General features: G+C 69.0%; 56 protein-coding genes, 1 tRNA gene, 1 pseudogene and 1 riboswitch (2 of these 59 cut by a window edge). Of the genes and pseudogenes, 31 read left to right on the top strand and 27 right to left on the bottom strand.

Annotated features, from left to right (window positions below; all coding sequences use genetic code 11):
- A protein-coding gene (locus CK240_RS04775; RefSeq protein ID WP_095639172.1) for a glutamine synthetase family protein crosses the window boundary here: on the top strand, window positions 1-209 show its final stretch. It extends 1,126 nt beyond the left edge of the window; the window shows 209 of its 1,335 coding nt (coding positions 1,127-1,335); its start codon lies off the left edge, out of view; it ends in the stop codon at window positions 207-209.
- Window positions 210-227: 18 nt separating this feature from the next.
- Here the strand turns inward: CK240_RS04775 and CK240_RS04770 are convergent, their stop codons facing one another.
- Window positions 228-854 carry an SOS response-associated peptidase gene (locus CK240_RS04770; RefSeq protein ID WP_095639171.1) on the bottom strand — a complete coding sequence of 209 codons (627 nt, stop codon included), beginning with the start codon at window positions 852-854 and terminating at the stop codon, window positions 228-230.
- Between the two features lie 257 nt (window positions 855-1,111).
- A complete protein-coding gene (locus CK240_RS04765; RefSeq protein ID WP_095639170.1) occupies window positions 1,112-1,636 on the bottom strand; it encodes a YciE/YciF ferroxidase family protein in 525 nt (174 codons plus the stop codon).
- 200 nt (window positions 1,637-1,836) lie between these two features.
- Here CK240_RS04765 and CK240_RS04760 point away from each other — a divergent pair, with 200 nt between their 5' ends.
- The 3 genes from CK240_RS04760 to rbsK all read left to right on the top strand — a co-directional run bounded on the left by CK240_RS04760 (window position 1,837) and on the right by rbsK (window position 4,252).
- On the top strand, window positions 1,837-2,187 hold the full coding sequence (locus CK240_RS04760; RefSeq protein ID WP_095639169.1) for an SPW repeat domain-containing protein: 351 nt from the start codon (window positions 1,837-1,839) through the stop codon (window positions 2,185-2,187).
- A gap of 2 nt (window positions 2,188-2,189) precedes the next feature.
- On the top strand, window positions 2,190-3,191 hold the full coding sequence (locus tag CK240_RS04755) for an SDR family oxidoreductase (RefSeq protein ID WP_095639168.1): 1,002 nt from the start codon (window positions 2,190-2,192) through the stop codon (window positions 3,189-3,191).
- A gap of 128 nt (window positions 3,192-3,319) precedes the next feature.
- Entirely contained in the window at window positions 3,320-4,252 is a 933-nt protein-coding gene (rbsK, locus tag CK240_RS04750) for a ribokinase (RefSeq protein ID WP_095639167.1), read from the top strand.
- On the opposite strand, the gene CK240_RS04745 is transcribed toward rbsK, so the two are convergent.
- On the bottom strand, window positions 4,228-4,716 hold the full coding sequence (locus CK240_RS04745; RefSeq protein WP_095639166.1) for an ureidoglycolate lyase: 489 nt from the start codon (window positions 4,714-4,716) through the stop codon (window positions 4,228-4,230). The genes rbsK and CK240_RS04745 overlap by 25 nt on opposite strands.
- A 109-nt stretch (window positions 4,717-4,825) precedes the next feature.
- Between CK240_RS04745 and uraH the strand changes: the two genes are divergently transcribed.
- Together uraH and CK240_RS04735 are read left to right on the top strand one after the other, a co-directional pair.
- Window positions 4,826-5,173 carry a hydroxyisourate hydrolase gene (uraH, locus tag CK240_RS04740; protein WP_095639165.1) on the top strand — a complete coding sequence of 116 codons (348 nt, stop codon included), beginning with the start codon at window positions 4,826-4,828 and terminating at the stop codon, window positions 5,171-5,173.
- Window position 5,174: 1 nt separating this feature from the next.
- A complete protein-coding gene (locus tag CK240_RS04735) occupies window positions 5,175-6,398 on the top strand; it encodes a urate hydroxylase PuuD (protein ID WP_095639164.1) in 1,224 nt (407 codons plus the stop codon).
- A 199-nt stretch (window positions 6,399-6,597) separates the two neighbouring features.
- Here CK240_RS04735 and CK240_RS04730 read toward each other — a convergent pair whose 3' ends face one another.
- Window positions 6,598-7,494: a LysR family transcriptional regulator gene (locus CK240_RS04730; protein ID WP_095639163.1), complete on the bottom strand. Its 897-nt coding sequence runs from the start codon at window positions 7,492-7,494 to the stop codon at window positions 6,598-6,600.
- 108 nt (window positions 7,495-7,602) lie between these two features.
- Here CK240_RS04730 and xdhA point away from each other — a divergent pair, with 108 nt between their 5' ends.
- From xdhA to CK240_RS04655, 15 genes are all read left to right on the top strand, one after another.
- Window positions 7,603-9,042, top strand: a complete 1,440-nt coding sequence (gene xdhA / locus CK240_RS04725; protein WP_095639162.1) for a xanthine dehydrogenase small subunit — start codon at window positions 7,603-7,605, stop codon at window positions 9,040-9,042.
- A 3-nt stretch (window positions 9,043-9,045) separates the two neighbouring features.
- Window positions 9,046-11,385: a xanthine dehydrogenase molybdopterin binding subunit gene (gene xdhB, locus CK240_RS04720; protein WP_095639161.1), complete on the top strand. Its 2,340-nt coding sequence runs from the start codon at window positions 9,046-9,048 to the stop codon at window positions 11,383-11,385.
- Complete coding sequence (xdhC, locus tag CK240_RS04715; protein ID WP_095639160.1) at window positions 11,382-12,110, top strand: xanthine dehydrogenase accessory protein XdhC; 729 nt, start codon at window positions 11,382-11,384, stop codon at window positions 12,108-12,110. Before xdhB ends, xdhC begins: the two co-directional genes overlap by 4 nt.
- A 13-nt stretch (window positions 12,111-12,123) precedes the next feature.
- A complete protein-coding gene (gene guaD / locus CK240_RS04710; RefSeq protein WP_095639159.1) occupies window positions 12,124-13,422 on the top strand; it encodes a guanine deaminase in 1,299 nt (432 codons plus the stop codon).
- Window positions 13,423-13,535: 113 nt separating this feature from the next.
- Entirely contained in the window at window positions 13,536-14,969 is a 1,434-nt protein-coding gene (locus tag CK240_RS04705; protein WP_240517280.1) for a Glu/Leu/Phe/Val family dehydrogenase, read from the top strand.
- 83 nt (window positions 14,970-15,052) lie between these two features.
- Window positions 15,053-15,157: riboswitch (TPP riboswitch) on the top strand.
- 45 nt (window positions 15,158-15,202) lie between these two features.
- Complete coding sequence (gene thiD, locus CK240_RS04700; protein ID WP_095639158.1) at window positions 15,203-15,997, top strand: bifunctional hydroxymethylpyrimidine kinase/phosphomethylpyrimidine kinase; 795 nt, start codon at window positions 15,203-15,205, stop codon at window positions 15,995-15,997.
- The gene (gene thiO, locus CK240_RS04695; RefSeq protein WP_095639157.1) at window positions 15,994-16,983 is read left to right on the top strand and encodes a glycine oxidase ThiO; all 990 of its coding nucleotides are present in this window, start codon (window positions 15,994-15,996) and stop codon (window positions 16,981-16,983) included. The genes thiD and thiO overlap by 4 nt, the downstream gene beginning before the upstream one ends.
- Window positions 16,961-17,158, top strand: a complete 198-nt coding sequence (thiS, locus tag CK240_RS04690; protein WP_095639156.1) for a sulfur carrier protein ThiS — start codon at window positions 16,961-16,963, stop codon at window positions 17,156-17,158. The genes thiO and thiS overlap by 23 nt, the downstream gene beginning before the upstream one ends.
- Before the next feature lies 1 nt (window position 17,159).
- On the top strand, window positions 17,160-17,924 hold the full coding sequence (locus CK240_RS04685) for a thiazole synthase (RefSeq protein ID WP_095639155.1): 765 nt from the start codon (window positions 17,160-17,162) through the stop codon (window positions 17,922-17,924).
- Between the two features lie 40 nt (window positions 17,925-17,964).
- Window positions 17,965-18,561: a thiamine phosphate synthase gene (locus tag CK240_RS04680; RefSeq protein WP_095639154.1), complete on the top strand. Its 597-nt coding sequence runs from the start codon at window positions 17,965-17,967 to the stop codon at window positions 18,559-18,561.
- An 80-nt stretch (window positions 18,562-18,641) separates the two neighbouring features.
- Entirely contained in the window at window positions 18,642-19,571 is a 930-nt protein-coding gene (locus CK240_RS04675; protein WP_240517279.1) for a HesA/MoeB/ThiF family protein, read from the top strand.
- Window positions 19,571-20,509: an ABC transporter substrate-binding protein gene (locus CK240_RS04670; RefSeq protein ID WP_095639152.1), complete on the top strand. Its 939-nt coding sequence runs from the start codon at window positions 19,571-19,573 to the stop codon at window positions 20,507-20,509. Before CK240_RS04675 ends, CK240_RS04670 begins: the two co-directional genes overlap by 1 nt.
- Window positions 20,506-21,180 (top strand): thiaminase II, encoded by a 675-nt coding sequence (tenA, locus tag CK240_RS04665; RefSeq protein ID WP_095639151.1) that lies wholly within the window; start codon window positions 20,506-20,508, stop codon window positions 21,178-21,180. Before CK240_RS04670 ends, tenA begins: the two co-directional genes overlap by 4 nt.
- A complete protein-coding gene (locus tag CK240_RS04660; protein ID WP_240517278.1) occupies window positions 21,170-21,856 on the top strand; it encodes an ABC transporter ATP-binding protein in 687 nt (228 codons plus the stop codon). Before tenA ends, CK240_RS04660 begins: the two co-directional genes overlap by 11 nt.
- Entirely contained in the window at window positions 21,853-22,581 is a 729-nt protein-coding gene (locus CK240_RS04655; RefSeq protein ID WP_095639149.1) for an ABC transporter permease, read from the top strand. Before CK240_RS04660 ends, CK240_RS04655 begins: the two co-directional genes overlap by 4 nt.
- 28 nt (window positions 22,582-22,609) lie before the next feature.
- Here the strand turns inward: CK240_RS04655 and CK240_RS04650 are convergent, their stop codons facing one another.
- Together CK240_RS04650 and CK240_RS04645 are read right to left on the bottom strand one after the other, a co-directional pair.
- Window positions 22,610-23,371 (bottom strand): cobalamin biosynthesis protein CbiX, encoded by a 762-nt coding sequence (locus CK240_RS04650; protein ID WP_095639148.1) that lies wholly within the window; start codon window positions 23,369-23,371, stop codon window positions 22,610-22,612.
- A complete protein-coding gene (locus CK240_RS04645; protein ID WP_095639147.1) occupies window positions 23,368-23,940 on the bottom strand; it encodes a DUF4202 domain-containing protein in 573 nt (190 codons plus the stop codon). Before CK240_RS04645 ends, CK240_RS04650 begins: the two co-directional genes overlap by 4 nt.
- Before the next feature lie 101 nt (window positions 23,941-24,041).
- Between CK240_RS04645 and CK240_RS04640 the strand changes: the two genes are divergently transcribed.
- Window positions 24,042-24,647 (top strand): sulfotransferase family protein, encoded by a 606-nt coding sequence (locus CK240_RS04640; RefSeq protein ID WP_095639146.1) that lies wholly within the window; start codon window positions 24,042-24,044, stop codon window positions 24,645-24,647.
- On the opposite strand, the gene CK240_RS04635 is transcribed toward CK240_RS04640, so the two are convergent.
- Window positions 24,608-25,087 (bottom strand): type II toxin-antitoxin system RatA family toxin, encoded by a 480-nt coding sequence (locus tag CK240_RS04635; protein ID WP_095639145.1) that lies wholly within the window; start codon window positions 25,085-25,087, stop codon window positions 24,608-24,610. The two genes, CK240_RS04640 and CK240_RS04635, sit on opposite strands and share 40 nt — an antisense overlap.
- 51 nt (window positions 25,088-25,138) lie before the next feature.
- Here CK240_RS04635 and CK240_RS04630 point away from each other — a divergent pair, with 51 nt between their 5' ends.
- A complete protein-coding gene (locus tag CK240_RS04630) occupies window positions 25,139-25,324 on the top strand; it encodes a hypothetical protein (protein WP_095639144.1) in 186 nt (61 codons plus the stop codon).
- A gap of 3 nt (window positions 25,325-25,327) precedes the next feature.
- Here the strand turns inward: CK240_RS04630 and ypfJ are convergent, their stop codons facing one another.
- Window positions 25,328-26,176, bottom strand: a complete 849-nt coding sequence (ypfJ, locus tag CK240_RS04625; RefSeq protein WP_095639143.1) for a KPN_02809 family neutral zinc metallopeptidase — start codon at window positions 26,174-26,176, stop codon at window positions 25,328-25,330.
- Window positions 26,177-26,296: 120 nt separating this feature from the next.
- On the opposite strand from ypfJ, the gene CK240_RS04620 reads away from it, so the two are divergent.
- From CK240_RS04620 to gyrA, 3 genes are all read left to right on the top strand, one after another.
- Complete coding sequence (locus CK240_RS04620; protein WP_095639142.1) at window positions 26,297-26,893, top strand: DedA family protein; 597 nt, start codon at window positions 26,297-26,299, stop codon at window positions 26,891-26,893.
- A 13-nt stretch (window positions 26,894-26,906) separates the two neighbouring features.
- Window positions 26,907-27,395, top strand: coding sequence for a disulfide bond formation protein B (locus CK240_RS04615; RefSeq protein ID WP_095639141.1), 489 nt, complete (start codon window positions 26,907-26,909; stop codon window positions 27,393-27,395).
- Window positions 27,396-27,480: 85 nt separating this feature from the next.
- Entirely contained in the window at window positions 27,481-30,255 is a 2,775-nt protein-coding gene (gyrA, locus tag CK240_RS04610) for a DNA gyrase subunit A (protein WP_095639140.1), read from the top strand.
- A 135-nt stretch (window positions 30,256-30,390) separates the two neighbouring features.
- Here the strand turns inward: gyrA and CK240_RS04605 are convergent, their stop codons facing one another.
- The 4 genes from CK240_RS04605 to CK240_RS04590 all read right to left on the bottom strand — a co-directional run bounded on the left by CK240_RS04605 (window position 30,391) and on the right by CK240_RS04590 (window position 36,046).
- Window positions 30,391-32,958, bottom strand: coding sequence for a mechanosensitive ion channel family protein (locus CK240_RS04605; RefSeq protein WP_095639139.1), 2,568 nt, complete (start codon window positions 32,956-32,958; stop codon window positions 30,391-30,393).
- A gap of 5 nt (window positions 32,959-32,963) precedes the next feature.
- Window positions 32,964-33,995 (bottom strand): cysteine synthase A, encoded by a 1,032-nt coding sequence (locus tag CK240_RS04600; protein WP_095639138.1) that lies wholly within the window; start codon window positions 33,993-33,995, stop codon window positions 32,964-32,966.
- Between the two features lie 72 nt (window positions 33,996-34,067).
- Entirely contained in the window at window positions 34,068-35,147 is a 1,080-nt protein-coding gene (locus CK240_RS04595; protein WP_095639137.1) for an NUDIX domain-containing protein, read from the bottom strand.
- Window positions 35,144-36,046 carry a hypothetical protein gene (locus CK240_RS04590; RefSeq protein ID WP_095639136.1) on the bottom strand — a complete coding sequence of 301 codons (903 nt, stop codon included), beginning with the start codon at window positions 36,044-36,046 and terminating at the stop codon, window positions 35,144-35,146. The genes CK240_RS04595 and CK240_RS04590 overlap by 4 nt, the downstream gene beginning before the upstream one ends.
- 108 nt (window positions 36,047-36,154) lie before the next feature.
- On the opposite strand from CK240_RS04590, the gene CK240_RS04585 reads away from it, so the two are divergent.
- Window positions 36,155-36,244, top strand: a tRNA-Ser gene (locus CK240_RS04585).
- A gap of 793 nt (window positions 36,245-37,037) precedes the next feature.
- Window positions 37,038-37,553: an outer membrane protein gene (locus CK240_RS04580; RefSeq protein ID WP_095639135.1), complete on the top strand. Its 516-nt coding sequence runs from the start codon at window positions 37,038-37,040 to the stop codon at window positions 37,551-37,553.
- Window positions 37,554-37,741: 188 nt separating this feature from the next.
- On the opposite strand, the pseudogene CK240_RS19160 reads toward CK240_RS04580, so the two are convergent.
- Window positions 37,742-37,867, bottom strand: a pseudogene (locus tag CK240_RS19160) (IS5/IS1182 family transposase); the annotation flags it as partial.
- A 407-nt stretch (window positions 37,868-38,274) separates the two neighbouring features.
- Between CK240_RS19160 and CK240_RS04575 the strand changes: the two are divergent.
- On the top strand, window positions 38,275-39,246 hold the full coding sequence (locus CK240_RS04575; protein ID WP_095639134.1) for an MBL fold metallo-hydrolase: 972 nt from the start codon (window positions 38,275-38,277) through the stop codon (window positions 39,244-39,246).
- 93 nt (window positions 39,247-39,339) lie between these two features.
- Here the strand turns inward: CK240_RS04575 and CK240_RS04570 are convergent, their stop codons facing one another.
- The gene (locus CK240_RS04570; protein ID WP_095639133.1) at window positions 39,340-40,695 is read right to left on the bottom strand and encodes an MmgE/PrpD family protein; all 1,356 of its coding nucleotides are present in this window, start codon (window positions 40,693-40,695) and stop codon (window positions 39,340-39,342) included.
- Between the two features lie 176 nt (window positions 40,696-40,871).
- Here CK240_RS04570 and CK240_RS04565 point away from each other — a divergent pair, with 176 nt between their 5' ends.
- Window positions 40,872-41,633, top strand: coding sequence for a class I SAM-dependent methyltransferase (locus tag CK240_RS04565; protein ID WP_167649959.1), 762 nt, complete (start codon window positions 40,872-40,874; stop codon window positions 41,631-41,633).
- A gap of 20 nt (window positions 41,634-41,653) precedes the next feature.
- Window positions 41,654-42,733: a LysR substrate-binding domain-containing protein gene (locus CK240_RS04560; protein WP_095639131.1), complete on the top strand. Its 1,080-nt coding sequence runs from the start codon at window positions 41,654-41,656 to the stop codon at window positions 42,731-42,733.
- Here the strand turns inward: CK240_RS04560 and CK240_RS04555 are convergent.
- The 13 genes from CK240_RS04555 to CK240_RS04495 all read right to left on the bottom strand — a co-directional run.
- On the bottom strand, window positions 42,724-43,866 hold the full coding sequence (locus CK240_RS04555) for a zinc-dependent alcohol dehydrogenase family protein (protein ID WP_095639130.1): 1,143 nt from the start codon (window positions 43,864-43,866) through the stop codon (window positions 42,724-42,726). The genes CK240_RS04560 and CK240_RS04555 overlap by 10 nt on opposite strands.
- A 52-nt stretch (window positions 43,867-43,918) precedes the next feature.
- Complete coding sequence (locus CK240_RS04550) at window positions 43,919-44,683, bottom strand: glucose 1-dehydrogenase (protein WP_095639129.1); 765 nt, start codon at window positions 44,681-44,683, stop codon at window positions 43,919-43,921.
- An 11-nt stretch (window positions 44,684-44,694) separates the two neighbouring features.
- Complete coding sequence (locus CK240_RS04545; protein ID WP_095639128.1) at window positions 44,695-46,170, bottom strand: aldehyde dehydrogenase family protein; 1,476 nt, start codon at window positions 46,168-46,170, stop codon at window positions 44,695-44,697.
- A gap of 1 nt (window position 46,171) precedes the next feature.
- The gene (locus CK240_RS04540) at window positions 46,172-46,846 is read right to left on the bottom strand and encodes an ABC transporter ATP-binding protein (protein ID WP_095639127.1); all 675 of its coding nucleotides are present in this window, start codon (window positions 46,844-46,846) and stop codon (window positions 46,172-46,174) included.
- Between the two features lie 2 nt (window positions 46,847-46,848).
- Window positions 46,849-47,607: an ABC transporter ATP-binding protein gene (locus tag CK240_RS04535; RefSeq protein ID WP_095639126.1), complete on the bottom strand. Its 759-nt coding sequence runs from the start codon at window positions 47,605-47,607 to the stop codon at window positions 46,849-46,851.
- Window positions 47,604-48,575, bottom strand: coding sequence for a branched-chain amino acid ABC transporter permease (locus tag CK240_RS04530; protein WP_095639125.1), 972 nt, complete (start codon window positions 48,573-48,575; stop codon window positions 47,604-47,606). The genes CK240_RS04535 and CK240_RS04530 overlap by 4 nt, the downstream gene beginning before the upstream one ends.
- A complete protein-coding gene (locus tag CK240_RS04525) occupies window positions 48,575-49,480 on the bottom strand; it encodes a branched-chain amino acid ABC transporter permease (protein ID WP_095639124.1) in 906 nt (301 codons plus the stop codon). Before CK240_RS04525 ends, CK240_RS04530 begins: the two co-directional genes overlap by 1 nt.
- 111 nt (window positions 49,481-49,591) lie before the next feature.
- Window positions 49,592-50,890, bottom strand: coding sequence for an ABC transporter substrate-binding protein (locus CK240_RS04520; protein WP_095639123.1), 1,299 nt, complete (start codon window positions 50,888-50,890; stop codon window positions 49,592-49,594).
- 188 nt (window positions 50,891-51,078) lie between these two features.
- Window positions 51,079-51,516: an acyl-CoA thioesterase gene (locus tag CK240_RS04515; RefSeq protein ID WP_095639122.1), complete on the bottom strand. Its 438-nt coding sequence runs from the start codon at window positions 51,514-51,516 to the stop codon at window positions 51,079-51,081.
- Window positions 51,517-51,841: 325 nt separating this feature from the next.
- Window positions 51,842-52,666: a sugar phosphate isomerase/epimerase family protein gene (locus tag CK240_RS04510; protein WP_095639121.1), complete on the bottom strand. Its 825-nt coding sequence runs from the start codon at window positions 52,664-52,666 to the stop codon at window positions 51,842-51,844.
- A 12-nt stretch (window positions 52,667-52,678) separates the two neighbouring features.
- Window positions 52,679-53,398 (bottom strand): HAD family hydrolase, encoded by a 720-nt coding sequence (locus CK240_RS04505; RefSeq protein WP_095639120.1) that lies wholly within the window; start codon window positions 53,396-53,398, stop codon window positions 52,679-52,681.
- Window positions 53,395-54,144, bottom strand: coding sequence for a glycerophosphodiester phosphodiesterase family protein (locus CK240_RS04500; RefSeq protein WP_205957752.1), 750 nt, complete (start codon window positions 54,142-54,144; stop codon window positions 53,395-53,397). The genes CK240_RS04505 and CK240_RS04500 overlap by 4 nt, the downstream gene beginning before the upstream one ends.
- Before the next feature lie 34 nt (window positions 54,145-54,178).
- On the bottom strand, window positions 54,179-54,868 hold the 3' portion of the coding sequence (locus tag CK240_RS04495) for an ABC transporter permease (RefSeq protein WP_095639118.1). 174 nt of this gene lie beyond the right edge of the window; only the last 690 of its 864 coding nucleotides appear in the window; its start codon lies beyond the right edge, outside the window — the gene reads right to left on this strand; its stop codon occupies window positions 54,179-54,181.

Below are 54,868 nucleotides of genomic sequence, written 5' to 3'. Positions count from 1 at the left end.
TCACCGGCAACGCCTATGACCACGATCTGGAACAGCTGCCGGGCACCTGGGCGGAAGCGATCGACTGCTTCGGACGCTGCCCCGACATCAAGCGCATCTTCCCGCAGCACCTGATCGAGAATCTGCTGATGACCAAGCGGCAGGAACTGCACTACATGGCTGAACTGTCGGACGCCGAAACGATCGAGCTGTATCTCGACACGGTCTGACGGGTGGCGGGCGGGCCGCTACAGCGGCCCCTCGACCAGGCGCAGCGCCCCGTCCGGCAGGGGGCGCTGCAACGCGCGGGCCTGCTCGAAGGGCGCGGTCAGCCATCTGTTCCACTCCTCGGGGGTGGTCAGGATCACGGGCATGGCCTTGGGATGGACCGCGCCGACCTCTGCGTTCGGCGGGCAGGTGAGGAAGGCGTAAAGGTCATCCGTCGTCTCTCCGTCCTTCACCTTGCGGACAGACCGCCAGCCGCGCACCTCGAGCCCGGCGAAGAACATGGGCCTGTCCTCCTCTGCCGGCGCGAACCACTGGTTGCCGCCCCTGGCGTGCTCGGCGAACGAGGTCAGCGGCACAAGGCAGCGGTGCGCGGGCGCCAGCCAGCGCCGCCAGTGGGGCGAGCCGGTGTTGCGCACGTTGGTGACGCCCGGGTCTCGTTCCGTCTTCAGGACCGAAGGCGGGGACGGAAGCCCCCAGCGTGACAGGGCCAGTTCCAGCCCCTCGTCCGCATGGCGCAGGATCGGGCCGCGCTGGTCGGGATAAACCTGCCCGCCTTCCAGGTTGCCTGCATGGTTCTGGAACGGCTGGCCGGGGAAAAGCTGGCGGATGGCGTCCACCGCCCGCGTGTGGCTGTAAAGATTGCACAAGGTCGTCGTCCTTCCGTCGCGCCCAAGGGGCGCCCGCCTTGCCAACGCGCAACCGCTGTCCCGGATGCATGAGGGCGCGACCCTTCGGACCGCTGCACCGCGCCTCCGAAATGGCAAAGCCGCGACGCGATGGCGCCGCGGCCTGCCTTGGGCTATTCCGAATGTTGAAGCGAAGGTTCAGGCGCCAAAGGCGACGCCCGAGGGGTCAGGCTCCGGCAGGATTACTCCCGGCCCTCGCCACCTTCGCCTTCTTCTATCTACTCGCCGCCTTCGGACTGCAGTTCGCCCTCACCCTGGTCGGCCTGCTGGTTGGCGCGCTCGGCGATCTGGCTCAGCAGTTCGTCGGTGCGCTTTTCCTCTTTCAGCGTTTCCTCCAGCAGGCGGGCGGCGTCCTCCAGGCCCAGTTGCTGGGCCCAGGTGCGCAGGGTGCCGTAGCGGGCGATCTCGTAATGCTCCATCGCCTGGGCGCCGGCGATCAGGACGGCGTCGGCGGCCTCGCTGTCCTTGAACTCCTCGAGATGATCCTCAAGCTCGGCGTTCAGGCCCTGGATGCTTTCGCAGGTCTTGCCGCGCGCCGCCTTGCCGATGATCTCGAAGACCTGCTGAAGACGCTCGATCTGGCCTTCGCTTTCCTGCGCGTGCTGTTCCAGCGCCTGGCGCAGCTCGTCGTTCTGGGCGGCCTTGGCGGCCTTCTTCAGCGCGCGGACCGAGGTGCGCTCGGCGTAAAGGACGTCCTTGAGGCCATTGTTGAACGCATCTTCAAGGGTTTTCGGGGTGGCCATGAGAAGCTCCTGAATGTGTTGGTCGGCACATGCCCGAGGCGCGCAAAGGCCGCGGCCCAGGGTTGCGACGGGTAAGTTCCTGACGCCCTCCCGGGTGCCGCCGCTTGTGGTTAAAAAATGATAAGACCGTGACGGCCTGCCGGATCGAACGACTGCCGCCTGTCGTTTCGCCCGAAATTACCGCATGAGGCACCCGCACGATGATAGACACCCGAACGCATGGCATCCTCGACTATGCGACCGGCGCGCTGCTTCTTGCCGCGCCATATCTTTTCGGCTTCGCCACCGGCGGGATCGAGCAGTGGCTGCCGCAGCTTCTGGGCGCGATGACCATCGCGATGAGCCTGTTCACCGACTACGAACTCAGCATCTCGCGCGCCATACCGCTGCGGGTTCACCTGGGGATGGACATGGTCAGCGGTGCGCTGCTGGCGGTCTCGCCCTGGCTGTTCGGCTTTGCCGGGCTGATCTGGTGGCCGCACCTGCTGGTGGGCCTTGTGGAAATCGTCGTGCCGATGCTGACGCGTCGCACGCCTGCGCGGATGGTGTGATCATGGCCGTGAAGCTGAAACCCTTGTCGAAACAGGTCATCGTCATCACCGGCGCGTCCAGCGGCTTCGGGGCCGAGACCGCCCTGATGGCCGCGCGGCGCGGCGCCAAGGTCGTGCTGGCCGCCCGCAGCGGCGCGGCCCTGCAGGAGATCGCGCAGGAAATCATCGCCGGCGGGGGCGAGGCGCTGGTCGTCGCCACCGACGTCACGCAGCGGTCCGACCTGGAACGGCTGGCGCGCCTGGCCGTGGAACGCTTCGGGCGCATCGACACCTGGGTCAACAACGCCGGCGTCGGGATCTGGGGCACGCTGGAGCAGGTCCCCGAGGAGGACATGCGCCAGCTGTTCGAGGTGAACTTCTGGGGCCTCGTCAACGGCTCGATGGTGGCCATCCCGCACCTGGAAGCGGCGGGCGGCGGCGCGCTGATCAACATGGGCAGCGTCGGGTCCGACCGCGCCATCCCGTTGCAGGGCATCTATTCGGCGTCCAAGCACGCCGTCAAAGGCTTCACCGACGCCCTGCGGATGGAGCTTGAGCATCGCGGGGCGCCGATCTCGGTCACGCTGATCAAGCCCTGGTCGTCGGGGACGCCCCTGCCCGACAAGGTGCGGAACTACACCGGCCGCAGGCCCAAGCTGCCGCCGCCGGTCACGGACCCCTCGCGCGTTGCCCGCGCGATCCTGAACGCGGCCCAGCATCCGGTGCGGGATTCCTTCATCAGCGCGAACGCCCCGCTGACGGTGGGCCTTGCCAATGTCGCCCCGCGCCTGATGGACCGCATCAGCGAGACCGTGATGTTCGAAGCGCAACTGGGCGAGGAAACCGCGAACTCGCCGGGCAACCTGCGGGAAGGCGGCGGCGAGGCGCGGGTCCGGGGCGAGGACGGCAGCAAGCGCCCGACCGCGCCGATCGCCGAGGCCGCCATGAACAGCCCCGTGACCGCCTCGGTCGTGGCCGCCACCGTGCTGGGTTCGCTGGGCTACCTGGTGCTGCGCCGCCGCTGAGTGGCGGAAACCATTGCGGCCGTCCTGCAAGGGCGGCCGTTCAGTGCGGCTTTGACGATCCCGGGCTGTTGCGGTTTGATCCGGCAGGCGCTCCAAGGGGCGCAGGGACAGCGCAGAAAGGATCGTGCATGGCCGGACGGATCGCGGTGATCGGGTCGAACAACGTCGACCTTGTGACCAACGTGCCGCGAATGCCGGGCCCCGGCGAGACGCTGGCGGGCGCGCATTTTGCCACCGGCTTCGGCGGCAAGGGCGCGAACCAGGCGGTGGCGGCGGCGCGGCTGGGATCGCAAGTGACGATGGTCACGCGCGTGGGCGAGGATTCCTTTGGGCGCGAGGTGCTGCAGAACCTTGGAAGCCACGGCATCGACCTGGCCCATGCGCGGGTGTCAAGGGGAACGGCCAACGGCGTGGCCTCGATCTTCGTGGACCCCTCGGGCGAGAACGTGATCGTCATCGTGGCCGGGGCCAACGGCACCCTGTCGCCCGCCGACGTGGACGCGGCGGCGGATGATCTGGCCCGCTGCGACCTGATCCTGCTGCAGCTCGAGGTGCCGCTTGAGACGGTCTATCACGCGATCAGGGTTGCCGCGCGGCTGGGCGTGCCCGCAATCCTGAACCCTGCGCCCGCCGCGCCCGGGCTGGACCTGGCGCAGCTGAAGGGCCTTGCGTGGTTCTGCCCCAACGAGAGCGAGCTTTCCATGCTGACCGGTCTGCCCGTCACGACCGAGGAGGAGATTGCCGCCGCCGCGCAGGGCCTTCTGTTCCATGGGATCGCCAATGTCGTGGTGACGCTGGGCGCGCGCGGCGCCCGGCTGGTGACGGCGCAAGGCGTGAAAGCGATCCCCGCGATCCGCGTCCGGCCCGTGGACACGACCGGCGCGGGCGACGCCTTCATCGGCGCCTTTGCCCATTTCCTCGCCGCCGGCGAGGCGCCCGAGCAGGCGCTGAGGCAGGCCGCAGGCTACGCCGCGCTGTCAGTGACAAAGCCCGGCGCGCAGGGTTCATATGCCTCGGCCGAGGAGTTCGCCGGTTTTCAGGCGACCACCGTCCAGTCCTGATCCCAGCGGTATTCCTGAAGGTTCGGCCCCTCGGCGCAGCGGTCCACCACCGCGAACAGCCCCGGATCGGCCAGCGGAGTCAGCACCCCGTGCCAGGCGCCGCGCGCGAGGTTGATCGCCTGCCCCGGCGCGGTCACGAAGGCGCGGGGGCGGCCCGGCGTCCCGCCCTCGTCCGGCGCGACGATCACCAGGAAGGGATGCTCGGTCATCGGCAGGAAGGCCTGAGAGCCCAGCGGATGCCGTTCGACCAGCCGGAAGGCGTAGGGCAGCCGCACGGACTGCGACCGGAAGATCGAGATCCCGGCCCGCCCCTCGACATCCAGGCGCCCCTGTTCGTGCCAGCGGCCGCAGCGGCCCTCGTTGATGATGCGGTCGGGCTCACCCGAGGTTTCCAGCACTTCGCCCCACGGCGCGAAGGCTTCGGCCGTCAGCGGCTCGGCCCGGATGATGCAGTCGTCGTTCATCGCTTCCCTCATTCTTCTGCGAAACGATAAGCTGAATGTGGTCTAGCCCACTGTCCAGCGCCGGTGAACCTGCCCTATCACGGCAGCAGCAAAGATGAACGGGGGGCCAATGGCCGGATATCTGACGACCCATGTGCTGGACACCGCGCGGGGACGCCCGGCGGCAGGGATGCGCATCACGCTCTACGCGCTGGACGGCGAACGGCGCCAGCTGCGCGAGGTGATCACCAACGCGGACGGCCGCACCGATGGGCCGATCCTGCCCGAGGCCGAGTTCAGGACCGGCCGCTACGAGCTGGTCTTCCATGTCGGCGCATGGCTGGACATCGACGAGGATGCCCCCGCGCCGCGCTTCCTGGACGAGGTGCCGATCCGCTTCGGCATGGCCGAGGACGACCATTACCACGTCCCGCTGCTGGTCTCGCCCTACGGCTATTCCACTTATCGGGGAAGCTGAGATGGACGGCATCATCCTTCACGACTGGGCGGCCTTCGCGATCCGCTGGGTCCATGTCATCACCGCCATCGCCTGGATCGGGTCGTCCTTCTACTTCATCGCGCTGGACCTCAGCCTGCGGAAGGCCCCCGGCCTGCCGGAAAAGGCGCATGGCGAGGAATGGCAGGTCCACGGCGGCGGCTTCTACCACATCACCAAGTACCTGGTCGCGCCCGAGCGGCTGCCCGAGCACCTGACCTGGTTCAAGTGGGAAAGCTATTCCACCTGGCTGTCGGGCGCCGCCATGCTGATGGTGCTCTACTGGGCGCAGGCCGAGCTTTACCTGATCGACCCGGCCAAGGTGGAACTGTCCACATGGGCGGCCATCCTGATCTCGGCGCTGTCGCTGGGGATCGGCTGGGTGATCTACGACCGCCTGTGCAAGAGCCGGCTGGGCGAGAACCCGACCACGCTGATGCTGCTGCTGTTTGCGCTGCTGGTCGTCATGGCCTGGGGCTATGACCAGGTCTTCACGGGCCGCGCGGCGCTGCTGCATCTGGGCGCCTTCACGGCGACGATCATGACCGCGAACGTCGCCATGATCATCATCCCGAACCAGCGGATCGTCGTGGCCGATCTCAAGGCGGGCCGCACGCCCGATCCGAAATACGGCAAGATCGCCAAGCTGCGCTCGACGCACAACAACTACCTGACCCTGCCGGTCGTGTTCCTGATGCTGTCGAACCATTATCCGCTGGCCTTCGCGAGCCGCTACAACTGGCTGATCGCGGCGCTGGTGTTCCTGATGGGCGTGACCATCCGGCACTTCTTCAACACGTCCCACGCGGGCAAGCCCAAGCCCTGGTGGACCTGGGCCGCAACCGCGGCGCTGTTCCTCGGGATCGTCTGGCTGTCCTCGCTGGGCACCCAGCGGCTTGAAGGCGAGGAGGCGGCCCTGACCGCCCGCGAGGCCCGCCTGACCGCCGACCCGCATTTCGAGGCTGTCCGCGACATCGTCGCGGGCCGCTGCTCGATGTGCCACGCGGCCGAGCCGGGGTGGGAAGGGCTCGCCACCGCCCCCAAGCGCGTCGTTCTGGAAACCGACGCGCAGATCGCCCGCCACGCCCGCGAGATCTTCCTTCAGGCCGGCCTGACCGACGCCATGCCGCCCGGCAACGTCAGCTATATCGAGCCCGAGGAGCGCGCCACCCTGCGCGCCTGGTTCGACAGCGCCGGGCGGGGGTGATCCCGCCCCGGCAAGCCGGGGGGCTTTCGGCCCCCCATCGCCGCTGCCGCGGCCTTTCCCGCTGAAAACGGTCCCGGAGCCGTTTTCCGGGCGCTCGGAAGCCCGAAGGGTGCTTGGGCCACGAAGAACCCGATGCCTCTTCCCGACCCAGATGCCCTGCGGGGCGAGCCGTCCGCGAGGCGGCGGGGGCGAAGACCCTTTACCCCAGCGACCCTTTCAACTCGCGCGCCGCGAACTCGATGAACAGCCGCACCTTCGGGTCCTGCAACTCGCGGTGCGGGGTCAGCACGCCGAACTCGGCGGCAACCGGCGGCGTGTCGGGCAGCAGTTCGACCAGACGCCCGTCCGCCAAGGCCTCGGCCACCTCGTAGCGGGGGCGGTTGGCGATCCCCGCCCCGCCCAGCGCCCATGAGGTCAGCACCTCGCCGTCATCGGAATCGAAGGCTCCGGCGACGGCCAGCTTCTTCGGCCCCTCCGGCGTCTGCAGCATCCAGAAATACTCGGGCGAGCGCGGAAAGCGCAGCAGCAGGCAGTTGTGGCGCTTGAGGTCGTCGGCCGCCTCGGGCGCCCCGTGCTGCGCAAGGTAGGACGGCGCGGCCACCAGCACGCGCGGGCAATCCGCGATCTTGCGTCGGATCAGCGTCGAGTCCTCGGGCTGGCCCAGGTAGAAGGCCATGTCGATCCCGTCCTCGACGATGTTCACCGCCCGGTCGGACAGGCGCAGCCGCACCTGCACCTCGGGGGTCTCGGCGACGAAGCGCGGCACCAGCGGCGCGACCAGCCGCCGCCCCGCGCCTAGCGGCGCCGCCACGCGCAGCGCGCCCTGCGGCGTGCCCGAGTGGCTCGCCACCGCCGCCTCGGCCTCGTCCAGCGCCACCAGAACCCGGCGCGCATTCTCGTAAAGCACCTGCCCGATCTCGGTCGGGGTCAGGGTCCGCGTGGTGCGGTTCAGCAGCCGCGCGCCGAACTTCGCCTCGAGGTCGCGGATGCGGGTCGAGGCGGCGGCGGGCGACAGCCTCATGTCGCGCCCGCCCGCCGTGATCGAGCCCAGCTCGACCACGCGCACGAAGACCCTGAGGCTTTCCAGATAGGACATCACGGCGTATTCTTCATAAACGGCGTAAACTGTTCACGTGCCACGGCGTTTTGTGCAAGCGCGAAGTTGCGTCATTCTGTGCGCCACCCACGCGAAGGCGTCACCCACATGATCCGTTTTCTTCTGAACGACACCGAAATCCAGCTGACCGAGGCCGGTCCCGGCGACACGCTGCTGGATTTCCTGCGCCTCGGCCGGGGCCTCACCGGCACCAAGGAAGGCTGCGCCGAGGGCGACTGCGGCGCCTGCACGGTGCTGGTCGGGCGCCTGCACGACGGCGCGATGGTCTATGAGCCGGTGAACGCCTGCATCCGCTTCCTCGCCGCCTGCCACCGCTGCCACGTCGTCACCATCGAGCATCTGCGCGGCCCGGACGGCGGGCTGCACCCGATCCAGGCCGCGATGGTGGAACATCACGGCAGCCAGTGCGGCTTCTGCACGCCGGGCTTCGTCATGGCGCTTTACGGGCTGTGGATGACGCACGAGAACCCCGACGTGGTCCAGATCGAGACCGCGCTGCAGGGGAACCTGTGCCGCTGCACGGGCTACGAGCCGATCGTCAGGGCGGCACTGGCCGCAGGCCAAGCGGGCGGGCAGTTGCAGGATTTCCTGACGCTGGAACGCGCCGAGGTCGCAGCGAAGCTTGCCGCCATGCCCGCGGGGGCGGATGTCAGCCGGGGCGGGGAACGCGCCATCCTGCCCGCCGACACGGACGACCTCGCCCGCGTGCTGGTCCAGCACCCGCAGGCCACCATCGTCGCCGGGGCCACGGACGTGGGACTGTGGGTGACCAAGCAGCTGCGCCCGATCTCTCCGGGCGTGTTCATCGGCCACCTGATGAAAGGGATCGAGGTCAGCGCGGACGAGATCCGCATCGGCGCGGGCGTGACCTATTCCGAGTTCGCCCCCGTGATCGACGAACACTTCCCCGAGGTCGAGGACTATTTCCTCCGCATCGGCGGCTGGCAGATCCGCAACGCGGGCACCATCGGCGGCAACATCGCCAACGGCTCGCCCATCGGGGAAACGCCGCCCCTGCTGATCGCGCTGGGCGCGCGCATCGTCCTGCGCCTGGGCGACGCGCGGCGCGAACTGCCGCTGGAGGAGTTCTTCCTCGAATACGGCCGGCAGGACCGCCGCCCGGGCGAGTTCGTGGAAACCGTGATCATCCCCCGCAAGGGCCGTGCCCTGATCGCCGCCTACAAGATGTCCAAGCGCCAGTCCGCCGACATCTCGGCCATCTCGGCGGGCTTCCGCATCGCCGTCGAGAACGGCATCATCGCCAGCGCCCGCGTCGCCTTCGGCGGCATGGCGGGCATCCCCGCCCGCGCGGTCCAGGCCGAGGCCGCGCTGGAGGGCCGGCCCTTCACCGCCGCCACTTTCGAGGCCGCGGCCTGCGCCGTGAAGAACGACTTCACCCCGCTCACCGATTTCCGGGCGACCGCCGACTATCGCCATGCGGTCGCCGCCAACTTCTTCCGCCGGTTCTGGCTTGAACATTCGGGACAGGAAGTCCCGGTGCGCCTGAACCGCGCCGTGGGGGAATAAGCCATGAAGCACGAAACGCTCGCCCCGCCCGTCACGCCCGAAACGCCGCATGAATCGGCGGAAAAGCACGTCACCGGCCGGGCCGACTACACCGACGACCTGGTGCTGCCGCAGGGGGCCCTGCACGCCTATCTGGGCCTGTCCACCGTCGCGCACGGACGCATCCTGTCCATGAACCTCGATGCGGTTCGCGCGGCGCCGGGCGTGATCGACGTGATGACCGCAGCCGACGTTCCCGGCAAGAACGACGTCAGCCCCATCGGGAAGAACGACGACCCGATCCTCGCCGACGGGATGGTCATGTTCCACGGCCAGCCGGTGTTTGCCGTGATCGCCGAAACGCGCGAACAGGCCCGCCGCGCGGCACGGCTGGCGAAGATCGACTATGAGCCCCTGCCCCATGTGCTGGACCCCCTGACCGCGCTGGACGCGGGCGGAGAGCTGGCGGTCCCTGGCATGACCCTGCGCCGGGGGGACCCCCAGGCCGCGCTGCCGAAGGCGCCGCGCCGGATCGACGGCCGCTTCACCATCGGCGGGCAGGACCACTTCTACCTCGAAACCCAGATCGCGCTGGCGATCCCGGGCGAGGACGACGAGGTGGTGATCTTCACCTCGACCCAGCATCCGACCGAGGTGCAGCACATGGTGGCGCACGCGCTGGGCGTGCCCGCGAACGCCGTCGTCGTGAACGTGCGCCGGATGGGTGGCGGCTTCGGCGGCAAGGAAACGCAGATGAACCTGTTCTGCTGCGTGGCCGCCATCGCCGCCAAGAAATGGCACCGCGCCGTCAAGCTGCGGCCCGACCGCGACGACGACATGATCGCCACCGGCAAGCGCCATGACTTCGTCGTGGACTACAGCGTGGGCTTCGACGAGGCGGGCCGCATCCTGGCCGTCGAGGGCGACTGGTACGCTCGCTGCGGCTTCTCGGCCGACCTCAGCATGGCCGTGACGGACCGGGCGCTGTTCCACGCGGACAACGCCTATTTCTATCCCGATGTCGAGGTCCGCTCGCATCCCCTGCGCACGAACACGGTGTCGAACACCGCCTTCCGGGGCTTCGGCGGCCCGCAGGGCGTCATCGTGGCCGAGCGGATCATCGAGGAGATCGCCTATGCCACCGGCCAGGACACGCTGGCCGTCCGCAAGGCGAACCTTTACCGCAACGGGCAGCTGACCCCCTATCACCAGCCGGTCGAGGACATGATCCTGCCGCGCCTCCTCGCAGAGCTTGAGGAGTCCTGCGACTATGCCCGCCGCCGTCAGGCGGTGCTGGACTGGAACGCCCGGATGCAGGCGGCGGGCGGCCCGATCCGCAAGGGCATCGCGCTGACGCCGGTCAAGTTCGGCATCAGCTTCACCGCCACGCATTTCAACCAGGCGGGCGCGCTGGTCCACATCTACACCGACGGCTCGATCCAGCTGAACCACGGCGGCTGCGAGATGGGCCAGGGCCTGCACACCAAGATCGCGCAGGTCGTGGCCGAGGCCTTCAACGTCGGGCTGGACCGCATCAAGGTCACCAAGACCACGACCGAAAAGGTGCCGAACACCTCGGCCACGGCGGCCTCGTCCGGGACCGACCTGAACGGCATGGCGGCGCTGGATGCGGCTAACCAGATCAAGCGTCGGCTGGTCGAGTTCCTCTGCGCTGCCAAGGACGCCACGCCCGAGGAGATCCGCTTCGTCCCGGACCACGTGGTCGTGCGCGACGAGACGATCCCCTTCAGCAAGGTCATCGAGATGGCCTACCTGTCCCGCGTCCAGCTTTGGGCGGCCGGCTTCTATGCCACGCCCAAGATCCACTGGAACCGGGCCGAGGGACGCGGGCGGCCGTTCTACTACTACGCCTATGGCGCGGCCTGTTCCGAGGTCTCGGTCGACACGCTGACCGGCGAATACGTGATTGAGCGCGCGGACGTGCTGCATGACGTGGGGCGGTCGATCAACCCGGCGCTGGACAAGGGTCAGGTGGAAGGCGCCTTCGTGCAGGGCACCGGCTGGCTGACCAGCGAGGAGCTGTGGTGGGACAAGGAAGGCCGGCTGCGGACCCACGCGCCGTCCACCTACAAGATCCCGCTGGCGTCCGATCGGCCCAAGGTCTTCAACGTGAAGCTGGCCGAGTGGTCCGAGAACAAGGAACGCACGATCAAGCGGTCCAAGGCCGTGGGCGAGCCGCCCTTCATGCTGGGCATCTCGGTCTTCGAGGCGATCGGCCACGCCGTCGCCTCGGTCGCGGATTACCGCGAATGCCCGCGACTGGATGCCCCCGCCACGCCGGAACGGGTCTTGATGGCCGTCGAACGGCTGCGGGGCGGGCCGCTGGCCCTGAGCGGCGGATGATCCGCGTCCGCATCACGCGCGCGCGCGGCTCGACCCCTCGCGAGGAAGGGGCCGAGATGATGGTCGGCCCCGAGGCCGTGACCGGCACCATCGGCGGCGGGCAACTGGAATACCTGGCCATCGACCGCGCGCGGCAGATGCTGGCGCGGGGCGAGGACCGCGCCGTGATGGACGTGCCCCTCGGCCCCGAGATCGGCCAGTGCTGCGGCGGCCGGGTGGAACTGACGCTGGACCGGGAACCGGCCACCCCGGCGGCGCCCGAACCCTCGGTCCTGATCTTCGGCGCGGGCCATGTGGGGCGCGCGCTCGCCCGCGCCCTGCTGCCGCTGCCCGTGCAGGTGCGGCTGATCGACCAGCGCGCGGCGGAACTGTCGCTGGCGCCGGAGGTGCCGGGGGAATTGACCCCCCTGCCCGAGGCCGAGGTCCGCCGCGCCTCGCCGGGTTCGGCCTATGTGATCCTGACCCACGACCACGCGCTGGATTTCCTGATCGCGGCCGAGGCGCTGGCGCGCGGCGACGCGGCCTATGTCGGCATGATCGGCAGCGCCACCAAGCGCACCACCTTCGCGCGCTTTGCCAGGTCGCGCGGCATCGCCACCGGGCCGCTGACCTGCCCCATCGGCGGCACCGTCCGCGACAAGCGCCCCGAGGTCATCGCCGCCTTCACGGCAGCCGAGATCATGGCTACCCTGCTGGCCTGCCACCCGGCCCACGCAACCGCCTGAACCGAAAGCCCCCATGACAAAGACCCTTCTGCGCGGCCGCGTGCTGAGCTTTCACGCCGACCCGGCCGAGACCGCCGACAGCCACCGCTTCTGGGAGAACGGGGCGATCCTGGTCGAGGACGGCCGCATCCTTGCCGTGGGCGACTACGCCGACACCCGCGACCCCGAGGCACGGGAAATCGATCACCGCCCGCATATCATCATGGCGGGCTTCATCGATCCGCATATCCATTTCCCGCAGGTGCAGGTCGTGGCGGCCTGGGCCGCGCAGCTTCTGGACTGGCTGAACGACCACACCTTCCCCATCGAGGCGCAATACCGCGACCCGGCCCATGCCGCCCGCATGGCCGAGGCCTTCCTGGACCAGCTGCTGCTGAACGGCACCACCACCGCCAGCGCCTTCTGTTCCGTCCACCGCGAAAGCGCCGAGGCGCTGTTCACGGCGGCCGAGGTGCGGGGCATGGCGATGCTGGCGGGCAAGGTCATGATGGACCGCAACGCGCCCGACGCGGTGCTGGACACGGCGCAAGCCTCCTATGACGACAGCCGCGCGCTGATCGACCGCTGGCACGGGCGCGGGCGGCTGGAATATGTCATCACGCCGCGCTTCGCGATCACCTCGACGCCCGGGCAGTTGCGCGCGGCGGGCACGCTGGCTGCCGAGAACCCCGGTCTCGCGGTCCAGACGCACCTGAACGAGAACCGCGCCGAGATCGAGCTGACCATGCAGCTTTACCCCGAGGCGCAGGACTACCTCGACATCTACGACCGCTTCGGCCTGCTGGGGCCGCGCAGCCTGATGGGCCACGCGATCCACATGAACGACCGCGAGATCGCGCGGATGGCCGAAACGGGAACGCGGGCGATCCACTGCCCGACCTCGAACCTGTTTCTCGGATCGGGGCTGTTCGACGACCGGGGGATGCGGGACGCGGGCATCGTCACCGGCGTCGCCACCGACATCGGCGGCGGCACCAACTGGTCGATGCTGGCGACACTGGCCGAGGCCTACAAGATCGCCCAGATGCGCGGCCAGCGGATGCACCCGCTTGCGGCCTTCCACTGGGCCACGCGCGGCAATGCCGTGGCGCTGGGGATCGAGGACCGGGTCGGAAGCGTCCAGCCAGGCCGCTTCGCGGACCTTGTGGTGCTGGACCCCCGCGCGACCCAGGCGATGCGGCTGCGCCACGACAAGGTGGACTCGCTGATGCAGGAACTGTTCATCCTGCAGGTCATGGGCGACGACCGGGCCGTCGTGGAAACCTATGTCGCGGGCCGGCCGATGAAGCCGGGGATGCGTCCGGCGAACTGACCAGCCGAACCGGCGGAACGTCGCTCGGTCGTGGACGCAGGGCGCCCGAACTGCCTAAGCTTCGGGCAGCACATGGCCCGGCGCCGGCAGGCGCCCCTCAGAAGGACGCCCCGATGAACGCCCCGCTCATGCACGCCTCGTTCCGCGACTCGGTGGACCGGATGTTCACGCAGGCCGCGCAGCTGATGGACCTCGAGCCGGGGCTCGAGGAGAAGATCCGCGTCTGCAATTCGACCTATGTGGTCCGCTTCGGGGTGCGGCTGCGCGGGCAGATCCACACCTTCACCGGCTACCGGTCGGTCCATTCCGAACACCACGAGCCGGTCAAGGGGGGCATCCGCTATGCCGCCAACGTGAACCAGGACGAGGTCGAGGCGCTGGCCGCGCTGATGACCTACAAGTGCTCGCTGGTGGAACTGCCCTTCGGCGGCTCGAAGGGCGGGCTGACGCTGGACCCCCGCCAGTGGGAGGAGGACGAGCTTGAGAAGATCACCCGCCGCTTCACCTACGAGCTGTCGCGGCGCAGCCTGATCTCGCCCAGCCAGAACGTGCCCGCCCCCGACATGGGCACGGGCGAGCGCGAGATGGCCTGGATGGCCGACGCCTACAAGCGCCTGCACCCCGAGGACATCAACGCGCGCGCCTGCGTCACCGGCAAGCCGCTGCGGCTGGGCGGCATCGCGGGCCGGGTCGAGGCCACGGGGCGCGGTGTGCAATATGCCCTGCGCGAGGTTTTCCGCACCCCTGAGGTGCTGGCGCGCGCCGGGCTGTCGGGCAGCCTCGAGGGGCAGCGGATCGTGGTGCAGGGCCTGGGCAACGTGGGTTTCCACGCGGCGCAGTTCCTGTCCACCGAGGACGGCGCGAAGATCGTCGCCGTGGCCGAGCGCGACGGCGCGGTGATGAACGAGGCGGGCCTGGACATTGCCGCCCTGCAGGCGCACCTGCGCGTGACGGGCGGGGTCAGGGACTTCCCCGGCGCGACGTTCGAGCCGAACTCGGCCCGTGCGCTGGAACTGGATTGCGACATCCTGATCCCGGCGGCGATGGAGGCCGTGATCCATGTCGGCAACGCCGGCGCCATCCGCGCCCGGCTGATCGTCGAAGCCGCGAACGGCCCCGTCACCGCCGAGGCCGACGAGATCCTGCGCAACCGCGGCGTGGTCATCGTCCCCGACCTTTACGCCAACGCGGGCGGGGTGACGGTCAGCTATTTCGAATGGGTCAAGAACCTGCAGCAGATCAGCTTCGGCCGGCTGGAGCGGCGGCAGGAGGAAGCCCGCCACGCCCTGCTGGTGAACGAACTGGAACGGCTTGCCGCCGAGACGGGGCTGAAGGGCGCGCTGTCCCACGGCTTCAAGCAGAAATACCTGCGCGGCGCGGATGAACTGGAACTAGTGCGCTCGGGCCTCGACGACACGATGCGGGCGGCCTTCCAGCAGATGGTGACGGTGCTGGCCAGCGACTCGCGCGTGCCGGACCTGAGGATCGCGGCCTATATCGTGGCCATCCGCCGCATCGCGGCCAGCTACGACGCGCTGGGACTGTAGGCCCGGCCGGGGCGCGCGGCCCCCGGCGCGCCCTGTTCCAAGAATAAGGTTGCCTTGCCGTGGCGGGCACCTATAGTCGCACTCGACGCTCGTTGGGGCGCCCCGTGCGGGGCTGAGATGTGCAAGGCACAGCACCCATCGAACCTGATCCGGGTCATGCCGGCGAAGGGAACGGGCAGTGCCGCGCGACCGTGGCCTGATGTTCCCCCATGCCGGCTTTAGTGGGGGAAGACATGGCGATCGCGCTGACCATCGCGGGGTCCGACAGCGGCGGCGGGGCCGGCATCCAGGCCGATCTCAAGACATTCTCGGCGCTGGGCGTCTATGGCGCCAGCGTCCTGACCGCCATCACCGCGCAGAACACCCGCGCCGTGACCCGCGTGGAAGGCGTCTCGGCCGCCATGATCCGCGCGCAGGTGGATGCGGTCTTCGACGACCTCGGCATCGGCGCGGTCAAGATCGGGATGCTGGGCACGGCCGAGGCGACAAGGGCCGTGGCCGAGGCGCTGGAAGGGCGTGCCGTGCCCCTGGTGCTGGACCCGGTGATGATCGCCAAGTCCGGCGACCGGCTGATCCAGGACGACGCCATCGACGCGATGCGCGAATTGCTGATCCCCCGCGCCACGGTCCTGACACCGAACCTGCCCGAGGCGGCGCGGCTTCTGTCCCGCATGGTCGCCGCAGACCCGACCGAGGCCGAGGTGCAGGGCCGCGCGCTGTGCAAGCTGGGCACGGGCTGGGTGCTGATGAAGGGCGGTCATGCCGAGGGCCCGGTCTGCACCGACCTGCTGATTGGGCCCGCGACGCGCAGCTTCTCGGCCCCCCGGATCGAGACGGGGAACACGCATGGCACCGGCTGCTCGCTGTCCTCGGCCATCGCGGCCGGGCTGGCGCAGGGCCTGCCCGTGCCCGAGGCGGTAGCGCGCGCGCATGGCTGGCTGCAGGGCGCCATTGCCGCCGCCGACCGGCTGCGAGTCGGCTCGGGTCACGGCCCGGTCCACCACTTCCACCAATGGTGGCGGGAATGAGCGCGGCCGTCACCATCCTCGGCGCCGGCGTCCTGGGCCTTGCCACGGCGACCGAGCTTGCCACGCGGGGTCATGCCGTCACGCTGGTCGATCCCGCGCTGGGCCCCGGCGGGCACGGCTGTTCCTGGTGGGCGGGCGGGATGCTCGCCCCGTTCTGCGAATTCGAAAGCGCCGAGGAGCCCGTGCTGCGTCACGGTCAGGCTTCGATCGACTGGTGGGACCGCCATGCGGGCGGCGTCAGCCGCAACGGCACGCTGGTCGTGGCGCTGGGCCGGGACCGGGCGGAACTGGACCGCTTCGCCCGCCGGACCCAAGGCTACGACGTCATCGGCGGCAACCGCGTGGCCGAACTGGAACCGGATCTGGCCGGGCGTTTCGACCGCGCGCTGTTCTTCCCCGCCGAGGCGCACCTGGACCCCCGCGCCGCGCTGGCCGCGCTGCAGGCCGGGCTGGCCGGGCGCGGCATCGGCGTGACGGCCGGGCCGCCCGACGACGCGGGCCAGGTCATCGACTGCCGGGGCCTTGCCGCCCGCGACATCCTGCCCGAGTTGCGCGGCGTGCGCGGCGAGATGCTGGTGCTGCGCTGCCCCGAGGTGACGCTTGCGCGTCCCGTCCGCCTGCTGCACCCGCGCGTGCCGATCTACCTGGTCCCGCGCGGCGAGGGCCTGTTCATGCTGGGCGCGACGATGATCGAAAGCGACCGGCGCGGCGTGGTCACGGCGCGGTCCGTGCTGGAGCTGCTCAGCGCGGCCTATGCGCTGAACCCGGCCTTCGGAGAGGCCGAGATCCTGGAACTGGGGGCCGAGGCGCGCCCGGCATTTCCCGACAACCTGCCCCGGATCGGCCGCGCGGCCGGACGGATTTATGCGAATGGCCTTTATCGCCATGGTTATCTGCTTGCGCCAGCACTCGCGCGGCAGTTGGCTGATCATGTCGAGACGGGCGAAAAACCGGAGTTCTGGCATGAAACTGACGATCAACGGTGACCCGCAGGAAATCCACGCCACGACGCTGGCCGAGGCGCTTGCCGCGCTTGAGCTTTCCGAAGCCAGGGTCGCAACGGCGCTGAACGGGATCTTCGTGCCCGCCGATGCGCGCGCCGCCACGGCCTTGTCGCCGGGTGATTCGCTGGAAATCGTCGCACCCATGCAGGGAGGGTAGGATGCCCCTATTCTACGGCACTCAGGTCAGCTCGCCCATGATGCTGGGCACGGCGCAGTATCCCAGCCCCGCGATCCTTGCCGCGGCCTTCAGCGCCTCGGGCGCGGGCGTGGCCACCGTGTCCCTGAGGCGCGAATCCGGCGGGGGGCAGGACTTCCTGCGGCTGATCGAGGGCCTGGGCGTGGTCCTTCTGCCCAACACCGCCGGCTGCCACAGCGTGAAGGAAGCGGTGACCACGGCGCAGATGGCGCGCGAGCTGCTGCGGACGAACTGGATCAAGCTGGAGGTCATCGGCCACGGCGACCTGCTGGCGCCCGACGTCTTCGGGCTGGTCGAGGCCGCGCGCGAGCTGTGCGCGCAGGGGTTCAAGGTTTTTCCCTATTGCACCGAGGACCTGTCTGTCTGCGACCAGTTGCTGCGCGCGGGATGCGAGGTCCTGATGCCCTGGGGTGCGCCCATCGGGTCGGGTCTGGGGCTGAACAACCTGCTGGGCCTCAAGGCGCTGCGGGCGGCGTTCCGCGACGTGCCCATGGTGATCGACGCGGGCATCGGCCGGCCCAGCCACGCGGCGGCGGCCATGGAGCTTGGCTTCGACGCCGTGCTTCTGAACACCGCCGTCGCCAAGGCGGGCGACCCGGTGACGATGGCCCGCGCGATGGCGCAGGCGCTGGACGCGGGTCGCGCGGCCTATCTGTCGGACCCCATCGAGCCGCGGGAGATGGCCACGCCCTCGACCCCCGTGATCGGCAAGGCGTTTCTGCAATGAGCCGCGCGTTTCCGGCGAGGCCCGGACGGGGCAGGCGCTGATGTCCCTGCCCCGCTTCTACCCCATCTTCGATTCCGCCGACTGGGTGTCCCGCGCCCTCGCTGTCGGCGTGCGCATGATCCAGTTGCGCATGAAGGATGCGTCGGACGAGGCCCTGCGGGCCGAGATCGCCCGCGCCCGCGACCTTGCGCGCGAGAGGGGCGCAATTCTCGTGGTCAACGACCACTGGCGCCTTGCCATCGAGCTTGGCTGCGACTGGCTGCACCTGGGGCAGGAGGACTTGGACGGGGCCGACCTGTCCGCCATCCGGGGGGCCGGGCTGCGTCTGGGAGTTTCCACCCATGACGGCGCCGAACTGGACCGGGCGCTGTCGGTCGGTCCCGACTATGTGGCGCTCGGCCCGGTCTGGCCCACGATCCTGAAGAAGATGCCTTGGGCGCCGCAGGGGCTCGACCGCGTCGGGGAATGGAAGCGGCGCGTGGACGCGGTGCCGCTGGTCGCCATCGGCGGCCTGACGCCCGAGCGCGGGCGCGCGGCGCTGGACGCGGGCGCGGATGTCGTCTCGGCGGTGACGGACATCACGCTGAACCCCGACCCCGAGGCTCGGATGCGGGAATGGCTGCGGGTGACGGCATGAGCGGAGTGCCCGAAGCCGGGGGTTTCACACCCCCGGACCCCCGTGGGGTATTTCAGTCAGAAAGAAGGCACATCAGGCAGATGACCCTGCCGGAGGTGGGCGAGGAGGGTCAGGCGCGGCTGCGAGGGGCCAGCGTGCTGGTCGTCGGCGCAGGCGGGCTTGGCTCGCCCGCGATCATGTACCTGGCAGGCGCGGGCGTCGGCGCGCTGACGGTTGTTGATCCCGATGTGGCCGAGACGGGCAACCTGCACCGCCAGCCGATCCATGCGGGCCGCGTGGGCTGGAACAAGGCCGAGTCGGCGCGGGCCTTCGTGCAGGCGCTCGACCCCGGGGTGTCCGTGACGGCCCTGCCCCGTCCGCTGACGCCCGCAAACGCGGCCGGACTGGTCGCCCGGGCGGATGTCGTGCTGGACTGCGCGGACAGCTTCGCCGCCAGCTATGTCCTGTCGGACGCCTGCCTTGCGGCGGTGGTGCCGCTGGTTTCGGCTTCGGCGCTGGGACTGTCGGGCTATTGCGGCGGCTTCTGCGGCGGCGCGCCCAGCCTGCGGGCGGTCTTTCCCGACCTGCCGGACCGCGCCGCGAACTGCGCCACGGCGGGCGTGCTGGGGCCGGTCGTGGGAATGCTGGGCACGGCACAGGCGCAGATGGCGCTGGCGCTGCTGCTGCGGCTCGAGCCCTCGCCCCTCGGGCAGCTTCTCACCCTGAACCCCGGCCTGCGGTGGAGCGGCTTCCGCTTCGACGGCGCGCCCGAACCCGAAGGCGGCTTCCGCTTCATCGACGCGGGCGAGATCCGTCCGGGCGACTTCGTGCTGGAACTGCGCGGCACGGACGAGGCCCCCGTTTCCATCCACCCTTCGGCCCTGCGCGCCGATCCCGCCGCGCCGCCCCTGCCACCCCGGGGCACGCGCGCCGTGCTGGCCTGCCGCTCGGGCCTGCGGGCGTGGCGCGCGGCGCGCCTGCTGGCCCCCACCCACCCCGAGATCGTGCTGATCGCTGCCGGAGACCACTGATGAAGCACCTGCTGACCGCCGCGCTGCTGGCGCTGGCCTCTCCTGCGCTGGCGCAGGACAAGCTGACCCTGATGCTCGACTGGTTCGTGAACCCCGACCACGCCCCCATCGTGATCGCGCAGGAGCGCGGTTTCTTCACCGACGCGGGGCTGCAGGTCGAGATCGTGGCCCCCGCCGATCCCGCCGACCCGCCCAAGCTGGTGGCGGCGGGACAGGCCGACCTTGCCATCACCTACCAGCCGCAACTGCACCTGCAGGTGCACGAGGGCCTGCCCCTGCGCCGCGTGGGCACATTGGTCGCGATGCCGCTGAACTGCCTCATGGTCCGCGCGGACGGGCCGGTGCAGCAGGTGGCCGACCTCAAGGGCCGCAGGATCGGCTATTCCGTCGCGGGCGTGGAACAGGCGCTGGTCTCGGCGTTGCTGAAGACCGCCGGGCTGACGCTGGACGATGTCGAGATGGTCAACGTCAACTGGTCGCTGACGCCCGCGCTGTTGTCGAAGCAGGTCGATGCGACCATCGGCGGTTACCGCAACTTCGAGGCCACGCAGATGCGGCTGGCGGGCGGCGAGGGCCGCTGCCTGTTCCTGGAGGAAGAAGGCCTGCCCGCCTATGACGAGCTGATCTTCGTCGCCAACCCCGACCGCATGGACCGCGAGCGGATCACGCGCTTTCTGTCCGCCGTGGAACGCGGCACCCAGTTCATACTGAACCACCCCGAGGAGGCGCGCGAGGTCTTCGCGGCCCACGCCCCCGACCTGTCGGACGAGCTGAACACCCAGGCCTGGGCGGACACCTTCGGCCGCTTCGCCCTGTCCCCCGCCGCCCTGGACCACGGCCGCTATCGCCGCTTCGAGCAGTTCCTGCTGGACGCCGGGCTGATCGACGAGGCCTGGCCGGTTGACCGCATCGCGCTTGATCCGGGGGCCGGGGAATGACGGGCTACGGCCGCAGCTTCGCCCTTTGGCGCGAGGCCGCGGGGGCGTGGGACGACTATGTGCGCCATCCCTTCGTGCAGGGCTTGGGTGACGGGACACTGCCGCGCGACGGGTTCCTGCGCTATCTCGTGCAGGACTATCGCTTCCTGATCCATTTCAGCCGCGCCTGGGCGCTGGGCGCCGCCAAGGCCGGAACGCTGGCCGAGATGCGCGCCTGCATCGCCACGGTGGATGCGCTGGTCAACCACGAGATGCCGCTGCACATCCGCATCTGCGCCGAAGCGGGCATCCCGGCCGAGACGCTGGAAACCACGCCCGAGGCGCCGGGGAACCTGGCCTACACCCGCTATGTGCTGGAAGCAGGCTACAGCGGAGATTTCCTCGACCTGCTGGCCGCGCTGGCGCCCTGCGTGCTGGGGTATGGCGAGATCGGGGCGCGGCTGGCACGCGAGGGGGCGGCGGACAGCCCTTATCGCGACTGGATCGCCACCTATGCGTCCGAGGATTACCAGCGGACCTGCCGCGAGGTCGGGGCGCTGATCGACGCCGCGGTTGCGGCACGGCTGGGCGATGCACCCGAGACCTTGCCGCGCTGGCGCGAACTCGCCGGGCGCTTCGCCACCGCGACACGGCTCGAGGCGGCCTTCTGGAACCTCGGCCTTGAAAACTGACGCTGCGCCGCGAGTCGCGGGCGAGGCGCCGGGGCTGTTCGCGCCCCTCGACCTGACGCTGGCTCCGGGGCGGATCACCTGCCTTCTGGGCGCCTCGGGCGTGGGGAAGTCGACGCTGCTGCGGCTGCTCGCCGGGCTGCCGACGGGGGTCGAGTTCAGGGGCACGGTGTCCACCCTGCCCTGCGCGCTGATGGGCCAGGATGCGGGGCTGTTCCCCTGGCTGACCGTGGCGCAGAACATCGGCCTTGGCGCACGGCTGCGGGGCGAGGCCGCCGATCCCGCCCGCATCGCCCGGATGATCGCGGCCGTGGGGCTGGAGGGGCTGGAAGACCGCCTGCCCGCGCAGCTGTCGGGCGGCCAGCGGCAGCGGGCGGCGCTGGCGCGGACGCTGGCCGAGGACCGGCCGCTGGTGCTGCTGGACGAACCCTTCTCGGCACTGGATGCGCGGCTGCGGTTGCAGATCGGCGACATGGCGGCCCGTCTGTTGCAGGGCACGACCGTGCTGATGGTCACGCATGATCCCGCCGAGGCCGCGCGGCTGGGCGACCGCATCCTGGTGATGACTCCGGCCGGGCTGGCCGGGCACCCTGCACCGCCCGGTCCCGTCCCCCGCCGGCACGATGCGCCCGAGGTGCTGGCCGCGCAGGCCGCCCTGACGGAAAGGCTGCTCGCATGAGGGCGCTGCTGGCCATCGCCGCCGCCCTCATGCTGTGGGAAGGCTTCGTCCGCCTGACGGGCCTGCCGCCCTACCTGCTGCCCGGCCCCCTGGCGGTCGGCAGGGCGCTGTGGGTCCACCGCGCCGAGCTTGCCCCGGCGGCGATGCTGACCGCCTGGGAAACGCTGCTGGGGCTTGGGCTTGGTGCGGCGCTGGGCATCGTCACGGCGGCGGCCATGGCGACGGTTCCCCGGCTGGGGCGGGCGCTGTCGCCCGCGCTGGTGGTCAGCCAGGCGATCCCGGTCTTTGCGCTGGCCCCGATCCTGACGCTGTGGCTGGGCTTCGGCATGGCGCCCAAGGTGGCGATGGTGGTGCTGATCGTCTTCGTGCCGGTGGCGCAGGCGCTTTACGATGGACTGATGGCGCCGCCCGCCGCGCAGATGGACGTGGCGCGGACCATGGGCGCGGGCCGCTGGGCCGAACTGCGGCACCTGCGCTTTCCGGCGGCCCTGCCCCGGCTTGCATCCGGGCTGCGGCTGGGGGCGATCTATGCGCCCGTGGGGGCGGTCATCGGCGAATGGGTCGGCGGCGCGCGCGGACTTGGCGCGCTGATGATCCAGGCGAACGGGCGGATGAAGACCGACCTCATGTTCGCCGCCCTGATCGTCGTGGTGGCGCTGTCCTTGTCGATCTACGGCACGGTGGACCGGGCGCTGGCGCGGATGCTGCGGAAGCGCGGCTTCTGACGGTCCCGGCCCCGGGTCGCCGGAGGGTTCAGCCTTCGACGGGCTCGGCGGCGGCGGTGCGCAAGGCGGCGGCGATCAGGTCCGGGATGGCGTCGTTCATTCCGATGGGCGGGGCAATCGGCCCATGGCCGCGCCAGCCCTGCGGGATATCCTCGATCGTGTGGCCGCCGTTGGTTGCGAAGAAGGGCAGGCACACGGCCGGCCCTTCGGGCACCACGTCATCCAGGAAGGGCGCCTCCTCGATGAAGGCGGTCGTCACGGCGGCGAAGCCCGCGCGATCCGGCAGCGCCTCGGCAAAGGCGCGGGTGCTGTTGGCCGACGCGCGCGAGCCCTTCGAGCCGTGACCCACGACCACCAGCGTCGCCCGCGCCGGGTCGATGCCCGCGCGCCGTGCCGCGTCCTGCGCGATCCGCGCGCCGATGGCGGGCAGTTCGGGGTCAAGCCCCAAGGGCGCGATCAGACGTGCCCCGTCCACCCCGGCCTCGGCCAGGCGGCGCGGCGTCTCGCTGCGGACGAACCAGCCGTCGGCCATGAACTGCGGAAAGACAAGCTGCACGCCTTCCAGCGCCGACAGGCTGCGGCGGCAGGCCAGCGTCGCGCCGCGCACGATCCAGCCGGGCATCAGCGCCTGCACGCGGGCGGCCAGCGCCTCGAGTTCGGGTTGCAGCGCGCCGGGGTCGCCCGGCTGGCCGTGGGCCACGATGGCGGCAAAGGGCGGGGCGGCCGCTTCCACGGGCGCCGCGCCGGTGGCGCAGCGGCAACCCTGGCAGCGGGGCGCAGCGTCGATCATCTGGCGTCCTCGAGCTCGAAGGCGGCGGCGAAGGCGGCCGGCATGGGGAACTCGGCCAGCGCGCGCCTGCGGGCCTCGGGCGACATCTTGCGGGCGGTCTTCTGGACGATGACCAGCAGGGCGTCGGGGTCCTGCGTTGTGGCGAAATCGCCGAGGTAGTGGCGGATGAAGGTGAAGCAGGCGACATCCTCCAGAGCCTGCACGGCGGGGTCGCGCTTGATCCCTTCCTTGCGCAGCATCCGGCCGGCATGGTCCACCTGGTCGTCGGGATAGCCCGCGCCGCGCATCAGGCCCATGACGCGCTCGGCGTGCCGGCGGCCCTGCTCGCGCCGCCAGGTCAGGTAGCCCTCGCGCCCCTCGGGGAAGTCCTTGCGCGGCAGCAGCCAGCGTTCGATGTGCTGGCCACGGCAGGCGATGGCCAGCGCGTCGGGGGCGTCGGGATACAGCCGCTCCTGCTCGGCGGTCATGCGCTGGCCGTAAAGCAGCTCGACCGGCTGGCCGTCTTCCAGCCGCGGGTCGGCGGCGTTGGCGGCGTCGATGGCGGCGAAGACCTGCTGGCGTTGCGTCATGCTGCGCTCCCTTGCGTTGCGACCAACAGGTGCCACGACCGCGCGGACTTGCCAAGCCGCCCCCCGCCGGGAATATCCCGCCCAACAGGAAAGGTTTGCCGATGCTGGCTTTCGTCGCCCCCCGTCTGGTGCTGCTGTCGATCCCCAAGACCGGGACCACCGCGCTGGAAGCCGCATTGGCGCCGAAGGCGGAGATGGTCCTGCGCTCGCGTCCCGAGATCAAGCACCTGACGATGAGTCAGTACAACCTGCGGATCGAGCCCCTGCTGCGCAACATTCCCGGCCCGCCCTTCCGGGTCGCGGCGGTGGTGCGCGAGCCGATCTCGTGGCTGGGAAGCTGGTATCGCTATCGCCAGCGCCCGCAGACCATGGGAAAGCCCAACAGCACCATCGGCATCAGCTTCGAGGGCTTCGTGCAGGACTACCTGTCCGAAAGCCGTCCCCCCTATGCCGCGCTGGGGCGGCAGACGGGCTTCCTGTCGCCCGCGCCCGGCCGGAACGGGCCGGACCTCCTGTTCCAGTATGAACGCATGGACGAGGTGCTGGCCTTCTTCGGCGAGGCGCTGAAGACCGAACTGACGCTGAAGCGCGTCAACGTCTCGCCGCCCGCCGACATGTCGCTGGCCCCGGAAACCGAGGCGCGGCTGCGCGCGGCGCTGGCCGAGGATTACGCCCTGTGGGAATCCGCCGCCCGGTCCGCGCCGTAAAGGGCGCGCGCCCGGTCCTCGAAGGCGCGGACGATGCGGTGCATGGCCTCGCCGAAGACCACGCCGATCACGCGGCGCAGGATGGCGTTGCGGAACTCGAAATCGACGAAGAAGCAGACCTCGCAGCCACCCTGGGGGCGGTCCTTGAAGGACCATTCGCTGTGCAGGTGCGTGAAGGGCCCGTCCAGGTAGCGGGTGTCGATGCGCTTCTGCGCGGGGAACAGCGTGACGCGGCTGCCGAAGCGTTCGCGGAAGACCTTGAAGCTGATGACCAGGTCGGCCTCGATCACCTCGGACCCGTCGGGACCGGGCGTGCGGGACCGGATGCGGGCGGCCGTGTTCCAGGGCAGGAACTGCGGGTAGCTTTCCACGTCCGCGACAAGGTCATACATCTGCTGCGCGGTATAGGGCAGCACCCGTGTTTCGGTATGAGTGGGCAAACGGCAGTCCTTCGGCGTCAGGCGGGCACGGTCTAGCAGAGGTTTGGGACGATGAACAACATGATCTGGCTGATGCGGGCCGCCCGATGGGTGCGAAACCCGCCCTCGGCGGGGCGGGTCAAGCTGGTGGTCGCCATTGTGGCGGCGGTGGTCCTGCTGGGCACGGCCGACTGGATGGGCTGGGTTCCCGACTGGGCGCAGATGGACCGCGCCCCCCGCCGCATCCCCGGGCCCTGAGCCTTACAGCCCTGCTTCCGCGAAGGTGTTGCAGTCGGCCATCTGGCCCGACTGCATGCCGCGGACCAGCCATTCGCTGCGCTCGGCGGCCGATCCGTGGGTGAAGCTGTCGGGCATGGGCGCGCGGCCCGCCTTTTCCATCAGGATGTCGTCGCCGACGGCGCGCGAGGCGTTCACGGCCTCGTCGACGTCGCCGCGCTCGATCGTGCCGAAGCGGTCGCCCGCATGGCGCGCCCAGATCCCGGCGAAGCAGTCGGCCTGAAGCTCGGTCAGCACCGACAGACGGTTGCCCTCGGCCTGTCCGACCTGCGACCGCAGGCGGTTCACGCGCGGCAGGATGCCGATCTGGTTCTGGACATGGTGGCCGATCTCATGCGCGATGACATAGGCATAGGCGAAGTCGCCCCCTGCCCCCATCTGCCGCTGCATGACCTGGAAGAAGTCGGTATCGAGATAGACCCGCTGGTCGCCGGGGCAGTAGAAGGGTCCCATGGCCGAGGATGCGCCGCCGCAGGCGGACTGCACCGCGCCCGAGAACATCACCAGCTTGGGTTCCTGGTACTGGATCCCCGCCTGCTGGGCCAGGACGTCGCTCCAGATCTCCTCGGTGTCGGCCAGGACGACCGAGACGAACTGCCCGATCTCCTGCTCTCCGGCGCTCAGCTGGCGTTCCTCGCCGGGACGCGCGTCGTCCTGCATCCCGCTGACAAGGGGCGAGATGTCCACGCCGAAGAACCAGCCGACCGCCAGCACGACCAGCGTACCGACCAGCCCCAGGCCGCCCGCGCCGGCCGTGCCCATGCCGCGCCGATCCTCGATGTTGCTGCTGCCGCGGCGGCCTCGCCATTCCATGTCGCGCATCCTTTGGAGTGATCCGGCCCAACGGATACGCAGGGTTGACGGACCGTGCAAGAGTTGGAAAGGAACCGGGGTTGCGGACAGCTGAACCGCGGCCAATGACGCGAGGGACGGATGTTCGAGTGGGTTCTGTCGGTGATCGAGAGCTGGGGCTATCCCGGCATCTTCTTCCTGATGCTGGCCGAGAACGTCTTTCCGCCGATCCCGTCGGAGGTCATCATGCCTCTGGCGGGCTATCTTTCCGCTTCGGGGCAGCTGTCCTTCTGGCCCACGGTGCTGGTCGGAACGCTGGGTTCGGTCCTGGGTACCTCGCTTTGGTACGTGGTGGGGGCGGGCATCGGGGCGGCGCGGCTCAAGCGCTGGGCCGCGCGGCACGGGCGCTGGCTGACGCTGTCGCCCTCGGACATCGACCGGGCGCAGGCCTGGTTCGACCGCTACGGGGGGCTGGCCGTGCTGACCGGGCGGATGGCCCCGGTCGTGCGGACGCTGATTTCGGTGCCCGCGGGCGTCGCGCGGATGCCCTGGCTGCGGTTTCTGGGCTATACCGCGCTGGGCAGCCTGCTGTGGACGCTGCTGCTGACGGGGGCGGGGTTGCTGCTGGAAGCCAACTACCACCGTGTCGCCGATGTGATCGATCCGCTGTCGACTCTGGTCGTGGTCACGGTTGTCGTGGTCTATCTGTACCGCGTCGTCACCTGGACGCCGCGATAAGGAAGACCCCCGCATGACCCGAGCCCCGCGCCCCGACGCCCGCAGCTGGGCAATCCTTGCCGCAGCCGGCTCGGCCGCGCTGCTGGCGGGGGCCTTCTTCTTCCAGGCGCGGGGCTATGCGCCCTGCGAGCTGTGCCTGCTGCAGCGCTGGCCCCATGCCGCCGCCGTGGCGATCGGCCTCGGCATGGCGGTGGCGGGCTTCCGCCGCATCCTGGGGCTGCTGGGCCTGCTGGCCGCGATCCTCGCCACCGCGTTCGCCATCTACCACGTGGGCGTGGAACAGGCCTGGTGGGCCGGACCGACGGCCTGCTCGGGCGGGCTGGGGGATCTGTCGGCGGTCAGCACGGACGAATTGCTGGCCCGCATCCGGGGCGCGCAGGTGATCCGCTGCGACCAGCCGAGCTGGATCTTGCTCGGCCTCAGCATGGCCGCGTGGAATGCGATCCTGTCGGCCGTCCTCGGGGTCGCATGGGCGCTGTCGCTGCGTCGTTCCGGGCGCTGAAAACCCTGAAAATTCAGGCAAAATGCTTGAAATTTAAGGCGACAGATGATACATCTGCCCCTAAAGACATCTAAAGGCGGAACCCTTGGCCGATACCCCTGAAGACGACCTGCCGACGGACGATCCCGAAGGCACGGAGGCGCCTGAACGCGCCGTGATGCCCCATGACGGCCCCACCATCGACATCGCGACCGAGATGCGCACCGCGTATCTCGATTACGCCATGTCGGTCATCGTCAGCCGCGCGATCCCCGACCTGCGCGACGGGCTGAAGCCGGTCCATCGCCGCATCCTGTTCGCGATGGACGAGACCGGCAACACCTTCGACAAGTCCTATCGCAAGTCCGCCCGTCCCGTGGGCGACGTGATGGGTAAGTACCATCCCCACGGCGACGCGGCGATCTATGACGCGCTGGTGCGGATGGCGCAGGACTTTTCCATGTCGCTGCCGCTGCTGGACGGGCAGGGCAACTTCGGGTCCATGGACGGCGACCCCCCGGCGGCCATGCGCTATACCGAGGTGCGGATGGCCAAGGCGGCCAACTGGCTGCTGATGGACATCGACAAGGAAACCGTCGATTTCCAGGACAACTACGACGGCAAGGACCGCGAGCCGACGGTCCTGCCCGCCCGTTTTCCCAACATGCTGGTCAACGGCGCGGGCGGCATCGCCGTCGGCATGGCCACCAACATCCCGCCCCACAACCTGGGCGAGGTGATCGACGCCACGCTGGCGCTGATCGAGAACCCCGACCTTCCGACCGAGCGGTTGATGGAGATCGTGCCCGGTCCCGACTTCCCGACCGGCGGCGTGATCCTGGGCCGGTCCGGGATCCGCAAGGCCTATCTGGAAGGCCGCGGCTCGATCACCGTGCGCGCCCGCACGCGGATCGAGACGCTGCGCGCGGGACGCGAGGCGATCATTCTCGACGACGTGCCCTATCAGGTGAACAAGGCCACGCTGATCGAGCGCATCGCCGACCTCGCGAAGGAAAAGAAGATCGAGGGCATCGCCCATGTCCAGGACGAATCCGACCGCCAGGGCGTGCGCGTGGTCATCGAGCTCAAGCGCGACGCCACGGCCGAGGTGGTCCTGAACCAGCTTTTCCGCTTCACGCCCATGCAGTCCACCTTTGGGGCCAACATGCTGGCGCTGAACGGCGGCCGGCCGGAACAGCTGACCCTGCGCGACTTCCTGACCTACTTCATCGCCTTCCGCGAGGAAGTCGTCGCCCGCCGCACCGCCTTTGAACTGCGCAAGGCGCGCGAGCGCAGCCACATCCTCTGCGGCCTCGCGGTCGCCGTGTCGAACGTGGACGAGGTGGTGGCCACCATCCGCGCCTCGCGCGATGCGGCCGAGGCGCGCGACCGGCTGATGGAACGCCGCTGGCCCGCGCACGAGATCTTGGAATATCTCAAGCTGATCGACGATCCGCTGCACCCGGTGAACGACGACGGCACCTACAACCTGTCCGACACGCAGGCACGCGCGATCCTGGACCTGCGGCTGCAGCGCCTGACCCAGTTGGGCGTGCAGGAGGTGACGAACGAGCTGCAATCGCTGGCCGATGCGATCCGCGACTATCTGGCGATCCTCGCCAGCCGCCAGCGCGTCCTGGGCATCATCTCGGACGAGCTGCGCGAGGTGCGCGAGCTGTTCGCCGTTTCCCGCCGGACCGAGATCGTCGAATGGGCGGGCGACCTGGACGACGAGGACCTGATCGAGCGCGAGGACATGGTCGTCACCATCACCTCGGGCGGCTACGTCAAGCGCACGGCCCTGTCCGAGTTCCGCAGCCAGCGGCGTGGCGGCAAGGGCCTGTCCTCGATGGCCACCAAGGAGGATGATGTGGTCACGACGCTGTTCGTCGCGAACACGCATACCGAACTGCTGTTCTTCACGACCGACGGGATGGTCTACCGGCTCAAGACCTGGCGGCTGCCCTTGGGCGGGCGGACCTCGCGCGGGAAGGCGCTGGTCAACATCCTGCCGATCGACGGCGGCACCTCGATCGCCGCGCTGATGCCGGTGGATGTCCCCGAACAGGAGTGGGACGCGCTGCAGGTGATCTTCGCCACCTCGGACGGCGACGTGCGCCGCAACGCGCTGTCGGACTTCACCAACGTCAAGTCGAACGGCAAGATCGCGATGAAGCTTCCCGAGGGTGTCAGCCTGGTGGACGTGCGCATCGCGGACGAGAACGACGACGTGATGCTGGTCACGGCCATGGGCCGGGCGATCCGCTTCCCGACGACGGACGTGCGGATCTTCAAGGGCCGCGACTCGACCGGCGTGCGCGGCATCCGCCTGGCCGGGGACGACCGCGTGGTGTCCATGTCGATCATCCGGCACTTCGAGGCGACGCCCGAGGAACGCGCGGCCTATATCAAGATGCGCCGCGCGGTCGAGGGCGCGCTGGACGACGGGGCCGAGCCGGACGAGGACGAGAACGTGGCCGAGGCCGCGCTGTCGTCGGAACGCTATGCCGAGATGAGCGCGCACGAGGACCTGATCCTGACCGTGACCGCCCGGGGCGCGGGCAAGCTGTCCTCGGCCCACGATTATCCGGTGCGCGGGCGCGGCGGCCAGGGCGTGATGGCGATGGACAAGGGCATGCGCGGGGGCCCGCTGATCGCCAGCTTCCCGGTCACGCGGGACGACCAGATCATGCTGGCGACCTCGACCGGGCAGTCGATCCGGGTTCCGGTGGACGGCATCAGCTTCCGCTCGCGTTCGGCCGGGGGTGTCCGGGTCCTGAACACGGCCGAGGGCGAGGAGGTCGTCTCGGTCGCCCGCGTCGCCGACCAGAGCGACGGTAACGGCGGCCCCGAGATCGAGACGGTCGAAAACGAGGGCTGAGGCCCCCTGCCCTGACAAGAACGCCGCGCTGCCAGGGGCAAGCGCGGCGTTTTCCTGTGCGGCGGGCAGGTCGAGCGGCTGCGGAAAACGGGGCGGTTCCTGAAGGCGCCGGCCTTGCACGGCCGCCGGGCTGTTCTAGCGCCCGTCGTCGCCCTCGCCATCGCCGTCCGCATCGCCGGAACCGCCCACATCCTCCAGCCCCGAGGAGGCCGCCCGTGCAATCTGCGGGTGATCGTCGCCCAGGCCCTTCGGCGGCTCGGGCGCGGGGCCGGCAACCGGGGCCTCGGGGGCGGTCGTCCTGGCATTGGCGGCGGGCGGGCGCCCGGCAGCGGGCATGCTGTCCAGCAGGCCCTGGGGATTGAGGATGCGGACGTCGCGATGGGCGAAGGGGATCTCGATCCCCTCGGCGGCGAAGCGCTCGACAATCTGGTGTCGGATCTCGCTCTGGACGCTCGTGCCGCCGTTGATGTCGGACACGATCGCCCGCAGTTCGAAATCGAGGCCGTCCGCGCCGAAGCCCGTGAAGACGATGATCGGCGGCGGGTTGATCAGGACCGTGGGCTGGTCCTCGGCGATGGCCTCCAGCATCTTGGCCACCTTGCGGGTGTCGGTGCCATAGGCCACGCTGATCGGCACGATGATGCGGCCCTGCAGGTTGCCGCGCGTCCAGTTGATGACCTCCTTCGAGATCAGGTCCGAGTTCGGGACGATCACGTCCGTCCGGTCGAAGGTCTGGATGCGGGTCGAGCGGACCGAGATGCGCCGGACATAGCCCTGCGAGGTGCCGACCTGGATCCAGTCACCCACCGCCACGGGCCGTTCCACCAGCAGGATGATGCCGGACACGAAGTTCGACACGATGTTTTGCAGGCCGAAGCCGATGCCGACCGAAAGGGCGCCGGCCACGATCGCGAGGCTGGACATGTCGATGCCCGCCGAGGTGATCGCCACCAGCGCCGCCAGCACGATCCCCACATAGCCCAGCCCCGAGACGACGGCGTTCTTGGCGCCCTCGTCCAGCCGGGTGCGGGGCAGGATCGAGTTGCGTACCGTCCCCTGCACCACGCGCGTCAGCATGTAGCCGAGCGTGAAGATGACGATGAAGGTCAGGATCGCGCCGGGCGAAAGCCGGACGCCCCCCAGCGTGATGCCCTGCCTGATCCGCGTCCATGCCTCGACAAGCTCGGCCACGCGCGCGCCCCAGATCAGCGCCACCAGCGGCAGCGACATGATGACCAGCGCAAAGCCGGTCAGCACCGGGGTCAGGTCGTCCCGCGCCCCGTTGCGGTTGCGGCGCAGAAGCACCCACAGGTCGGTCGAGAATTCCTGCAGCAGGATCACCAGCGCCAAGAGCCCGATCGTCATCGCCATCGGCCACAGCAGCGCGTTGGCCATCGTGACGAAGCCCACCGCCAGCGCCAGCGGCGCGATGACGGCCGCCAGCCGGGCGAGGTTGCCCGCGAAGCCCACCACGCGGGTGCGGTAGCCGGGAGTGCCGGGCACGGTGTAGCTGGTGGCCCGGCGCAGGATGTCGCCCAGGCGATACAGGCAGATCGCGCCCAGGACGACTAGGGGCAGGTGCCAGACGGCGGCGGCGGCCTCGTTGATCTCGATGGGCACGCGGCGGCTCAGCGGCGCGCCGGCGCGCAGGCCCGACAACGGCAGCAGCGCCTGCGCCGCGACGTGATGCACTGCCACCATCATCGACAGCAGGGTCGCATAGATCCGGCCGCGCTGGCGCAGTTCGACCGGATAGCAGATCGGCGGGTCGCTGGTCATCGGGAAGAAGCGCTGCCCCAGCCAGCGTCCGGCAAAGACCAGCAGCGCCGCGACGGGCAGCGCCATCAGGATCGGCCGCCCCCATGGACCGATCAGACCGGTCGTGTCCACCGCCCGCACCAGCAGATAGGCCCCGACCGTGGGAATGACGATCTGCCCCAGCGAGGCCCCGAAGGCCACCGCGTCCCGCGCATAGTCGCTGGCCCGCGAGGACAGACGCGAGGGCAGTGAATCCACCCAGCGCCGCCCGTAGATCAGCAGGCCCAGTGCCGCCAGCAGGTAGATGACGATCACCGGCATCCGCCCGATCAGCGCCGAGCCCGCGGCCCCGTAGGTGCGGTCGCGCATGTCCTGCAGGATGCCCTGCAGCACCTGTATCCCCGCCTCGGCCGCCTTGGCCCAGCTGGCCGGCAGCAGCGGCGAGGGGCTGAGCCGCAGCAGCGCGTTCGTCTGCTGGGCCCGTGCCTGTTCGTCGATGGCCCGCACCAGACTGTCGGCGCGGCTGTGAGCCTCGGTCGCGCGCTGACCCGGCGCCTGCAGTTCGGAAAGCTGCTGGTTTAGTTCCTTGCGGCGGGCCGCGATCTCCTCGGCCTCGGTTTCCCCTTCCGCGGGGGCGGGGCCGAGGGCGGCGATCTGTTCGCGAACGGTGCCGATGCGGGGGGCATTCAGCGTCTGCGCCTGGGAAAAGCGCTCGCGCCACTCAACGACCTCGGCCCGCAGCGCATCCAGCGTGGCAGGGGGCGTGTCCGTGGCTTCCAGCAACTGCTCGGCCCGGCCTGCGGTCTGTTCCCAGGCGGGATAGTCGGGCTCGTTGGTGGGCTGCGCCAGCGCGCCTGCGGCCAGCGACAGCCACAGCGCCACGGCCAGCGCAAGGGCGACCGACGCCAGCCGCAAGGGCGCGGCAGGAACAGGACCGGCGCGCATCGGCTTCACGCTTCGGTCACGTCCGGCAGCGACGATGCCCCCCGCTCCAGCCAATGCGGCACCGGCAGGCCCTTGCTGCGCAGGAACACCGGGTTCCACAGCTTGGTCTGATAGCGCGTGCCCACGTCGCACAGGATGGTGACGATGGTCTTGCCCGGCCCCATCTCGCGCGCCATGCGGATCGCGCCCGCGACGTTGACGCCCGACGAGCCGCCAAGGCACAGGCCTTCGTATTCCAGCAGGTCATACAGGACCGGCAGCGCCTCGTCGTCCGGCACCCGGCAGCTGAAGTCGGGGGTGATCCCTTCCAGGTTCGCCGTGATTCGGCCCTGCCCGATGCCTTCGGTGATCGAGTTGCCGGGTGCGCTCAGCTCGCCCTCGGTATAGAAGGAATGCAGCGCCGAGCCCTCGGGATCGGCCAGCCCGATCTTCACGCCCCTGCCCTGCAGCGCCATCGCCACGCCCGCCAGCGTCCCGCCCGAGCCGACCGAGCAGATGAAGCCGTCCACCTTGCCCTGGGTCTGTTCCCAGATCTCGGGACCGGTGGTTTCCAGGTGTGCCTGCCGGTTGGCGGTGTTGTCGAACTGGTTGGCCCAGATCGCCCCGCCCGGCAGGGATTTCGCCAGCGCCTCGGCCAGGCGGCCCGAATAGCGGACGTAGTTGTTGGGGTTCTTGTAGGGCGCGGCCGGCACCTCGACCAGCTCGGCCCCGGCAAGCCGCAGCATGTCCTTCTTTTCCTGGCTCTGCGTTTCCGGGATCACGATCACGGACTTGAAGCCCATGGACGCGCCGACCAGCGCCAGCCCGATGCCGGTGTTGCCCGCGGTGCCTTCCACAACCGTTCCGCCCGGGCGCAGTTCGCCCCGCTCCACGGCGTCCTTGATGATATACAGCGCCGCGCGGTCCTTGACCGACTGGCCGGGGTTCATGAACTCGGCCTTGCCCCAGATCTCGCAGCCGGTCGCCTCGGACGCGCGGTTGAGACGGATCAGGGGGGTGTGGCCGATCGCGGCGGCCAGGTCGGGACAGTTGCGCATGAACGGGGCCTTTCCTTGTCGCCCCCGTTAAACCAGCAGCGGCCGGGCCGGGCAACCCGGCTCGCGCAGGCGTCAACCGGGCACAAGGCTCTGCTTGAGTTCCCCCGCCATGCGGTTCAGCCAGAGCGCCAGGATCATCAGCGGACCGCTGACGATGCGCCCGTCCAGCACCATGCGCATCAGCTCGTCGCGCGACACAAGCTGGCCCCGGATGTCCTCGCCCTCGGAGGGAAGGCCGGTCACGGTGGCGATGCCGTCGGGCAGGTCGGCGATGCCGATGAAGCCATAGATGAACTCGGCGGCGATGCCGGGCGTGGGATAGAAGGCGGGCGCGGGGATCAGGCCGGTCAGGGTCAGCCCCGTCTCCTCGACAGCCTCTCGCAGGGCGGTGGATCGGGGCGTCTCGCCGGCGTCGATGCGGCCGGCGACGGGTTCGAAGATCCAGGGCTGGGCGTCGCCCCGGGCGGCGGGTCCCGCGCGGAACTGGTCCACCAGCAGCACCCGGTCGCGCGCGGGGTCCCAGGGCAGCACGACCACGGCGTCGCCCGAAACGAACACGGCGCGTTCCAGCGGCTCGGACCAGCCGCCCTGATGAAGGCGATGCGTCAGCCGCAGCGACTCGACCGAGAAGTACTTTCCGTAAGGCTCATCCCTGCCTTCGATGCGCAGCCGGTCCTCGCCCTCGGGACCCGGCGGCAGGGCCTCCCCTCGCTCGGCTGCGGCCCGCAGGCGCGCGGCAGCCCACCAGGCGATCATGGGCAGCCGCGCGCGGATCGCCTGCGCCGGCTGGGCCGGGTCGCGCGCAAGCAGGTCGGCGGCCACCTGCGCGGCAAGCTCCGCCTGAAAGGTGCCGTCCCTGGACCGGGTGCCGGGGACGGCACCCAGGACCCTGCCCTCCGTCGCCTGGACCGGCTGCAGGTCCATGATCCCGGCATAGCGGCTCAGCCGGTCATTCGCCTCGACCGGCTGGGCCGTGATCCCGCCCGGCGCATCGCGGTCCCATCCCGGCCAGCCATCCAGGGCGATGCCCGCGCGGCCGCCGCCCGAAAGACGCCCCGGCAAGGCCACCGGGTCGCCCGCGGGCTCAAGGCCAAGGGCCGCCATCATCAGGGGATCGGCCAAGGGTCCGACCAGCAGCAACCGGGCGCTCACAGCTGCTCGCCCTGAAGGCGCAGGGCCGAGGCGCGGCCCAGATCGCGCGCGACATCGACAAAGGTCGCGGTCGCGGCCTCGTTCAGGATCGCGCTGAGACGCCGGTTGCCGGGGTGGCCCGCAGCCTCGATCAGCCGGACCATCTCGGCATCGGACAGGGGCGCGCTGGCCATGAAGACCAGCGCCTCGATCCAGCCGGTCTGGTCGGCGCGGATCTCGGGCTCCTGCGCCCAAGCGTCCTCGATGATCGAGGGATCGCGCGGTCCGTTCTGCGCCGCCTCCTGCGCGCCCTCCAGTGTCGCGACCGCGATGTTCAGCGAGGCGGCAACCGCCGGTTCGACCAGATCGGCGGCGTCCATCAGCGCCCGCACCTGCGCCGCGCGGGGATTGCCGCGGGCCGCGGCGGCGGCGAAGCTTTCACGCGCCGTGGCCTCGATGTCGGGCGCCGCCAGCGCCTCGCGCGCGCCGATCTCGAGCAGGACGACACGTCGCCCGAGGCCGCCTTCCCAGAAGCTCAGCGCCTCGGCCACGGCGGCGCGCTCGGCCGGGTCGCCCAGCCCCTCGACGCCGCGGGCGATTGCGTCGCGCAGACCCGCGCGGATGCGCCCGGCCGGCGCGACGCGCGAGACGATCGCGCCCCAGCCTTCGTCAGGGCCATCCTGCTCGGGGATGTCGGGCCGGAAGGGATCGCCCGAGACGGCGATCTCGGCCGCGAGCACGTCCGCCAGCCGATCGACCTGCATCGCGGCCACGATCCGGTCCGCATCCACGGGCCGGAACTGGGGGGGCGCCTGCCCCGGCGTCAGCTGCGCCTGCGCGAACGCCGGCAGGGGCGAGGAAAGGCCCAGGCAGGTCGCCAGAACGAGGCCGGTCAGGCCGATGGAGGCGGTTCGGATCATCGGGACGGGTCCTCTGGCGCGGGCTCATCTGCCGCTGTGCGATTTTTCCGCGAAAGCCCTTGCGCTTCAACCCCCGCCCCGATAAATGCCCCGCACCACCCAAAGCGCGGAGAGGTGCCGGAGTGGTCGAACGGGGCGGTCTCGAAAACCGTTGAGCCTTCACGGGTTCCGTGGGTTCGAATCCCACCCTCTCCGCCACACTACACTGACTATTTTGCAAATTTTCAGGGACGTGCTGAATATACCCGTGTTCCTGCCCACCCTGTAAAAGCGCTCGCGCGCAACAGGATTCAACAGCATCTGCTTCTGTCGCGGCCTCTCCATCGATATCACCGCATCACTGACCAGTGGTCCTTGCAGCATCTTGGCTGCCTCCAATGGTGTCGGCAGTCAGATTGCCTCTCATTGGATAATGTGAACATTGCGCGCCTCGACTTGGAATGCACCGCCCGAGCCTCGGCCTTCGGCTCGGTGGCGAGAAAAGTCCCTTTGGTGCCATCGTTTGAAGTTAAAGCTTTCACACGGGTTTCTCCTCGACGGATTTGTGTCGGATAGCACCGAGCGCGGTGCTTGCAGGCGCGGGCAGGAGAATCTTGATCTCGCCTACACTGGCTTTCCCAACAAACCGCTGTTCATGCGTTGAGAGGCCATAAGCAAGCCCCCTTGTTTCCAACCAGCTGTGGGAGGCCACTGTGCCTCTTCTGCCAAGGCAACGACCCGGGCCCAAGGGTGTCCGCCTTCGATGCGATGACCGGTTGGCCTTGGCATCATCATCATTGTCCTGCGCTTCGGCATTCCTAGGGAGATGATGCCACGTGAGTTCGGCTGCCCCGGCATGACCTGTTGCGGGCTGGCGCTGCCGCGATCAAGCGGCAGCCAAGCCGGAGTCTGCTCAATTTCAGTCTGTCACGCCGCAGCGAATCGCTTAGGGATCGTCTGCTGCTAGTGTAAAATCAAGTCTCGGCGGGGAAACAGGGAAAGGTGGAGTTCCATGAAACAGATACCTTTGACTGCAGCAATGGCCTTCGCCGCGCTGGCGGGCGGCACCGGGACGCTGTCCGCACAGGCATTCTCGCTGGAAGAAGCCTACGTCAAGGGTTTCGGAGGCGCGACCTGGCCCTCGGACCTGGACTCCACCCTGACGGAGGACGGGACGCAAATCGCCCTCCCCAGCTTCGACCATGACACCGGGTATACCTTGGGCGTCGCGGTCGGCGCGTCCGTCACGCCGAATTTCTTGATGGAGATCGAATACGCTTACCGCAAAGCCGACTTCACCGTCACAGACCGTGCCGAAGGCGACCGTGCCGACGGCGACACCTCTGCCAACGCCTTCATGTTCAATGCGCTCTACATGTTCGACGGCATGGGCGCGACCGGGACGGTCCGGCCCTATTTCGGCGGTGGTATCGGCGGGGCCAACGTGGACGTGAGTGCCGGCGGCCAGGATTTCGACACCGACACGGTGTTTGCCTACCAGTTGATCGGGGTGTCAGCTACGAGCTGAACCCCAATGTCAACCTCTTCGCCGAGGGACGCTGGTTCCAGACCGAGTCGGGCGATTTCGACGGTCCCCAGACGGAGAGCTTCGACGGCAAGTTCGAGACCTTCGACCTGCTCGTCGGCATGCGCTATGACTTCTGACGAAAACTGACGGACGGGCGCCCGGCCTGCCTGAGAGCCTGATTCAATAGTTCACGCGACATCGCAGTATCTTGCGGGACGCCGTGTCATGAGCCTGCTGCGTGCGATCAGGGTCCATGCCGCTGAGCTTTCCACCGATCGCGCCAAATCCTTTGCCAACCGGCGGTATGGCCCGAGCGCTCCGCTGTGAGCGACGTGCCGGCATACTCGAGGCTTTCGTAATCCTCGGCTGCGCCCGCTCATCGGTCAGTCCCCTCGCGGAGGCTGAGTCACGCAGCAGCAGGCAGATCAATGGGTCCTGACCCTAAGGCGTTTGCGGATGCAGGCCCTCTGCCGAGGCAGGATCGGTGCGTCATTGCGCTCGCCGTCACGGGCGGGCCGGAGAGGCGAGAAGATACCTCATCAAGGACAGACGCTGCAAGGCTGGACCGGTGGCCGTCGCAACGGCAGCAAGCCGGTGCGCGCACCAGCGGTCCATAACATTCATGCAGCGCAACCATAACAAAACGCTCCTTGTCGGCCCTCCGGCGGCCCTCCTAGGCTGGCCTACGCCTGTGGAGGACGGGCTGAACGGAGGAAAGATCATGGCGAACTTGAACCGGCGGCACTTTCTGGCGGCCACGAGCGGCCTTGTCGCCAGCGCATTGCTTCCGGGTGCCGGCCTGGCACGCGCACCGCAGATCGGCACGACAATCCCCGGATGGTATCGCTTTCCCATCGGTGACATCGAGGCGACGATCATCTCGGACGGATTGCTGAACCTCGGCTCGGCGAACGACCAGTTCCCCGCCGCCTCGCCCGACACCATCGCAAGCATCCTGAAGGACGAGTTCCTGCCGGTCAGCCCGATGATGCTGGAACAGAACTGCCTTGTCCTGAACATCGGCGAACGGGTGGTGCTGCTCGACAGCGGCATGGGCAGGGACGCCATGTTCGGCGACCAGTCCGGGCGGCTGCTGGGCAACCTTTCCGCCGCGGGGATCGAGCCCGGCCAGGTGGACGACATCGTCCTGACCCATGCCCATATCGACCACTGCTCGGGCCTTGTCGCAGCTGACGGGACGCTGAACTTCCCCAATGCGCAGCTTCACATGTCGCAGGCCGACTTCGACTTCTGGACCGACGAGGCGAAGCTGTCGGGGGAAGGGTCGCAGCCCGCCTTCGTCAAGGCCGCGCGGCACAACCTGCTGCCCTACCGCGACCGGCTGACCTTTGTCACCGACAAGGCAGAGGTGCTGCCCGGCATCACGGCGATCAGCACCCCCGGCCATACCGTCGGCCATACCTCCTACCTGATCAGTTCGGGGAACCAGTCCTTCCTCAACGTCGGCGACGTGGTCCACCACTATGCGCTGCTGTTCGAGAACCCCGGCTGGGCCTTCGCCTATGACACCGATCCGAACCAGGCTGCGGAAACCAGGATCAAGCTGTTCGACATGGCGGCAGCCGAGCAGTTGCCGCTGATCGGCTATCACTTCCCCTTCCCGGGCTTGGGCCACATCCGCCGCGAGGGGCAAGGGTTCGAATATGTTCCGATCCCCGTCCGGCACGGGTGACTCCACCGCCCCGACGCCGGGGGGCCGCATGGCCCTTCGGCTTCCCTGAAGCCCGCGGGCGCGGACAGGCGCGGCGGGCGTTCTCGCCGGGCGTCAGGACATCTGCTGGCGAACCGACGCGGCCTCGCGCAGTCCGCCCAGCAGAGACAGCCAGTCCGTGTCGCGGCTGTTGGAAACAGGGCGGGTCAGGGCGGCGAACTTGCGCGCCAAGGCCTCGGGGTCGGGGAAGGTCTCGGGCTCGCCCGATGGATCGGGGATGCGCAGTTCGTGCGTCTCGCCCCGGGCCTCGACCTTCAGCGTCGCGCCGAAGGGGTGGCGCAAGCCTTCCAGCGACGGATCGTTCCAGACATCCACCCGCGCCGCGACGGCCTCGGCCCCGGCATCGCCCAGCAGGTCATAATCGTCCCAGCCGAACTGGCCGCGCAGCAGGGCGACGGCGGCCGCATATGGCATCGAGAACTGCCCCTCGACGATGGTGCGGGCGCGGCGCTTTTCTTCAAGCGGTGCGCCAACCAGCGCGATCCCGTTGCGGTGCAGCCCGACGCTGACGCGGGCGATGTCGTCGGCGGCCCAGCCATGCGCCTGCCGCAGTTGCAGAAGCCCGTCCACGGCCGCATGGGTATAGCGGCAGGCAGGATAGGGCTTCACGCCGATCCGCATGGTTTCCCAGACCGTGCCCAGTCCGGCGGTCGCACGCTCGGCCGACGCATCGTCGCTGTAGCCCTTCAGCAGGCCGTGCCTGCCTTCAAGCGCCTCCTTGGCGCCCTGGAATCCTTCGGCGGCAAGGGTGGCGGCCATCAGCCCCTTCATCGCGGCCTCGCCGACCTGGTAGCGCTTGTTCCAGGCCCCGTTCTCGAGGAACTGCAACGAGCCCGAAGCCTGGCTCGCCGCCACTCCGAAGGCTGCCTCCATGGCAGCCGCGTCCAGTCCCAGCAGGCGCCCTGCCGCCGCCGCGGCGCCAAAGGTTCCGGCGGTGGCGGTCGGGTGGAAGCCGCGCGCGTAATGGGCGGTCGGGTCCAGCGCCATGCCGATGCGGCAGCAGACCTCGAAGCCGACAACGATCGCGGCCAGCATCCCTAGCCCCGAGGCGCCGGTCAGCTCGGCCGCCGCGAGCGCCGCGGGAACGACCGGCGCGCTCGGGTGAAGCGAGCTGTCGGCATGGGTGTCATCGAAATCGAGCGAATGGCCGAAGGCGCCGTTCAGCAGCGCCGCCGCTCCTGCGCCGAAGCAGCGCGACATTCCGAAGACCAGGCAGGGCCCCTCTCCTGCCAGGCCAAGCCGTTCCAGCATGGCCAGGATGGCGGGGCTGGATTCGGCGTCATGGGCGGCGCGGATAGCCGAGCCCGCGAGGTCGGTCATCAGCGCCAGCGCGCGATCGATCACCTCGGCGGGGATCTCGTCCGCCTTCGTTCCGGCGGCGAACTCCGCCAGGTCGCGCGTGATGGTCATGGCAGTCTTCCTCCGGCTCGGCCCTAGGGCGCCTGCATCATCTGCGGGCCGGAGCGTGCCTGTCCAATAGGGCTTCGACCTTCGGCCTATAGCCGGGCGGTATGGCAGAGAAAGGAATCGGCTATTTGATGTCTTGCCCTTGCCGTGGTCCGCTGACCTGCAAGCCAGGAGCAGCCATGACCCCTTCGGCAAGACGCGACGAGTCCGCCACCGATCCTGCGGGCATGACGGGGGGACAGGTCGATGCGGTTTCCGTCCTCACCGATGCGCTGAAGGCGGCGGGGGCAAAGGACGTCCTGGACGTCGGTTGCGGCGACGGCGGGATCGCCCGCGCCCTGTCCCGGCGCGGCTTCAGGGTCACCGGGATCGATCCTTCCGCGGCGGCGGTGGCGCGCGCCACGCAGCGCGTGCCCGCGGCCCGGTTCCTTTGCGCCAGGGCCGAGGACCTTCCGGCCGGACTTCCCCTCTTCGACGCCGCGATCTTCGTCAACTCGCTGCATCACATCCCCACGGAGGCCATGCCCGCCGCATTGCTGCACACCGCCGCCGTCCTGCGCCCGGGCGGGCGGCTGGTGGTGATCGAGCCGCTTGCCCAAGGCAGCTTCTTCCGCATCATGCAGCCCATCGAGGATGAAACCCGCATCCGCGCCTTGGCGCGACAGGCTGTCGAAAGGCTGATCCTGGACCGCCGGCTGATCCTGCGCGACCTGCGGCACTGGTCCCAGGAAAGCCGCTTCGCCGGATTGGAGGATTTCGTCGGATACCTGGCGCGGGTGACGCCGGAACGCGTCCGGGTCGCGGCCCGCAACCAGTCGTCGCTGGCCCGCGCCTGGCGGGACAACATCCGCAGCCGCGACGGCATGGCGGTCCTGACGCAACCGATGATATGCTGGAGCCTCTCGGCGCCTGCTCTGCCTTCGGGGCCTGAGGCGCCGTAGGTTCAATGGGTTAGTCCGACATGCTTGACATTCGCCAGTTGCGATATTTCGTGGCCATCGTCGAACAGGGGTCCTTCTCGCGCGCGGCGAACTTCCTGCATGTCGCGCAGCCCGCCCTGTCGCTGCACGTCCGCAACATGGAAGCGGACATGGGCACGCCGCTGCTGGTGCGCGTGCCCCGCGGGGTCGAGCCGACCGAGGCGGGCGCGATCCTGATGCGGCACGCCCGCATCATCCTCGACCAGCTGACCGTCGCCGAGGAGGAGATCCGGGGCCATGACAACGACCCGTCGGGAGAGGTGCGCCTGGGCCTTCCCGGGACGATCGGCCAGATCGTCGCCGTGCCCCTGATCACCGCCGCCCGGACGCGCTATCCCAAGATCAAGCTGCGGATCGCCGAGGCCATGAGCGGCTTCATCCTCGAATGGATGCGTGACGAGCGCATCGACCTTGCCGTGCTGTATGGGCAGGCTGACCGGCACGGCATCTCGACCGAGCAGTTGCTGGACGAGGACCTTCTGTTCTTTGGCCCCACCGGGGGCCTGCGCCCCGAACCGATGCCCGAGCCGGGATCGGCGCTGCCCTTCGCAACGGTCGCACAGATGCCCTTGATCCTGCCCGGCCGGGGGCACGGCCTGCGCGACCTGCTGACGCGCGTCGCCGAAAGCGCCGGCACCGCGATGAACACGGTGATCGACGTGGATTCCTACGGCAACATCAAGTCGCTCGTGGCCGAAGGGTTCGGCTATTCGATCCTGCCCGAAAACGCGATCAACGCCGAGATCCGCGAGGGCCGGCTGCAACGCTGGATCATCGAGGCGCCCTGCCTGACGCGCAGCATCCACCTTGCCCGCTCGGGCCGCAGGCCGATGACCAAGGCCGCCGGCGTGATCCATGACCTCGTGCGCGAAACCCTGCTGGACCTTGCCCGCAGCGGCCGCTGGATCGGCGCGCGGATCTCGGCGCCGGACGGCGCGGCGCACCGGAACGAGGAAGGCGCACCGGGGAACACAGGTCCGGGCGATGCCGGCCTGCCCGTGGCGCTTGGTCCGGCCGTTCGAAGAACCGCCGTCGTCTCGTCCCGCCGCCGTCAGCCGTGATCGAAGACGACGACCTGGCGGATGGCTTCGCCGCGGTCGAGCCAGTCGAAGCCCTCGTTGATCTGGTCCAGCGTCAGCCTGCCGGTCAGCAGCTTGTCCACCGGCAGGATGCCCGCCCGGTACATGCGGATGAAGCGCGGGATGTCGCGCTGCGGCACGCAGGAACCCATGTAGCTGCCCTTCACCGTCCGTTCGTCCGCCACCAGGTTGACCGCCGGCAGCTTGAACTCGGCGCTGGGGGGCGCAAGGCCGGCCGTCACCGTCTGCCCGCCGCGCCGGGTGATCGCATAGGCAAGCTGGAACGCCGGCACCGCACCCGCAAGCTCGACCGCGTGATCGACGCCGCCCCCGGTCTCGGCCCGGATCCGCTCGACCAGCCCCTCCTCGCCCGCGTTGTAGCAGCGCGTCGCGCCCAGTTCGCGTGCGAAGGCCAGCTTGTCCTCGGCCAGGTCGATCGCCAGCACCTCGGTCGCGCCTGCGGCCAGGGCGCCAAGCAGCGCGGCCATGCCGACGCCGCCCAGCCCGATGATGGCCACGCTCTGGCCCGGCTGGACGCGGCAGGTGTTCAGCACCGCGCCCACGCCCGTCTGCACGGCGCATCCGAACAGGGCAAGCTCCTCGAAGGGGATGTCGTCGGCGTCCACCCTGACCAGCGAATGGCGCGAGATGACCGCGTGATCGGCATAGGCCGAGACGCCGCAATGGTGATGGATGTCGTGATGGTCCCCGCAGTCATGCAGGCGGATCTCGCCGGACATCAGGACGCCCTTGCCGTTCGCCTCGGCGCCCGGGATGCACAGCGCCGCGCGGCCTTCGGCGCAGGGAAGGCAGCTGCCGCAGGTGGGCTGGAAGGCCATCACCACCCGGTCGCCTTCCCTGAGGTCGCGGATCGCCGATCCGACCTGCACGACCGTTCCCGCCGCCTCGTGCCCCAGCACCATCGGCAGCGGGCGGGGACGGTTGCCGTTGATGACCGACAGGTCGGAATGGCAGAGCCCCGCCGCCTCGATCCTGACCAGCACCTCCTCGGGGCCGGGGGGATCGAGCTCGACCGTCTCGATGACGAGCGGGCGGCTTTCGGCATAGGGTGCCGAGACCGGAGAGGATTTCAGGACGGCGGCGCGGGTCTGCATGGTGCTTTCTCCAGGTGGAACGGGGCCCGCCGCCTCGGGCGGGCGCCCTTGTTCAGATCGTGCGGCCGCCATCGACCGGCAGCAGGACCCCGGTGATGAACTCGGCATCGTCCGACGCAAGATAAAGCGTCGCGCGGGCGATGTCCTCGGGCCGCGACATGCGCCCCATCGGGATGGTGGCCACGAACCTGGCCCGGTTCTCGGGGGTGTCCGGCACGCCCATGAACGCTTCCAGCAGGCCCGTCTCACCCATCACCGGGCAGATCGCGTTGACGCGGATGTTGTCGGGCGCAAGCTCGGCCGCCATCGACTGCGACAGGATGTTCACCGCGCCCTTGGTCGAGTTGTACCAGGTCAGGCCGGGGCGCGGACGGATGCCCGCGACCGAACCGATGTTGACGATGGACCCGCCCCCCTTCCGGCGCATCATGGGCACGATGATGTTGGACATGATGTAGATCGACTTGACGTTGATCGCGTAGACGCGGTCGAACTCTTCCTCGGTGACCTCCAGCATCGGCTTGTTGCGGTGCGTCCAGCCGGCGTTGTTCACGAAGATGTCCGGCACGCCAAAGCGGTCCGCGACCGTTTGCACCGCCTTCTCCATCTGCTCGCGCGAGGTGACGTCGGCGGTCAGCGCGACCGCATTCGCGCCGATCCCGGCGGCGACCTTCCCGGCCGCGTCGCCGCGCAGGTCCAGCACGCCCACGCGCGCGCCTTCCTGCGCGAAAAGCTTCGCGATCCCCTCGCCGAAGCCGCCACCCGCGCCGGTGACGATCGCGACCTTGCCTTCCAGCCGTCCTGCTTGCCCAGCCATTGCCTTCCTCCTCAATCGTGCTTGATGACTAGGGTCTTGAGCGCCGAGAACTCGTAAAGCGCCTCGAAGCCCTTTTCGCGGCCGTGGCCGGATTTCCGGGTGCCGCCGAAGGGCAGCTCGATCCCGCCGCCCGCACCATAGGCGTTGATGTAGACCTGCCCGGCCCGCACCCTGCGCGACACCCGGAAGGCGCGCGCGGTGTCGCGCGTCCAGACGCCCGCGATCAGGCCGTAGTCCGTGCCGTTCGCCAGTTCGATCGCGTCCTCTTCGTCGTCGAAGGGGATCGCGGCCAGCACCGGGCCGAACACCTCGTCCAGCGCCAGGCTGTTGTCGCGCGGGACGGGGCCAAAGACCGTGGGGGCGACATAGAACCCCTCCGCCGGCGCCGAGTCCTGGCGGGCGCCTTCGGCGATGACGGGAACGCCCTCCTCCCTGGCGCGCCGGATGAAGCCTTCCACGGATTCCTTCTGCCGGGCGCTGATGATGGGGCCGAGGTCGGGATCGTCCGTGGGAAGCCCTGCCCGCAGCCCCGCGAAACGTTCCGCGATCATCGGCATCAGCTTGTCCCAGACCGTCCTCTGGACCAGCACCCGTGCGCCGGCCGAGCAGGTCTGCCCCGCGTTCTGGATGATCGCGCCCACGATCACCGGCAGCGCGGCGTCGAGATCGGCATCCTCGAACACGATCTGCGGCGACTTGCCGCCCAGTTCCAGCACGCAGCCGATGTGGTTCCTCGCCGCCGCGGTCTGGATCATCACGCCCACGCGGGGCGAGCCGGTGAAGGCGATGAAGTCGATGCCCGGATGCTCGGACAGCGCCGCCCCGGCCTCGTGCCCAAAGCCCGGCACCACGTTCATCGCGCCGGGCGGAAAGCCCGCCTCGGCCGCAAGCTCGGCGATCCGCAGCGGGGTCATGCAGGCGTCCTCGGCGGGCTTCAGCACCGTGGCGTTGCCCATCGCCAGCGCCGGGCCGAGCGTCCGGCCGATCATCTGCGCCGGATAGTTCCAGGGGATGATGTGGCCGGTCACGCCCAGGGGCTCGCGCTCGCCGGTGACGTAGTAGCCGCGCATGAAGGGGATCTGCTCGCCATGCACCTTGTCGGCCGCGCCGCCGTAATATTCGAAATAGCGCGCGGCGGCCTGGATGTCGGCGCGGGCGGTCTTCATCGGCTTGCCGCAGTCGCGGGCCTCGAGCGCGGCGAGCTCCTCGAAGTTGTCAAGGATCAGCTGGCCGAGGCGGCTGAGAAGGCGGCCGCGCTCGGTCGCCGACAGCCTCGACCATTCGCCGCGCTCGAAGGCGTGCCGCGCGGCGGCGACGGCCTGGGCCACCTCCCCGGCGCCTCCGGCAGAAATTTCGGCGAAGACGACGCCCTCGGCGGGGGCGACGACCGGGATGGTCAGGCCGCCGGCGACCGGGCGCCATTCATTGTTGATGAAGAAGCCCCTGGCCGGGGCGACCTCCTCGGCGCGGCGACAGGCTGCGGTCATGTCAGGTCGTCCTTTCGTTCGAAGCGTCGCTGTCGATCTGCCCGCGTTCGACGGTGATCGTGCGGGAGGCGAAGCTGCGCAGCAGCTCGGGATTGGATTCCGTGATGATGATGGCCAGGGTCGGATCGATCTCGCGCAGCCTGCCGAGCGCCTCGGCGTAGCGCTGCGCCAGCACGGGGGCGAGCCCCTGGAAGGGCTCGTCCAGCAGCAGCAGCCGACTGGACAGCATCAGAGCGCGACCCAGCGCGACCATCTTCCCCTGCCCGCCCGACACGGACCCGGCCGGGCGCGGGCCGAGGTCGCGCAATTCGGGCAGGACATGATAGACCCGTTCCAGCCGGCTGGCGGTCTCCGTCTCGCCCAGCTTCGCCACCTGCGCCGGAAGCAGGATGTTCTGGGTGATGGTGAAGCGGGAAAAGAGCCTGCGGTCCTCGGGGGCATAGCCGATCCCCAGCCCCGGGCGCCGGTGAGGATCGACCGCGCGCAGGTCCGCGCCCTCGAAGCGCATCTCGCCGTGGCAGGTGGTGAAACCCATGATGGTGCGCAGAAGCGTCGTCTTGCCGGCACCGTTCCGCCCGACCAGAGCAACGGTTTCCGCCGGGCCGACGGTGAAGGAGATGTCGCGCAGGATCGGGATGTTGTTGATCGACGCATCGACCTTGGACAGCGCAAGCATGCTCAGTTCCCGATCACGTTGCGGATCACGTCGGGGTCGTTCAGCACGACCTCGGGTTCCCCGGTCATCTGGATGATGCCCTGTGCCCAGACGGCCACCCGGGTCGCGTAGAGCTTCACCATCTCCATGTCGTGCTCGACGAAGACCGAACTGACATGCGCCTCGCGCAGGGCGTTCATCAGCGTCTCCATGACGCCGAACTTGTCGGCCGAGGCGACGCCCGAGGTGGGCTCGTCCATCAGCAGGACCTTGGGCTTCAGGGCCAGCGCCAGGGCGATGTCCACCAGCTTGCGCTTGCCCTCGGGCAGTTCCGAGGCCAGCCGATTCCTGACATCCGCGCAGCCCACGAGGTCGAGCAGGTGTTCCATCTCGGCCCGCCCGGGGATGCCGTCGAGGCGCCGCAGCAGGTTCCAGCGGCGTTCGCGGATCGATCCCGCCAGCAGCATGTTCTCCAGCACCGTCTGTTCCGTGAACAGCTGCGGGATCTGGAAGGCGCGCGCGACGCCCATGCGGGTGATCCGGCGCGGGGGCCTGCCGGTGATTTCCTGCCCGCCCACCGAGACCCTGCCCGCGTTCGGCTTGAGATAGCCGGTGCAGATGTTCAGAAAGGTCGTCTTGCCCGCGCCGTTCGGCCCGATGATGGCAAGATGTTCGCCCGGGAACAGGGACAGGTTGATGCCGTCCGCCGCGATGATGCCGCCGAAGCGGAGCTTCAGCCCCTCGGCCTGCAGCAGGGGCTGCCCCTGGTCGTGACCGCTCATTCCGCCACCCCGCTTTCCGATCCGGTCCGGTCCGAGCTGGTGCGTCGGCCCGCGAGACGGTGCCAAAGCTGGATCAGGCCGCCCGGCGCCCACAGGATGATCGCGATCAGCGTGACCCCCAGGATGAGCTGCCAGCTGTCGTCGAGCAGCGCGGCGGCCGAGGTGCGGACCCATTCGAAGACCAGCGTTCCCGCAAAGGCCCCGGCGATATGCCCCTGCCCGCCCAGCACGGCGATGAAGACCAGTTCCGCCGACCGCGACCAGAACGCGTGTTCCGGCGAGGCCAGTCCCTGCACCAGTCCCATGAGCACGCCGCCCAGGCCGCAGAGCATGGCCGAGATCACGTAGCCGGTCAGAAGGACGGACTTTGCCGACAGTCCCAGGTACTCGACCCGCGTCTCGTTGGTCTTGACGGCCCGCAGCGCCTGTCCGAGCGGCGACAGGAGGTAGCGTCCGACCAGAACGCAGCAGGCCGCGGCGACGGCAAGGACGACGTAGAACATCACCAGGTCGAACTCGCTGCGGCTGAACTCGAACCCCAGCAGGGTCGGGCGGCGGATCCGCAATCCGTCCGAGCCGCCGGTGATGTGGAAGGCCTTTTCGAGGATCGAATACAGCACCATCGAGAAGGCGAGGTTGATCATCCCGAAGAAGATGCCGCGATAGCGGGTCACGAAGACGCCGATCAGCAGTCCCGCGATCCCCGTGACCGCGAGGGTCGCGACCAGCAGAAGGATCAGGTCGATGTCGCGCCAGGCGGCCGTCAGGAAGGCGGCGGTATAGGCGCCCGCGGCGAAGAACATCGCGTGCCCGAACGAGACCTGGTCGGCGCGCAGCAGCACCAGGATGCCCAGCACGGCCAGGCCCTTCGCCATCACCATCGTGGCGAAGACGACCATGTTCGAGGCCGCGAAGGGCAGAAGCGCCAGCGCCAGCAGCAGCGCAAAGGCAACGAGACCCTTTTTCATCAAATCTTCCTCACGGTCTCTTTGCCGAACAGGCCGTTCGGGCGCACCAGAAGGACCAGCACCATGATGAGATAGGGCATGATCACCTCGATCTCGGGGCTGAGATAAACGGCGAAGGACCGGGCGATCCCGATGATCAGGGCCGAGATGGCCGCGCCCTCGATCTGGCCCAGGCCCGCCGTCGCCGCCACCGCGAAGGACAGGACGATCATATTGGCGCCCATCCCCGTGACCAGCGAGGTCGTCGGCGTGGCCAGCGCGCCGCCCAGCGCAGCGAAGCAGGCGCCGATCACGAAGGTCATGAAATAAACGCGGCTGGCATTGATGCCGATGGCCGTGGCGGCCTCGCGGTCCTCGGTGACGGCAAGGATCTGCGCGCCCATGTTGGTGTGGCGCAGGAAGTATCGCAGCGTGAACAGGACCACGAGCGCGGCGGCCGGAAGGAACAGCACCTGATAGGCGGTGTAGTTGATCCCCAGCAGCCTGACGTTCCCCAGCACCGTCAGCGGCGTCGACATGAAATAGGGCTGCACGCCCCAGATCATGCGCTGGAGGTTTTCGAGGATCATGAAGACCGCGAAGGTCACCAGCAGCTGAAGCACCGGGTCCTTCGAATAGATCCTTTGCAGCAGCAGCCGCTCGATTAGTCCGCCGAGCAGGACCCCCACCGCCACCGCGGCAACGATCATCCCCGGAAAGGTCAGCCAGGGATTGAACCCCTGCGCGACGAGCCATTGCCCCAGTGTCGCCGTGGCATAGGCGCCGATGGCATAAAGGCTGCCGTGCGCGACGTTGAGGATGCCCAGCACCCCGAAGATGAGCGTCAGGCCGACCGCCACGAGGAAAAGCAGCGACGCATAGGCAAGACCGTCCAGAAGCGCCAGGGCGGCGATGTTCATGGTCATCGAAGGTTATCCCGATAGGCCGCCCGCAGGACCGGGCCGGCGCAGATGGGTAGGTCCGGTCACGTGGGACCCTCCGCGGGTTTCACGCCGCGGAGGGCCGTCGTGCCGTTCTCAGTTCTCGAAGGGCGTTCCCGAGATGTCGAGCCGGCCCGGCTCGAACTTTCCGATCCAGTCCAGCGACTCCTCGCCCACCGGCGCCATCAGCGGCTCGGCATCGTAGATCTCGATGTTCTTGATGATCTTGAACGGGAAGGCCTCGCTGGTGCCGGTCATGCCCACAAGCTGCGCCTCGACCGCCTGCCCGTCCTCGCGGATGGAAAGGGGCCGACCGAGGCCCTGGAACTCGAGCCCCGCCATGGCCTCGGCGATCTGCTCCTTCTCGGGCCATGCGCCGCCATTCGCCGCGATGGCCTTGTCATAGACCGCTTCCAGCGCCGCAAAGGCCTGGACCATGTGATACACCGAGTAGATCGGGTATTCGCCCGTCCGCGCCTTGAAGTCCTCGTTGAACTTCTTGAACTCGGGATCATCGCGGCGTTCGGGATGCTGGAAGTAGTGGTCGCCGCGGGCGCCGACGATCGCGCCCTCGGGCAGCGAGTCGCCCAGGCGCTGCAACGACGATTCCGCCAGCGGAAGAACGAACAGCGACTGGTCGAACAGCCCGCGCTGGCCCGCCTGGCGCACAAAGGTGTCCAGGTCGCCGCCCCAGGACGTGGACAGGATCACGTCGGGCTGCAGGGCCTGCAGGCGCGAAACCTCGGCCGAGAAGTCGGCGGCGCCGAAGGCCGGGAAAAGCTCGGCCACGACCTCGACGTCGGGGCGCTGCGACTTCAGGGCGGCCTGGAAGATTTCCCAGCTGTCCCGGCCCCAGGCATAGTCCTGGTTGACGACGGCCAGGGTCTTGAACTCGGGATGGTGCTTCAGCAGGTAGGCCAGCGGCGCCAGCACCTCGGGCGTGGCATTGGCCTGGGTGCGGAAGACATAGTCGTAGTCGTCGTCTTCAAGGATGCGCTGAGTCCCGCAGTCCCACATGAAGTTGATGACCTCGAGGTCCTCGGCGAGCGGCGCGATCTTGTTGCACACGCCCGACGAGATCGAGGCGAACATCACGTCCATCCCCTCGTCCTCGACCAGCCGGCGGTATTCCGTCAGCAGCGTTTCCAAGCCGGCGCCTTCGTCGATGAAATGCAGCTTGATCGGAACACCGTCGATGCCGCCTTTGGCGTTGATCCGCTCGGCGAGCATCTCGGCCGCGTGGCGCGCGGGGACGCCGAAGACCGAGGCCGCGCCGGAGCTGTAGGTGGTGATGCCGATGTTCAGCTCGGCAGGCTTGTCCTGGGCGAAGGCACCTGCCGGTGCCAGTGCCGCGATAAGGGCAGCTGCCGACGCTGCACCAGAGAACTTGTTCATCCTGACCCTCCCCAATCGATCGAGGCCATCCTCCTCACCGCGATCCGGGGCAGTCTGATGACCTTTCTGACAGAAGGAAAATCAGAATTTGTGTTGAGATATATAGCGGATGGTTATGGCCTGCCCTGCGCCATCATGGCCGCGTCTGCGCCTTGGGGCACTGGCCCGGGATCCGGGCGGCAAGGCGATCAGGCGTCTCTCAGCAGCATCTTCAGGGCGGCACGGGTATCGTCGGGAATGGGACAGGGCCGGCGGCTCTGGGCATCCACATAGACATGGACAAAGAACCCTTCGGCTGCCGCCTTTTCGGCATCGCCGGGGAACAGGCCGATCTCGTAGCGCACCGATGACGTGCCGAGCCGCGCCACCCTCATCCCGGCGGTGACATCCTGCGGGTAGGACATCTCGCCATGATAGCGGCAGCCGGTTTCCGCCACGAGGCCGATGGAGGGGCTGTTTGTCGTGTCCAGCAGTCCGTTCGAGATCAGCCAGGTGTTCACCGTGCTGTCGAACAGCAGGTAATGCACCACGTTGTTGAGATGCCCATAGACATCATTGTCGTTCCAGCGGGTCGTGTGCAGGCGGAAATGAACGTAGTCGGCCCGTGTTCCCGGCGGCGCGCGCATTCTGGATGCCCCCTTGCAGATGGTCGGTGACCTGGTCTTCATCGCAAGAGATCGACGATCAACAAGGTTCCGCCGCCTTTCCGTCACATTCCCGGCCATGGGCGGCTGCCGGTCCGTGCAAGAGGATGGCGTAAGAGATCCGGCCCTTCCCCTCACCACGATCCGCTCCGCGTTTGCCGGAAGCCAGGAGTTCCGGACAGGCCGGAGGATCACCGCGGAACGGCAAGCTGCTCCTCCACTGCAGTTCACGCGCGGGCGGCACCGGCGAAGCCGGGGAGGCGCCGCCCGCAGGCCAGGCTGGCGCGGCACCGCCTGAACGTCCCGCCTAGCGCGCCAGCCCCAGCCTGTTCAGATACCCGACCGAGGGCAGGATGCCCGCCTTGTCGCGCAGCTCGAGGATCAGGCGGGGCTTCGATGTGACCTCGCCCAGCGCGCGGAAGACGGCGGGCCAGCAGATGGTGCCCTCGCCGATGGCCCAGTGGCGGTCGGCATAGCCGTCGGCGTCCTGCAGGTGGACATGCTCCAGCCGGTTGCCGGCGCGGCGGACGTAGTAATCCACGGGCGGCGCCCCGGTCGAGCCATGGGCGTAATGCGCGTGGCCCGTGTCGATGGAAACCGCCATTGCGGGGGACGCGAAGCTGTCGGCCAGGATGCGGCGGATGTCGGGGTCCTTGTCCTGGATGTTCTCGACGACCATGGTGACGCCGATCTCCTCGGCCCGTTTCACCACCGGGTCCATGGTCAGATGACAATACTCCAGCATCCGCTCATAGGCCGACCGGTCCGGGAAGTTGTCGAGGTTGTTGAAGTCCCAGGTCGAATAGGGCGAATGGATCACCATCTGCGTGGCGCCCAGGTATTCGCAGACCTCCAGCCCCTGCATGAACTTGCGCGCGTTCAGCGCCCGCATGTCGGGATCGGGGCTGGCGATGCTGAGGCCCCAGAACGGCCCGTGGATGCCCAGCCGCCCGGCATGGCCCGACAGCAGCGCGCGGGCGCGATCCGCCACGGGCTTCCAGTCGCCGTTCAGCAGGTCGGCGTCGAAGAAATCCTGCAGTTCGAGGTCGCGGTTCTCGGACAGGATGAAGTCCTGCATGGTTTCAAGCGCAGAGGTCGGAAGGGCCACGCCCAGCAGGGGAAGGTCGGTCATCTTGATCTCGGTTCAGGCTGCAAGGGGAAGGAGAAGGCGGGACAGCAGGCCGCGGAACTCGGCCATGCCACGGACGACATGATCGGCCCCGGCATCGCGCAGGGTCCGGGCGTGGCTCTCGCGGTGGTCCGAGGGACCGATGAAGCCCACGGCAAGGCAGCCCGCCGCAGCGGCGCAAAGGACGCCATGCGGGTTGTCGTCGATGAAGATGGCCCGTTCGGGCGCGACGCCCAGCCTTTCGCAGGCGAACAGGGCAAGGTCGGGTGCGGGCTTGGGCGCCGCGACATGCTCGGCCGAATAGACATGCGGGCCGAAGCGCGCCGCCAGCGGAGTGCGGGCGATGGATCGGTCGAGCCGCATGACCGACGAGTTCGAGCAGACCGCCAGCGGCAGGTCGAAGCCGGACAGCACCTCCTCGATCCCCTCGACATGGGGGATGCCGCGGTCGAACATCTGAAACAGAAGGCGGTCCGCTTCGTTGAAGACCGCCGCCGCATCCAGACCCGCCTTTTCCATCCAGGCAAGGGTCGCCTGCGCCGAATTGCCCGAGAAGATGCGCGTGGCTTCCTCGCGGGTCATGGGGTGGCCTGCGGCGGTGACGGCCCGGGCCAGCGCCTCGCAGCCCAGCGGCTCGCTGTCGATCAGCACGCCATCGCAGTCGAACAGGATCGCCCCGTAGTCCCTTGCCCCGTGGTCCCTTGCGCCGTAGTCCCTTGCGCCGTGGTCCTTCATGCCGGGACGCCTTCCTGCATCAGCGCACGCAGCAGCACAGGGTTGTCGGAGACCAGGAAGCCCGGCGCGCGGGTGATCCAGCGGCGGATCAGGGCGGGATCGTTGATCGTCCAGACGGAACAGGACTTCAGCGGGCGCAGGCGGGCGATACGGTCGAACTCGGCCTCGAACAGCTCGTGGTGGATGCCGACGATGTCCACGAGGTCGTCGACCTCGCGCAGGAAGGCGGCGATGCCGCCCTGCCGGTCGGCCCAGTCGCGATTGACCGAGATGAGCCGGCGCAGGTCGGGGGCCACGGCACGGATGTGCCGCACGACGTCGATGTCGAAGCTGTGCAGGACGGAACGCTCGGCCAGCCCGAGGCGGCGCAGCGTGTCCACCGTCCGCTCCACCAGTCCCGGATAGGGCGTGCCCGTCTCGTCGGACTTCAGTTCGACATAAAGGTCCGTCTCGTGATGAGGTGCGAGGATCTCCAGCACCTCCTCCAGACTGGGCACGCCCTCGTCGATCAGCGTGCCGTCCGGGCCGCGCAGGCGCAGGGCGCGGCGGCTGTCCGGCGTCAGGTCGCGGGTGCGGCCCGTGCCGTCGGTGGTCCGGTCCAGCGTCGGGTCGTGGATCACCACGATCTCGCCCGCGTCGGTCAGGTGCAGGTCGAACTCGATGGCGTCGAAGCCGTGGCGGGCAGTCTTCCGGAAGCCGAGGCACGAGTTCTCGGCCCAAAGGTTGCGGGCCCCGCGATGGGCCATGATCTGCGACATTTCAATGCTTTCTTGGAAGGGGTCAACGGATCGTCGGGTCCAGCCGGTCGCGCAGCCAGTCGCCCAGAAGCGAGATCGACAGCGTCGTCATCACGATCACCGCCGAGGGGGCGAGCATGATCCAGGGCGCGCGCGTCAGGTATTCGCGCCCGAAGCCCACCATGTTCCCGAGCGAGCTTTCGGGCGGCTGCACGCCGAGGCCAAGGAAGCTGAGGCCGGATTCCATCAGGATGATTTCCGGGAAGGTCAGCGTCATCGACACGATAAGGGTCGAGGCGACGTTGGGCAGGATGTGGCGCAGGTAGACGCGCGAGGGTTTCGCCCCGAGTTGCACCACCGCCGCCGCATAGCCCTGCGCCGAGGCCGAGATGGCAAGGCCGCGGGCGATGCGGGCGTACCGCTCCCAGCCGTAGAAGCCCATGAGGCAGACCAGCAGGACCATGGACGAACCGAAGAAGGCCAGCACCGCCAGCGACATGATCATGAAGGGCAGCGCCGCCTGGAAGTCGGCCAGCGCCATGACCAGGTGCTCGACCCAGCCCCGGAACTGCGCGGCCAGAAAGCCCAGCGTGGTGCCGAAGACGGCCGACAGGACCGTGGCCCCGAAGGCGATGACCAGCGAGACGCGGACCGACTGGATCAGCCGCGACAGCACGTCCCGGCCAAGCTCGTCGGTGCCGAGCCAGTGGCCCGGCGTCCCGATCGGCGCCAG

The organism is Paracoccus salipaludis (assembly GCF_002287065.1).
In the GTDB taxonomy this organism is placed as follows: domain Bacteria; phylum Pseudomonadota; class Alphaproteobacteria; order Rhodobacterales; family Rhodobacteraceae; genus Paracoccus; species Paracoccus salipaludis.
This window is presented reverse-complemented; position numbering and strand designations above follow the sequence as displayed.

Excerpts from the sequence above, each read along its gene's own strand:
- CK240_RS04765 (WP_095639170.1), bottom strand. The coding sequence starts at position 1,636 with ATGGCCACCCCGAAAACCCTTGAAGATGCGTTCAACAATGGCCTCAAG.
- CK240_RS04760 (WP_095639169.1), top strand. The coding sequence starts at position 1,837 with ATGATAGACACCCGAACGCATGGCATCCTCGACTATGCGACCGGCGCG.
- CK240_RS04755 (WP_095639168.1), top strand. The coding sequence starts at position 2,190 with ATGGCCGTGAAGCTGAAACCCTTGTCGAAACAGGTCATCGTCATCACC.
- rbsK (WP_095639167.1), top strand. The coding sequence starts at position 3,320 with ATGGCCGGACGGATCGCGGTGATCGGGTCGAACAACGTCGACCTTGTG.
- CK240_RS04745 (WP_095639166.1), bottom strand. The coding sequence starts at position 4,716 with ATGAACGACGACTGCATCATCCGGGCCGAGCCGCTGACGGCCGAAGCC.
- uraH (WP_095639165.1), top strand. The coding sequence starts at position 4,826 with ATGGCCGGATATCTGACGACCCATGTGCTGGACACCGCGCGGGGACGC.
- CK240_RS04735 (WP_095639164.1), top strand. The coding sequence starts at position 5,175 with ATGGACGGCATCATCCTTCACGACTGGGCGGCCTTCGCGATCCGCTGG.
- CK240_RS04730 (WP_095639163.1), bottom strand. The coding sequence starts at position 7,494 with ATGTCCTATCTGGAAAGCCTCAGGGTCTTCGTGCGCGTGGTCGAGCTG.
- xdhA (WP_095639162.1), top strand. The coding sequence starts at position 7,603 with ATGATCCGTTTTCTTCTGAACGACACCGAAATCCAGCTGACCGAGGCC.
- xdhB (WP_095639161.1), top strand. The coding sequence starts at position 9,046 with ATGAAGCACGAAACGCTCGCCCCGCCCGTCACGCCCGAAACGCCGCAT.
- xdhC (WP_095639160.1), top strand. The coding sequence starts at position 11,382 with ATGATCCGCGTCCGCATCACGCGCGCGCGCGGCTCGACCCCTCGCGAG.
- guaD (WP_095639159.1), top strand. The coding sequence starts at position 12,124 with ATGACAAAGACCCTTCTGCGCGGCCGCGTGCTGAGCTTTCACGCCGAC.
- CK240_RS04705 (WP_240517280.1), top strand. The coding sequence starts at position 13,536 with ATGAACGCCCCGCTCATGCACGCCTCGTTCCGCGACTCGGTGGACCGG.
- thiD (WP_095639158.1), top strand. The coding sequence starts at position 15,203 with ATGGCGATCGCGCTGACCATCGCGGGGTCCGACAGCGGCGGCGGGGCC.
- thiO (WP_095639157.1), top strand. The coding sequence starts at position 15,994 with ATGAGCGCGGCCGTCACCATCCTCGGCGCCGGCGTCCTGGGCCTTGCC.
- thiS (WP_095639156.1), top strand. The coding sequence starts at position 16,961 with ATGAAACTGACGATCAACGGTGACCCGCAGGAAATCCACGCCACGACG.
- CK240_RS04685 (WP_095639155.1), top strand. The coding sequence starts at position 17,160 with ATGCCCCTATTCTACGGCACTCAGGTCAGCTCGCCCATGATGCTGGGC.
- CK240_RS04680 (WP_095639154.1), top strand. The coding sequence starts at position 17,965 with ATGTCCCTGCCCCGCTTCTACCCCATCTTCGATTCCGCCGACTGGGTG.
- CK240_RS04675 (WP_240517279.1), top strand. The coding sequence starts at position 18,642 with ATGACCCTGCCGGAGGTGGGCGAGGAGGGTCAGGCGCGGCTGCGAGGG.
- CK240_RS04670 (WP_095639152.1), top strand. The coding sequence starts at position 19,571 with ATGAAGCACCTGCTGACCGCCGCGCTGCTGGCGCTGGCCTCTCCTGCG.
- tenA (WP_095639151.1), top strand. The coding sequence starts at position 20,506 with ATGACGGGCTACGGCCGCAGCTTCGCCCTTTGGCGCGAGGCCGCGGGG.
- CK240_RS04655 (WP_095639149.1), top strand. The coding sequence starts at position 21,853 with ATGAGGGCGCTGCTGGCCATCGCCGCCGCCCTCATGCTGTGGGAAGGC.
- CK240_RS04650 (WP_095639148.1), bottom strand. The coding sequence starts at position 23,371 with ATGATCGACGCTGCGCCCCGCTGCCAGGGTTGCCGCTGCGCCACCGGC.
- CK240_RS04645 (WP_095639147.1), bottom strand. The coding sequence starts at position 23,940 with ATGACGCAACGCCAGCAGGTCTTCGCCGCCATCGACGCCGCCAACGCC.
- CK240_RS04640 (WP_095639146.1), top strand. The coding sequence starts at position 24,042 with ATGCTGGCTTTCGTCGCCCCCCGTCTGGTGCTGCTGTCGATCCCCAAG.
- CK240_RS04630 (WP_095639144.1), top strand. The coding sequence starts at position 25,139 with ATGAACAACATGATCTGGCTGATGCGGGCCGCCCGATGGGTGCGAAAC.
- ypfJ (WP_095639143.1), bottom strand. The coding sequence starts at position 26,176 with ATGGAATGGCGAGGCCGCCGCGGCAGCAGCAACATCGAGGATCGGCGC.
- CK240_RS04620 (WP_095639142.1), top strand. The coding sequence starts at position 26,297 with ATGTTCGAGTGGGTTCTGTCGGTGATCGAGAGCTGGGGCTATCCCGGC.
- CK240_RS04615 (WP_095639141.1), top strand. The coding sequence starts at position 26,907 with ATGACCCGAGCCCCGCGCCCCGACGCCCGCAGCTGGGCAATCCTTGCC.
- CK240_RS04605 (WP_095639139.1), bottom strand. The coding sequence starts at position 32,958 with ATGCGCGCCGGTCCTGTTCCTGCCGCGCCCTTGCGGCTGGCGTCGGTC.
- CK240_RS04600 (WP_095639138.1), bottom strand. The coding sequence starts at position 33,995 with ATGCGCAACTGTCCCGACCTGGCCGCCGCGATCGGCCACACCCCCCTG.
- CK240_RS04590 (WP_095639136.1), bottom strand. The coding sequence starts at position 36,046 with ATGATCCGAACCGCCTCCATCGGCCTGACCGGCCTCGTTCTGGCGACC.
- CK240_RS04580 (WP_095639135.1), top strand. The coding sequence starts at position 37,038 with ATGAAACAGATACCTTTGACTGCAGCAATGGCCTTCGCCGCGCTGGCG.
- CK240_RS04575 (WP_095639134.1), top strand. The coding sequence starts at position 38,275 with ATGGCGAACTTGAACCGGCGGCACTTTCTGGCGGCCACGAGCGGCCTT.
- CK240_RS04570 (WP_095639133.1), bottom strand. The coding sequence starts at position 40,695 with ATGACCATCACGCGCGACCTGGCGGAGTTCGCCGCCGGAACGAAGGCG.
- CK240_RS04565 (WP_167649959.1), top strand. The coding sequence starts at position 40,872 with ATGACCCCTTCGGCAAGACGCGACGAGTCCGCCACCGATCCTGCGGGC.
- CK240_RS04560 (WP_095639131.1), top strand. The coding sequence starts at position 41,654 with ATGCTTGACATTCGCCAGTTGCGATATTTCGTGGCCATCGTCGAACAG.
- CK240_RS04555 (WP_095639130.1), bottom strand. The coding sequence starts at position 43,866 with ATGCAGACCCGCGCCGCCGTCCTGAAATCCTCTCCGGTCTCGGCACCC.
- CK240_RS04550 (WP_095639129.1), bottom strand. The coding sequence starts at position 44,683 with ATGGCTGGGCAAGCAGGACGGCTGGAAGGCAAGGTCGCGATCGTCACC.
- CK240_RS04545 (WP_095639128.1), bottom strand. The coding sequence starts at position 46,170 with ATGACCGCAGCCTGTCGCCGCGCCGAGGAGGTCGCCCCGGCCAGGGGC.
- CK240_RS04540 (WP_095639127.1), bottom strand. The coding sequence starts at position 46,846 with ATGCTTGCGCTGTCCAAGGTCGATGCGTCGATCAACAACATCCCGATC.
- CK240_RS04535 (WP_095639126.1), bottom strand. The coding sequence starts at position 47,607 with ATGAGCGGTCACGACCAGGGGCAGCCCCTGCTGCAGGCCGAGGGGCTG.
- CK240_RS04530 (WP_095639125.1), bottom strand. The coding sequence starts at position 48,575 with ATGAAAAAGGGTCTCGTTGCCTTTGCGCTGCTGCTGGCGCTGGCGCTT.
- CK240_RS04525 (WP_095639124.1), bottom strand. The coding sequence starts at position 49,480 with ATGACCATGAACATCGCCGCCCTGGCGCTTCTGGACGGTCTTGCCTAT.
- CK240_RS04520 (WP_095639123.1), bottom strand. The coding sequence starts at position 50,890 with ATGAACAAGTTCTCTGGTGCAGCGTCGGCAGCTGCCCTTATCGCGGCA.
- CK240_RS04515 (WP_095639122.1), bottom strand. The coding sequence starts at position 51,516 with ATGCGCGCGCCGCCGGGAACACGGGCCGACTACGTTCATTTCCGCCTG.
- CK240_RS04510 (WP_095639121.1), bottom strand. The coding sequence starts at position 52,666 with ATGACCGACCTTCCCCTGCTGGGCGTGGCCCTTCCGACCTCTGCGCTT.
- CK240_RS04505 (WP_095639120.1), bottom strand. The coding sequence starts at position 53,398 with ATGAAGGACCACGGCGCAAGGGACTACGGCGCAAGGGACCACGGGGCA.
- CK240_RS04500 (WP_205957752.1), bottom strand. The coding sequence starts at position 54,144 with ATGGCCCATCGCGGGGCCCGCAACCTTTGGGCCGAGAACTCGTGCCTC.